49 protein-coding genes and 1 tRNA gene are annotated in these 56,430 nt (G+C 48.5%); 21 read left to right on the plus strand and 29 right to left on the minus strand.

Going from position 1 to position 56,430, the window contains the following annotated elements; all coding sequences use genetic code 11:
- Nucleotides 1–37 precede the first annotated feature (37 nt).
- The 3 genes from ACZND6_RS06040 to ACZND6_RS06050 all read right to left on the minus strand — a co-directional run bounded on the left by ACZND6_RS06040 (nt 38) and on the right by ACZND6_RS06050 (nt 6,502).
- Nucleotides 38–2,896 carry an autotransporter outer membrane beta-barrel domain-containing protein gene (locus tag ACZND6_RS06040; RefSeq protein WP_489524474.1) on the minus strand — a complete coding sequence of 953 codons (2,859 nt, stop codon included), beginning with the start codon at nt 2,894–2,896 and terminating at the stop codon, nt 38–40.
- A 197-nt stretch (nt 2,897–3,093) separates the two neighbouring features.
- Nucleotides 3,094–6,378 carry an autotransporter family protein gene (locus tag ACZND6_RS06045; protein WP_489524475.1) on the minus strand — a complete coding sequence of 1,095 codons (3,285 nt, stop codon included), beginning with the start codon at nt 6,376–6,378 and terminating at the stop codon, nt 3,094–3,096.
- Nucleotides 6,326–6,502 (minus strand): ESPR domain-containing protein, encoded by a 177-nt coding sequence (locus tag ACZND6_RS06050; RefSeq protein ID WP_173020549.1) that lies wholly within the window; start codon nt 6,500–6,502, stop codon nt 6,326–6,328. Before ACZND6_RS06050 ends, ACZND6_RS06045 begins: the two co-directional genes overlap by 53 nt.
- A gap of 791 nt (nt 6,503–7,293) precedes the next feature.
- Between ACZND6_RS06050 and argJ the strand changes: the two genes are divergently transcribed.
- Genes argJ through ACZND6_RS06065 form a run of 3 tightly spaced genes read left to right on the plus strand, consistent with a single transcriptional unit; the run spans nt 7,294 to nt 9,801 of the window.
- Nucleotides 7,294–8,523 carry a bifunctional glutamate N-acetyltransferase/amino-acid acetyltransferase ArgJ gene (gene argJ / locus ACZND6_RS06055; RefSeq protein WP_300875524.1) on the plus strand — a complete coding sequence of 410 codons (1,230 nt, stop codon included), beginning with the start codon at nt 7,294–7,296 and terminating at the stop codon, nt 8,521–8,523.
- An 8-nt stretch (nt 8,524–8,531) separates the two neighbouring features.
- Nucleotides 8,532–9,416, plus strand: a complete 885-nt coding sequence (locus ACZND6_RS06060; protein ID WP_300875527.1) for an ATP-binding protein — start codon at nt 8,532–8,534, stop codon at nt 9,414–9,416.
- Nucleotides 9,406–9,801, plus strand: coding sequence for a (deoxy)nucleoside triphosphate pyrophosphohydrolase (locus ACZND6_RS06065; RefSeq protein WP_293737220.1), 396 nt, complete (start codon nt 9,406–9,408; stop codon nt 9,799–9,801). The genes ACZND6_RS06060 and ACZND6_RS06065 overlap by 11 nt, the downstream gene beginning before the upstream one ends.
- A gap of 2 nt (nt 9,802–9,803) precedes the next feature.
- Here ACZND6_RS06065 and ACZND6_RS06070 read toward each other — a convergent pair whose 3' ends face one another.
- The 4 genes from ACZND6_RS06070 to ACZND6_RS06085 form a co-directional block, all read right to left on the minus strand.
- Entirely contained in the window at nt 9,804–10,037 is a 234-nt protein-coding gene (locus tag ACZND6_RS06070; RefSeq protein WP_022099360.1) for a DNA gyrase inhibitor YacG, read from the minus strand.
- Between the two features lie 5 nt (nt 10,038–10,042).
- Nucleotides 10,043–10,813: a cell division protein ZapD gene (zapD, locus tag ACZND6_RS06075; RefSeq protein WP_293737221.1), complete on the minus strand. Its 771-nt coding sequence runs from the start codon at nt 10,811–10,813 to the stop codon at nt 10,043–10,045.
- A 234-nt stretch (nt 10,814–11,047) separates the two neighbouring features.
- On the minus strand, nt 11,048–11,653 hold the full coding sequence (coaE, locus tag ACZND6_RS06080) for a dephospho-CoA kinase (RefSeq protein ID WP_293737222.1): 606 nt from the start codon (nt 11,651–11,653) through the stop codon (nt 11,048–11,050).
- An 85-nt stretch (nt 11,654–11,738) separates the two neighbouring features.
- On the minus strand, nt 11,739–12,737 hold the full coding sequence (locus ACZND6_RS06085) for an ABC transporter substrate-binding protein (protein WP_300875530.1): 999 nt from the start codon (nt 12,735–12,737) through the stop codon (nt 11,739–11,741).
- A gap of 158 nt (nt 12,738–12,895) precedes the next feature.
- On the opposite strand from ACZND6_RS06085, the gene ACZND6_RS06090 reads away from it, so the two are divergent.
- Together ACZND6_RS06090 and ACZND6_RS06095 are read left to right on the plus strand one after the other, a co-directional pair.
- Entirely contained in the window at nt 12,896–14,062 is a 1,167-nt protein-coding gene (locus ACZND6_RS06090; protein WP_293737224.1) for an MFS transporter, read from the plus strand.
- A 19-nt stretch (nt 14,063–14,081) separates the two neighbouring features.
- Complete coding sequence (locus ACZND6_RS06095; RefSeq protein WP_293737225.1) at nt 14,082–14,582, plus strand: hypothetical protein; 501 nt, start codon at nt 14,082–14,084, stop codon at nt 14,580–14,582.
- Between the two features lie 213 nt (nt 14,583–14,795).
- On the opposite strand, the gene ACZND6_RS06100 is transcribed toward ACZND6_RS06095, so the two are convergent.
- Nucleotides 14,796–14,872: transfer RNA gene (locus tag ACZND6_RS06100), tRNA-Pro, on the minus strand.
- A 20-nt stretch (nt 14,873–14,892) separates the two neighbouring features.
- Nucleotides 14,893–15,873 carry a polyprenyl synthetase family protein gene (locus ACZND6_RS06105; RefSeq protein WP_300875533.1) on the minus strand — a complete coding sequence of 327 codons (981 nt, stop codon included), beginning with the start codon at nt 15,871–15,873 and terminating at the stop codon, nt 14,893–14,895.
- 270 nt (nt 15,874–16,143) lie between these two features.
- Between ACZND6_RS06105 and rplU the strand changes: the two genes are divergently transcribed.
- The 4 genes from rplU (at nt 16,144) to proB (ending at nt 19,319) form a co-directional block, all read left to right on the plus strand.
- Nucleotides 16,144–16,455, plus strand: a complete 312-nt coding sequence (gene rplU, locus ACZND6_RS06110) for a 50S ribosomal protein L21 (RefSeq protein ID WP_008812164.1) — start codon at nt 16,144–16,146, stop codon at nt 16,453–16,455.
- Between the two features lie 28 nt (nt 16,456–16,483).
- On the plus strand, nt 16,484–16,744 hold the full coding sequence (gene rpmA, locus ACZND6_RS06115; protein WP_008812163.1) for a 50S ribosomal protein L27: 261 nt from the start codon (nt 16,484–16,486) through the stop codon (nt 16,742–16,744).
- Between the two features lie 118 nt (nt 16,745–16,862).
- The gene (obgE, locus tag ACZND6_RS06120) at nt 16,863–17,975 is read left to right on the plus strand and encodes a GTPase ObgE (protein ID WP_300875536.1); all 1,113 of its coding nucleotides are present in this window, start codon (nt 16,863–16,865) and stop codon (nt 17,973–17,975) included.
- A 213-nt stretch (nt 17,976–18,188) separates the two neighbouring features.
- Nucleotides 18,189–19,319: a glutamate 5-kinase gene (proB, locus tag ACZND6_RS06125; protein WP_278850826.1), complete on the plus strand. Its 1,131-nt coding sequence runs from the start codon at nt 18,189–18,191 to the stop codon at nt 19,317–19,319.
- 15 nt (nt 19,320–19,334) lie between these two features.
- Here the strand turns inward: proB and ACZND6_RS06130 are convergent, their stop codons facing one another.
- Entirely contained in the window at nt 19,335–19,880 is a 546-nt protein-coding gene (locus tag ACZND6_RS06130; protein WP_370648974.1) for an RNA pyrophosphohydrolase, read from the minus strand.
- A gap of 118 nt (nt 19,881–19,998) precedes the next feature.
- On the opposite strand from ACZND6_RS06130, the gene ACZND6_RS06135 reads away from it, so the two are divergent.
- Nucleotides 19,999–21,747 (plus strand): proline--tRNA ligase, encoded by a 1,749-nt coding sequence (locus ACZND6_RS06135; RefSeq protein ID WP_293738626.1) that lies wholly within the window; start codon nt 19,999–20,001, stop codon nt 21,745–21,747.
- A gap of 94 nt (nt 21,748–21,841) precedes the next feature.
- Here ACZND6_RS06135 and ACZND6_RS06140 read toward each other — a convergent pair whose 3' ends face one another.
- Both ACZND6_RS06140 and ACZND6_RS06145 read right to left on the minus strand, forming a co-directional pair.
- Nucleotides 21,842–22,075, minus strand: a complete 234-nt coding sequence (locus tag ACZND6_RS06140) for a hypothetical protein (protein ID WP_300829827.1) — start codon at nt 22,073–22,075, stop codon at nt 21,842–21,844.
- On the minus strand, nt 22,036–22,356 hold the full coding sequence (locus ACZND6_RS06145) for a hypothetical protein (RefSeq protein ID WP_489524476.1): 321 nt from the start codon (nt 22,354–22,356) through the stop codon (nt 22,036–22,038). The genes ACZND6_RS06140 and ACZND6_RS06145 overlap by 40 nt, the downstream gene beginning before the upstream one ends.
- A gap of 467 nt (nt 22,357–22,823) precedes the next feature.
- Here ACZND6_RS06145 and ACZND6_RS06150 point away from each other — a divergent pair, with 467 nt between their 5' ends.
- Nucleotides 22,824–23,057 carry an addiction module antidote protein gene (locus ACZND6_RS06150; RefSeq protein ID WP_293737112.1) on the plus strand — a complete coding sequence of 78 codons (234 nt, stop codon included), beginning with the start codon at nt 22,824–22,826 and terminating at the stop codon, nt 23,055–23,057.
- Between the two features lie 106 nt (nt 23,058–23,163).
- On the opposite strand, the gene ACZND6_RS06155 is transcribed toward ACZND6_RS06150, so the two are convergent.
- The 6 genes from ACZND6_RS06155 to ybgC all read right to left on the minus strand — a co-directional run bounded on the left by ACZND6_RS06155 (nt 23,164) and on the right by ybgC (nt 28,205).
- Complete coding sequence (locus ACZND6_RS06155; RefSeq protein WP_300876087.1) at nt 23,164–23,814, minus strand: YczE/YyaS/YitT family protein; 651 nt, start codon at nt 23,812–23,814, stop codon at nt 23,164–23,166.
- 105 nt (nt 23,815–23,919) lie between these two features.
- On the minus strand, nt 23,920–25,431 hold the full coding sequence (locus tag ACZND6_RS06160) for a mechanosensitive ion channel family protein (RefSeq protein WP_300876090.1): 1,512 nt from the start codon (nt 25,429–25,431) through the stop codon (nt 23,920–23,922).
- Nucleotides 25,432–25,448: 17 nt separating this feature from the next.
- Nucleotides 25,449–26,648, minus strand: coding sequence for a cell envelope integrity protein TolA (gene tolA, locus ACZND6_RS06165; RefSeq protein ID WP_008812154.1), 1,200 nt, complete (start codon nt 26,646–26,648; stop codon nt 25,449–25,451).
- Nucleotides 26,648–27,070 (minus strand): biopolymer transporter ExbD, encoded by a 423-nt coding sequence (locus tag ACZND6_RS06170; RefSeq protein WP_008812153.1) that lies wholly within the window; start codon nt 27,068–27,070, stop codon nt 26,648–26,650. Before ACZND6_RS06170 ends, tolA begins: the two co-directional genes overlap by 1 nt.
- Nucleotides 27,071–27,079: 9 nt before the next feature.
- Entirely contained in the window at nt 27,080–27,763 is a 684-nt protein-coding gene (tolQ, locus tag ACZND6_RS06175; RefSeq protein ID WP_008864363.1) for a protein TolQ, read from the minus strand.
- A gap of 25 nt (nt 27,764–27,788) precedes the next feature.
- Complete coding sequence (ybgC, locus tag ACZND6_RS06180) at nt 27,789–28,205, minus strand: tol-pal system-associated acyl-CoA thioesterase (RefSeq protein ID WP_489524477.1); 417 nt, start codon at nt 28,203–28,205, stop codon at nt 27,789–27,791.
- Between the two features lie 274 nt (nt 28,206–28,479).
- Here ybgC and ACZND6_RS06185 point away from each other — a divergent pair, with 274 nt between their 5' ends.
- The 4 genes from ACZND6_RS06185 to ACZND6_RS06200 are packed head-to-tail and all read left to right on the plus strand — an operon-like array spanning nt 28,480 to nt 34,944.
- Nucleotides 28,480–30,747: an ABC transporter substrate-binding protein gene (locus ACZND6_RS06185; RefSeq protein WP_489524478.1), complete on the plus strand. Its 2,268-nt coding sequence runs from the start codon at nt 28,480–28,482 to the stop codon at nt 30,745–30,747.
- The gene (locus ACZND6_RS06190; RefSeq protein ID WP_021868133.1) at nt 30,744–31,721 is read left to right on the plus strand and encodes an ABC transporter permease; all 978 of its coding nucleotides are present in this window, start codon (nt 30,744–30,746) and stop codon (nt 31,719–31,721) included. Before ACZND6_RS06185 ends, ACZND6_RS06190 begins: the two co-directional genes overlap by 4 nt.
- Nucleotides 31,718–33,133, plus strand: coding sequence for an ABC transporter permease (locus tag ACZND6_RS06195; protein ID WP_008864360.1), 1,416 nt, complete (start codon nt 31,718–31,720; stop codon nt 33,131–33,133). The genes ACZND6_RS06190 and ACZND6_RS06195 overlap by 4 nt, the downstream gene beginning before the upstream one ends.
- Complete coding sequence (locus ACZND6_RS06200) at nt 33,133–34,944, plus strand: ABC transporter ATP-binding protein (protein WP_008812147.1); 1,812 nt, start codon at nt 33,133–33,135, stop codon at nt 34,942–34,944. The genes ACZND6_RS06195 and ACZND6_RS06200 overlap by 1 nt, the downstream gene beginning before the upstream one ends.
- A gap of 470 nt (nt 34,945–35,414) precedes the next feature.
- On the opposite strand, the gene ACZND6_RS06205 is transcribed toward ACZND6_RS06200, so the two are convergent.
- The 9 genes from ACZND6_RS06205 to ffh all read right to left on the minus strand — a co-directional run bounded on the left by ACZND6_RS06205 (nt 35,415) and on the right by ffh (nt 49,283).
- Nucleotides 35,415–35,759, minus strand: coding sequence for a type II toxin-antitoxin system death-on-curing family toxin (locus ACZND6_RS06205; RefSeq protein WP_008812146.1), 345 nt, complete (start codon nt 35,757–35,759; stop codon nt 35,415–35,417).
- 193 nt (nt 35,760–35,952) lie between these two features.
- A complete protein-coding gene (gene recD / locus ACZND6_RS06210; RefSeq protein ID WP_278851179.1) occupies nt 35,953–37,899 on the minus strand; it encodes an exodeoxyribonuclease V subunit alpha in 1,947 nt (648 codons plus the stop codon).
- A gap of 1 nt (nt 37,900) precedes the next feature.
- A complete protein-coding gene (locus tag ACZND6_RS06215; RefSeq protein ID WP_302295811.1) occupies nt 37,901–41,326 on the minus strand; it encodes a UvrD-helicase domain-containing protein in 3,426 nt (1,141 codons plus the stop codon).
- Nucleotides 41,327–41,337: 11 nt separating this feature from the next.
- Complete coding sequence (locus ACZND6_RS06220; protein WP_418572046.1) at nt 41,338–44,904, minus strand: exodeoxyribonuclease V subunit gamma; 3,567 nt, start codon at nt 44,902–44,904, stop codon at nt 41,338–41,340.
- 56 nt (nt 44,905–44,960) lie between these two features.
- Nucleotides 44,961–45,683 carry a hypothetical protein gene (locus ACZND6_RS06225; protein ID WP_008812142.1) on the minus strand — a complete coding sequence of 241 codons (723 nt, stop codon included), beginning with the start codon at nt 45,681–45,683 and terminating at the stop codon, nt 44,961–44,963.
- Complete coding sequence (ruvB, locus tag ACZND6_RS06230; protein WP_008812141.1) at nt 45,667–46,707, minus strand: Holliday junction branch migration DNA helicase RuvB; 1,041 nt, start codon at nt 46,705–46,707, stop codon at nt 45,667–45,669. The genes ACZND6_RS06225 and ruvB overlap by 17 nt, the downstream gene beginning before the upstream one ends.
- 3 nt (nt 46,708–46,710) lie before the next feature.
- Entirely contained in the window at nt 46,711–47,280 is a 570-nt protein-coding gene (gene ruvA, locus ACZND6_RS06235) for a Holliday junction branch migration protein RuvA (protein WP_008812140.1), read from the minus strand.
- Between the two features lie 3 nt (nt 47,281–47,283).
- Entirely contained in the window at nt 47,284–47,889 is a 606-nt protein-coding gene (gene ruvC, locus ACZND6_RS06240) for a crossover junction endodeoxyribonuclease RuvC (protein WP_008812139.1), read from the minus strand.
- Entirely contained in the window at nt 47,889–49,283 is a 1,395-nt protein-coding gene (gene ffh / locus ACZND6_RS06245) for a signal recognition particle protein (protein WP_008812138.1), read from the minus strand. The genes ruvC and ffh overlap by 1 nt, the downstream gene beginning before the upstream one ends.
- 67 nt (nt 49,284–49,350) lie before the next feature.
- Here ffh and ACZND6_RS06250 point away from each other — a divergent pair, with 67 nt between their 5' ends.
- From ACZND6_RS06250 to ACZND6_RS06265, 4 genes are all read left to right on the plus strand, one after another.
- On the plus strand, nt 49,351–50,184 hold the full coding sequence (locus ACZND6_RS06250; RefSeq protein WP_008864352.1) for a cytochrome C assembly family protein: 834 nt from the start codon (nt 49,351–49,353) through the stop codon (nt 50,182–50,184).
- A gap of 3 nt (nt 50,185–50,187) precedes the next feature.
- A complete protein-coding gene (locus ACZND6_RS06255; RefSeq protein WP_008812136.1) occupies nt 50,188–50,454 on the plus strand; it encodes a PP0621 family protein in 267 nt (88 codons plus the stop codon).
- Complete coding sequence (ampD, locus tag ACZND6_RS06260; protein WP_008812135.1) at nt 50,454–51,020, plus strand: 1,6-anhydro-N-acetylmuramyl-L-alanine amidase AmpD; 567 nt, start codon at nt 50,454–50,456, stop codon at nt 51,018–51,020. The genes ACZND6_RS06255 and ampD overlap by 1 nt, the downstream gene beginning before the upstream one ends.
- 99 nt (nt 51,021–51,119) lie before the next feature.
- On the plus strand, nt 51,120–51,650 hold the full coding sequence (locus tag ACZND6_RS06265) for a YggT family protein (RefSeq protein ID WP_278851169.1): 531 nt from the start codon (nt 51,120–51,122) through the stop codon (nt 51,648–51,650).
- A 442-nt stretch (nt 51,651–52,092) separates the two neighbouring features.
- On the opposite strand, the gene ACZND6_RS06270 is transcribed toward ACZND6_RS06265, so the two are convergent.
- Both ACZND6_RS06270 and ACZND6_RS06275 read right to left on the minus strand, forming a co-directional pair.
- Nucleotides 52,093–53,751, minus strand: a complete 1,659-nt coding sequence (locus ACZND6_RS06270; RefSeq protein ID WP_300876133.1) for a carbon starvation CstA family protein — start codon at nt 53,749–53,751, stop codon at nt 52,093–52,095.
- 38 nt (nt 53,752–53,789) lie between these two features.
- A complete protein-coding gene (locus ACZND6_RS06275) occupies nt 53,790–54,299 on the minus strand; it encodes a DUF8052 family protein (protein WP_300876136.1) in 510 nt (169 codons plus the stop codon).
- A 275-nt stretch (nt 54,300–54,574) separates the two neighbouring features.
- Here ACZND6_RS06275 and ACZND6_RS06280 point away from each other — a divergent pair, with 275 nt between their 5' ends.
- Both ACZND6_RS06280 and ACZND6_RS06285 read left to right on the plus strand, forming a co-directional pair.
- A complete protein-coding gene (locus ACZND6_RS06280) occupies nt 54,575–54,895 on the plus strand; it encodes a PsiF family protein (RefSeq protein WP_022099547.1) in 321 nt (106 codons plus the stop codon).
- Nucleotides 54,896–55,065: 170 nt separating this feature from the next.
- A partial coding sequence (locus ACZND6_RS06285; RefSeq protein WP_489524479.1) for an IS1634 family transposase occupies nt 55,066–56,430 on the plus strand: 1,365 nt, incomplete at its 3' end.

Below are 56,430 nucleotides of genomic sequence, written 5' to 3' on the forward strand. Positions count from 1 at the left end.
GTCTCTCGAAATAAGGGGCTGGCCCGGGAGACCAAATTTAAAAAATCGTAACCTGTTCCGCGGAACAGGGAATGTTGTTCCAAGACCGTATCCTGCGACACAAGCCTTTGTTGGAGAGCTTGTATTTCTTTCCGCTTAGCCAATAGTAGGAAAGCTGAAGCTGAGGTTCAATCCAAGTATGTCTATACCAAGGACCCCATGAAAGGTCGCGGTTTTCAAAACTAAACTGTTTTCCAATTTCTATTGAGGCTCCAAAACCAAAAGTGTTGTATTTGCCAGTTTGTTTAATTTCATTAGCCTTTGTAGAAATATCCTGTCTAAAATAATCTGCAGAGAGGACGAAGTCGGCGTACTCGCCGGTGTTTAGCGCCCAAGTCGCGTAGCCATTAATGCCGTAACGATCAGTATCTCCTTGACCGTTATTATTGGTGCGTGTTCTTTGCTTGGCTCTACCGACGTTGAAGCTTAGGCCGAGCAATGACATTTTCCTTTCACTGACATTGATAAGATGGTCGAAACCAAAATTGACGCCGTAGTAGGTCTGTTTTAGGCCGCTAGCGCCTTGTGTTCCGTCTGTTAAATCTTTTTGGAAGATTCCTCTTGCCCAAGCACCGTCTTGGCTACCGTAACGAACTTCTCCTAAGCGTTTTCTTAGATCTTGTAAGTCGGACCAATGAAGATATCGTTGCGAGCCTGCAAAACTGAGTTCAGTGTCTGCAGCCGGTGTGAAGGGATCGTAGTCACCGCCAGGATTAGGTGGAGTAGGATTGTCCGGATTGGGGTCTACAGATACGCCTCTCTTTAAATACCAATAATTTCCTTGGGCACCTCCGCCAAGTTCGCTGGTGTCTTTTTCTACTGCGAGGGAATATTTATAAATGCCAATGTCAACAGTTCCTCCTTCATTGGCGAGCTTGAAATCGGCTTGTTGGCTGTTATCTAGAACTAACCATGAACTTCTTAGGGATTCGGGCTCTTCAGAACTTTGGTCTCCGAGATATTGAACGTATAAGGTATGGCTACCCTCACCGTTATGCACGACCAAAGTATCTCTACCGTTCTGAACTCCGTTAGACGTTCCTTTTTTATCGTCAAAGCGCAAGTTGAACTGAACTACGCCGGGTCCGTTTAAGTTGGTTACGTGTAATTTTTGGTACGGAAGACTTGCTGATTGCAACTGTTCTGGGCCTGTAAGATTTACAACAAAAGGATTGTCTTTGGTAGCGTTTCCTCCAAAAACGGAGAAGACCATAGAGTTAAATGTTTCTTTATTAAAGATAGAACCTCGTTCCTGAGAATCAATGTAGGGAAGGACATTCCAGATAGAGCCACTTGAGCCAATCAAAGAAATGTTTCCCTTGTCCTGATGCGTTGACGGTTTTCCTGAAGTTGCATTGTGATATGGGAAGGAATTGTCAAACATCCCTCCTGTAATTTCTGAACTTTCAGAGAGTGTAAGTTTTACATTGCCTCCGTTCCGTGCAGAAGTGTTTCCGAAGATCTTTGTTCTGCCAACTAAAGAAATTGACGCGTTGCTATCAGCGAAAAAGACGTTTCTAACGTCTGCATGGGAACCTTCGACGTCATTAAATTTATTGTTGATTTCTATGTAGGGAGCATCAAGGGAGATGGTGGCAGACTTGCCTTGAGCATAAAAGATGTCTTGTTTCTTCTCTTTGTTTAGCGTGTCTAAATAATTTATTTTGATGCCATTTTCACCAGTGGCTTTTAGCCTGATGGAGGCATCTTTGTCAACATTGCTCAAAGCTTTAAACGTAGCATTTGTTTTTCCGTTTTCAGAAGTTCCAGAAGCTTTAATATTAATTTCACTTGCCTCTAGGGATGTCCTCGCACTATAAAGATTACCCTCCGGACTCTCTAGTGCTTCCATAAATATTGCGCCCCAATTGGTGTTGAGATTAATGGCTGAATTAGACTTTAGCGAAAAGTTAGCATCAAAGTATCGAGTCGTGCTTCCGCTGCAAGCATCGCATATTTCATCGGTTCCTCTTATGGCATAGCTTTCTTTGTAGATTCCTATTTCGTCTGATTTGCTGAAACCAAGTAGGTTTAAATCCCCTTGTAAAGAAGCTAAATTTACTTTTCCAGAGCCGACGATTAAGCCATTAAACGAAATAGCATTGTTGGCTTTCCCGGCAACATCTGTATGGATAAGTATCTTATCCGCTGTTAAAGAGATATTATTGTTGCCGTAGGATGCGATCCCGTGATTTACGTTACCTTCAATTTTCAGTAAGTTCACCGAATTCACAATGAGTTTGACATTCTCAACGTGTTGTTGATTAGAGGCCGCTACTGCAGCAATTGCGGCCCCTACCGGGGTCGTGCTTCCACTGGGAGAGGATATTGTTACATCGTTAAGATTTGAAATTTCTAATTTAACATCCCCTCCTAGTTTCATACCAAAATTTTTCCCGTTCAAAGTTAGAGAAGATTGTTTAGAACCTGTCAGGAAAAGATGTCGTTGCGGATTGGAAGTGCCAGAGCTTCTAAACGAATCGATAGCAGAATTCCCATTTAAAGCCCAGTTAAAGTTTCCTAGATTGACAGTTGCGGTTGTTGAAGACTGTCCTCCTGGTCCTCTATACATCACTGTTTGAGATGTTGTTGTGTTATCTGTTAAACGGATATTTAAGTAATTTAACTGAGACTGACCGGGACCAAAAAGATAAAGATATTGATTATTCTGCGTTACGTTTGCACCTTGTTTTTCCATCGACGGAATCTCGTTGACTGGTGTCCAAGACTCTTCTGCAAGCGCAGTTTGCGATTGGGAGAAAACGACACCTAGTAATAACGTTATGATTTTATTTATCCTCATCACATTCACCTTGAAATATGGGTTGAGTCTTCTGAAAAATTGGGCTTGACACATAAATGCCAAGCCCCGGCCCTCTATCCTTCACCCGAGGAATGGAAAGGAAAGTATTGAGGCCTAAATGACACAAGTTCAACAAAAAAGAATTTTTGAAGGCGTTCTAAGCAACGTGCCCTTTTGTCTTTTTAGTTGTTGCCTTGATTGGAAGATAAGGAGAGAGGTGCCCCCCTCCTAATCCTTAGACCAGCCAGTCATTAGAACTGATATCTATATTTGGCCTGGAGAACCTGATCCACACGTCCTTTGTTGCCGGAACCGATGCCATAATTCAGACCGAAAGCATGGGCGCCCCTAGCAGCTTCCACACCAACTTTGGCTGAGTACATGGCGTTGTTGGCGATTCTGGAGTCGATTGAATCAGATGCGTCGCCTGTGGCTAAAGCAAATTTGTTCTTCACTTTTCGGTCGCCAAGAGCCGGAGCAATCTGAACGTCAACGAACGGTTTCACATCGACAGAGGCAACATTGGCTTTGCCGTTGAAGGCTACGCCAAACGGAACTTGGAACAAGTTGGCTTTTTCAGCGGTGTACTTGAATCCGCCGGCCTTGAAGCTTTCCATGTCGACGTGCAGATAACGGGCACCAACGTGCGGAGTAACGGTGAGGACTTCATTCAGAGCCAGAGGTTTCTCAACACGAACGCCGACGGAGAATGTCTTGACGTCAGGTTTGCCTTTGTAGCCGGCATGAGAAATCTTGTTCTTGCTCTGGAGGTAACCGACATTACCGATGACGTTAGCGTACTCGGTGTTCCAAACGCCGTAGACGTTTGCACCCCAATAGCGGATGTCGTTCTTAATGCCGGAGCCGTTGCCTTGTCCTCTTGCAGAACCCTTACCGAAGGAAACAGCGCCACCTAAAGCCATCCCGTTGCCGAAGGCGTAATCAGCACCGAGTGTGGCACCGCCGATATCGCTCTTATAGCCATAATTGGTAGAACCTGCCTGGTAACGGCTGGCTTTACTTGTCATGCCAGAGAGGTCGATCCAAAGATCAGTGCCTTGTTTTTCGTGGGCGTAAGCAGCCAGGACGGAACCGTGCTGGTCAAGCGTATCGGCAATAAGGTTCGAACCGTTAACAGCCATTGCTTGGGCAGCAGAGGCGGTTCCCATCATAGCGATACGATTGATTTCAGATGCGGCCTGTTCGGTTGTTAAATCGCTATTGATATCAAGCAGGGCATTAATTCTTTCTACACCCAGGCCTTCTTCGGCAGTCAATGCTGCATTAACTGTATTGGGAGCGATGGTGTCTAACTGGACATCATTTCTTTCAACACCGAGGATCAGCTGACCATCTTCATTCTTGGCAAGTCTTGCGCCAAGCAGGCGGTTAGTCGTGGCGAAGTTAGCTTTGCTTTCGTCGACATTACCGAAACCTTCTGTAAGCTGATAGTTCTGACCAAGACGAGCCTTGTCAAGATAGATGGAGGAACCTTCGTTGGCAACGAAAGATTGGTTTTCAGTGCCGACAATAGCAGATCCTGCTGCTATGAATAAGTTGGCGCCTTCACCTAAAACTACAGAAGGAGTAGCTGCAACGCCTTCAGCGGTTGCGGCCGCAGCATTGCCAAGCATCAAACGTCCGTTTTCAGAAAGTTTCAGAGTCTTTCCGATATAAGCGTTCGGGCCACTTTTCGTTCCGACTATGGCTTTTGCGGCTTCAAGAGAATTGTGATCTTGTTCGCCGAAAATAAAGGCAGAATCATTGCCAGAAACGTTAACTGCACCGTCAAGAGCTTCGCCGGACAATGCAGTTAAAACTAATTCGCCCTTAGTTATATTTAAAGAGCCGATTTGTTGGTTACCTTCGTTGGTTTGGTTCTTAGCGTTTTCGCCATTAGCGATGTTCGCTTTGTCGAGAATAAGAGTACCGCCTGTGACATTAACATTATGCTGAACCAGCCATTCGGATGTAACGTGCATCGTACCTTCCTGAACATCAGTAGTCCCATAATATTTATTTAGGTCGCTGTTGACGAGGAGAGTACCTGTGCCAGTTTTATTTAAGAGTGCATGCTGACCACCATTTGCTGTGGTGTTGTTTGGCATGGAAGATGCGATACTATCAGTATCGCCTGTAGTTCCTTTCTCGCCGATTGTTAAGGTTGCAGCGCCTTGTACTTCGAAGGTTGCAACTGAGCCGCGATCCAAGAACAAGAAGCTCCCGGCTTGCGTATGAGAATGAGTGTAGCCATAAGTGTCGGGTTTCCCAGTGCCGTCTGACGAAACAGTGTTACCGGTATAAGCGAGATCTTTAGTGATGATAAATTTCACATCTGAATCTCTCTTTACTCCAGTAGTCGAACCAGTGCTGTAGTCAACATTAATTGCTCCACCGAAGGCATAGGCACCTTTGTCGGCAGCCCCTGTGACAGCGGCTGAGTTATTCATGAAGACAACATCCTTAAAGACAGTGTCTGGGGAGCCTTTAATTTGAATAGCACCCCCTGTAGCCGCGTGTGTATCTTTGGCGGGGGACGTAATAACAGCTGAGTTTCCGTCGAAGACAGTATTTTCGAAATAAATGGGAGAGCCGTTACTATAGACCGCTCCGCCCATTGCAACAGTAGCTCCGCTGGCTTTGTTTCCAGAATATAGTGCGTTCTTGATAGAGGCAGAGGAATCTGCAGGGGCTAAGAACAAAGCGGCGCCATACGAGGCAGTCAGTCCTTCGGCCTTTTGTGTACCAGAGATGGCGGTCTTAGTCGCGTTCTTTGAGACAAAAATTCCTCCTTCGTAGACCGCTCCGTCTTCCATGTTCAGAGTTGTGTTTGGAGCATCGATTAGAATCTTGCCTAAGGTCTGCGAGCCGGAAGAGAGGAGGATCGTATTCTTATCGGTACTGGTTCCTTGTTGAACGGCAATAGCAGCAGTAGCTTCTTTGGCATCAATTAAACCAGAGTTTGTGAAAGTTCCTTCTTTATGGTCTTTTACTAAAACACCAATTGTGAAAGCTCCATCACTAGCCGAGGGTTTACCTACGTAAATTTGACCTTTATTCTCGGCTGTAGAGCCTTTGACACCACCAAGCTCAATTGCAGCGCCTGTCTTATAAACAGCAATGGAGCCTTCATTAATAATTGTCGCAGGTGTCGAGCCATTTTTATCGCTGCCGACGGTCATCCCATATGCATTTTGGACGACAATTGTTCCTTTATTTATAGCTGTTGCACCATCGGCGACGCCAATAGCTCTCTGAGACCAAGAATTGGCCCCGTCTACTGCAGTGACATAAATATTTCCAAGGTTTGTGAATGTGGCTTCCTGGCCATCGCTATCAACCCAATAACCGGTTGCTTTTGAGCCAGCGCCAGAGCCTGTAACCCAAAGATTTTCAAGCTCAGAACTACTTGTAGATGTTAATGTTTTGTAGGGATTAGTGTTACCGCTGTTTTCAACGAAAGAGAATTCGTTCGCTTCTAGCTTAGTGGGGGGGGGTAATATATTCAGGTGCAGCGGCGCAAGCCAAACCGGCAACGGCCATGGCGACAGAGGCGACTACAGTTTTCGTAGCGGATTTAGACTTTGATGTGCTCAATTCGTTCGCGACAACAATGCAGCCGCGAGCTGAATTGAAGAAGGTTTTGTAGATTTTGTTCATGTTTCTCTCTTGAAAAATAAGATGGCGAGCGGGTCGTTACCCACTAACATTTTTCTACCTCTCGAAGAGAAGTAAGAAAATCGCTGAAAGAATAGTAAAGCTTAAATTGTTGTCCTTCAATGAAACTTACCAGTAGTTAGTACAACTACTCAGAAGATAGGTTGAAGTATCTGAAAATATTGTCTTGTTTGAGGGATCCCTTAAAACTTTGCATATTCCTTTTGTTGTAAATCTGTCAATTTCCTAATTATCGGAATCAGTATCGATTCAACAAATTAAAAACCCAACCTCTATCCATAGCTCTATCCCCAATCTAACAAGTTTCTATTAAGTAATAGTGAAAATGGATCATGCCGTTCAAAGTAGCCTTAGGGCCACTGAGAAAGATGACTAAAGAAGAGGGAGAAGATTTAAGGCGAAAAGAGACATTTATCTTTGCTTTTTAACGCTAGCAGTTGAGAACTGGCCGGCAACAACAAAGAATACTGATGGTACAGAGCAGTCATTGGGGTAGATTTTTAGCGTTAAGGTTTAAGAATGTATAGTCGAAGGGGCGCCTTGTTCTTAACTCCTCATAGGCTTTTTAAGGGTAATCGACGAGGCGCATCTTGCTTCTCTTACATGTCTAAAAACGGTTTACACCGTCGAACAGGCTGAGAGTTAATCATGAGAGAAGAATGGAAAGGCTTTTCTCGGTGAAAACACCTTGGGCCGTTTTCTTTTGGTCGACATTCGTGCTCTAAAATCGAAAAATTAAATCCAAAAATTTTCGAGAAAAAAGGAAAAGCAATATGGCAGTCAATCTCTTCCCGCCCGAACCGTCTGAGATTTATTCGGTTCCCGGAGTTGTTCTCGGCGTTGCGGCAGCCAATATTCGTAAACCCAACCGCAATGACGTTCTGGTGGTTGAGTTGGCATTAGGATCCCGCGTCGCAGGCGTGTTTACTACTAATCGCTTCGCGGCAGCGCCTGTTCAGGTTTGCAGGACTCACTTAGCTGAAACGAATAACATCAGAGCATTAGTCGTCAACACCGGAATTGCCAACGCCGGTACCGGCGAACAGGGTCTTCAAGACGCTCAGGAAACCTGCAGAAAGGTCGCGGATATTTTTGACTGCTCTCCGATGCAGGTTCTGCCGTTCTCAACCGGTGTCATCATGGAACCGCTCCCCATGAACCGCCTGCTTAAAGGCGTGGAGGAAGCTGCGAAGCATTTATCCAGAACAAACTGGATTGCGGCCGCCGAAGCGATTATGACGACGGACACGGTTCCTAAATGCGTTTCTCAGCGTGTCATGCTGGATGACGAGGAAATCACGATCACTGGTATTAGCAAAGGATCGGGCATGATCGAGCCGCACATGGCTACGATGCTGGGCTTCATTGCGACTGATGTTGCGATCGGTCAGGACTTGATCGGAAAAGTCGTTAAGATGGTTGCCGACGCTTCCTATAACCGCATTACCGTCGACGGCGATACGTCCACGAACGACTCCTTCGTTTTGATTTCTACCGGATGCAGCAATGCTCGTCCGATCGAAAGCATGGACGACCCGCGCTTTGATGATTTGCTTGATTCTCTGATCGAAGTCGGCCAAAAGCTCTCTCAAGCAATGGTTCGCGACGGAGAGGGCGCAACCAAGTTCATCACGATTACGGTAGAAGATGCGAAGAACGAAGCCGAAGCTCTTAAGGTCGCTTACGCCGTTGCTCATTCTCCGTTGGTTAAGACAGCATTCTTTGCTTCCGACCCTAACCTCGGCAGAATTTTGGCCGCGGTCGGCAATTCCAAGATTCCGGATTTGGATGCAACGAAAGTTTCTCTGTGGCTTGATGATGTTCTAGTCGCTAAGAACGGAGGCCGTGCGCCTGAATATATGGAAGAGCAGGGCGTTGCCGTGATGAGTCAAGACGAAATTACGGTTCGCATCAGCCTGGGCCGCGGGGATGCCTGTGAAACTGTTTGGACGACAGACCTTTCTCACGATTACGTTTCGATCAACGCAGATTACAGAAGCTAAATTAAGAGATGGCAGACGCAAAACTCGAACAAAAACTGGAACGTCTTCTCGATCGACTGGAAATTCTTCTTCCCAAGACCGAGGATGAAGTAGATTGGAGTGCAACAGCTTTTCGCTGGCGCCGGAAACAATACTTGGGCATGTCCTACGGCGTGTTCGAGCCGATTCATCGAGTCGCACTCGTAGATCCGGATTCGATTAAGAATGCGGATCAGCAGAAAGCCGTGTTGCTCAGAAATACGGAGCAGTTTGTTCGAGGTCTGCCCGCAAACAATGTTCTTTTAACGGGCGCGCGAGGCACCGGAAAATCTTCTCTGATCCGTGCCTGTTTGAAGAAGTTTGCTGATCAGGGACTGCGTCTCATCGAAGTCGATAAAGAAGATTTAAAGGACCTGATCGATATCGCTCAGCGTATTGCAGATCGTCCGGAGAAGTTTATTGTCTTTTGTGATGACCTTTCCTTTGAGTTCGGAGAAGGCGGCTATAAAGCGCTGAAGGCGATTTTGGACGGATCCGTTGCATCGACCGGAGACAATTTACTGGTTTATGCGACCTCTAATCGCCGTCATTTAATGCCTGAGAAAATGCAGGACAACCTTGCAAGCAGCATGGACGAAGACGGCGAGCTTCATCCGGCAGAAACAATCGAAGAGAAAATGTCGCTATCCGAGCGCTTCGGTCTCTGGCTGAGTTTCTACCCGTTCTCACAGAAAGAATACTTAGCGGTCGCCGAAGGCTGGACAAAGCATTTCGGCGGAGAAATCTCCGACAGATGGCAGACGGAAGCCTTACAGTTTGCGCTGCAGCGCGGTTCTCGTTCAGGTCGTGTGGCTTATCAGTTTGCCCGAGACTGGGCCGGAAGAACGCATCTGGAGGCAGGGCATGACAACTAAACCGACCGAAGTGGTTGTCGCCGTCGCTTTCGATAAGGACGGGCGCTTTCTGATGACTTCTCGTCCCGAAGGCAAAGTCTATGCAGGATACTGGGAGTTTCCGGGCGGCAAAGTCGAAGCCGGAGAAACTCTTGAGGAAGCGCTGGTCCGTGAAATGAAAGAAGAACTCGGCGTCCAAGTAACTGACTGTCGAGAGGTTTATTCAACTGTGTTTACTTATCCGCACGCCACTGTGTATTTGCATTTCTTGCATTGCCGCCTGAAACCCGAAGAGCTGAAATGTCTCGAAGGACAGACGTATCGATTCTGCACGTTAGAAGATTTACCGCATCCAATTTTGCCGGCGACGGAACCGGTATTAGCGCAAGTAACAGCGAGAAAGTAGTCCTACTTTTCCAAGTCGGCTTTGTGTGCGGCGATTTTGCCGGTAGCGAGCGCATCGGCAGAAATATCAAGATCGTCGTCGCCTTCCATCGGTTTATCTTTGATGGAGTACTTTCCTTCTGCCCACGCGCCAAGATCAATTAAGCGGCAGCGTTCGCAGCAGAAAGGACGATAGGGATTCTTGTCTGAATATTCACATTCACGCCCGCAGGTCGGGCATTTAACTTTAATTGCCATTTTTACTACATGTTGCATAAACCGAGGCGGAAAGGCATCACCTCGGGTATTTCCGCGATCGGACCGCTGCCGAAATTGGCGCCGGAGAAGCGAACCGAAAGAAGATAACGATTCGCAGAGATCTTCGGAATCATATTCAGTTTCGGATCAACAAACACCTGAAGAAGTGTAAATGTTTTGCCCTGAAGGTCTTTCTGGTAGGAGCCCTTAACGGCTTCCACGTCATTTAACTCAGCGGTGCCGCGCAGCAGATTCAAAATTAAGTCGATGGCGTTGCTGTAGGGCAGCAGGGGCTTGATCCACTCATTGAGATAGTGCTTGCGTTCTTCAGCCGGAAGGTGAAGCCAATGGTGGTAAACAGGAACGTCAAATTCACAAGTTCCGGCAGGAATGCCTGAACGCTGTCCGACTGTTTTAAGGAATTCGTTTTGGCTGGAGAGATGAGAGATTCTGACACCCACGCAGCTTAATTCGGATCTGCTGACCTGGAGCTTATCCAAGGTTTCTTTCAAAGACTCCTGGTCCACATTGTCGTTATTTGCGAGAGGTTCTAAGCAGAAGCGGAAGCGAGCGAGTTCGTGCAGGAGGTCGTTCTTTTGATCTCCACGAGTCGTAACCTCTTGAATCTCAAAGTACTTAATGATGGCAGCCCGGTGATCATTTGAATTTTCCTGCTGAGCGAACCATGTCAGCTGTTTAAAAAGGTCAGCCAGTCTCAAAAAAGTACGAAGTTTTTCGTTGGAGGGAAACTCATATCGTAATAAGGTTTCGGTCATTCCAATCTCTCGCAGTCCTAGAATAATTTTATATTTTCCCCTTAACGGTCGGTAATGGAAATGATTACCGCCGAAGGCGTTCGGCTATCGAAAAATCTCTCAGAAATAACGCAAAAACATCAGGGGATTCTCCTATACGATTGTACACAATGAGAAGGTTAAGACTAAGAAAATAAGCTGTTGTATCTCTCACTGCGAGACAGTGAATTTCATACAACTTACTGAAAGAGAACTCTAGTCTTCCCCAGTTGTTAGGGAGAGGTACACCGAATGAAGCTTGAGGACAGAAGCTTTCAGCATCTCGCGGGTACCGACATTTTCAATGACGTCATCTGCTGCATCCAGTCTTTGAGCAGTCGTCGCCTGGGTTGAGATAATCTTTTTCACAGCTTCAGGCGTTAGATGGCTTCTTTGAACGACCCTCTCGATTCTTAGCGCTTCCGGCGCTTCAACGACAAGCAATCGGTCGATTGAAGAGCGCCAAAAGGGACTTTCAATGAGAAGCGGGACGCTCAAGATCGTATATGGTGACTTTGAAGCGTCTAGTTGACGCTGACATTCTTTGCGAATTAAGGGATGAAGAATATTTTCCAGGGCCGTTTTGGCAGAAGGATCGGAAAACACCAACTCTCTAATGAACTTTCGATTCATGGAGCCGTCGGGAGAGGCTGCTTCAGGCCTGAAGTGTTTAACGATTTCCGGCATAGCGCCGCCGTTCACGGCAGTTAATTGCCGAGAGACGACATCCGCATCTACAACCTCGATCCCTAGTTCTTCAAATAAGTCAGAAACCGTCGTTTTACCGGATCCAATTCCGCCCGTCAGACCGATTACTTTCATCGATGATGCCTAATGTTAAATTGAAGGCGGCTTCGTTTACTCCTACAGAGAAGGAAGCCGCCGATGTTCTAAATTAAGGAGCTTCTTATTTGGCTTGTAAGACCTGATCAATCCAGTCTTTTGTAAGCTGTTCGCGCAAACGGCCTTTTTCAGACAACGGAACGCTGAGCATATGGATATTCTTTAAATCCAGCACGGGATCGTCAACTTTGACGTCGGTGCGTGTCGGAACATACCTAATCTTATTTTTGATAAGAAATTCGGCAAGCTTAGGAGAAGTCGCCCAGTCTAAAAATTCCTTTGCCTCTTTCGGATGTTTAGCACCTTTTACAAGAGACACAACTTCGATGCCGAAGGTAACGCCTTCTTTCGGATAAGAAATCGTGACCGGATATCCGAGCTGGACAATGTCGAGTGCGTCAGGCAAGTAAACCATGGCAGCAGCCGCGAGACCGTCACCGACACGCAAGGCAGGCCAAGCGCCGCTCTTGGTGTACATCTGAACGTTCTTGTGAAGTTTTTTCTGGAAGTCGATACTGCCTTGGCGGCCGAATACTCTTTCTAAAGAGAAGAGGCGTTCTGTTGCAGTGCCGGAGGTCCGGGCATCGGCCAGAATTAGACCTTCTTTGTATTCAGACTTCAGGAAATCTTGCCAGGAAGTCGGAGCCTTGAGGTTGTTCTTTTTAAGAAAGTTGTTATTCGTAATGAAGGTAAGCGGCATGATTCCGATGCCTGTCCAATAATTTTGAGGATCCTTAAATTCTGCCGGTATGAAATCGGAGCCTTTAGGTTTATAGGGTGCTGTCAGCCCCTCGTTCTTAGCAACTTCAAGATAATCAGCCGGGCCTCCCAGAAGAACATCGACTTGCGGATTACTTTTTTCTGCCTGGAGGCGGGAGAGAACTTCGCCGGAAGAAAGTCTGAGGAAGTTGACTTTGATACCTGTTTCCTTGGTGAACTGTTCAAGGACCTGAGAGGCGTATTTCTCAGGCATGGAGGCGTAAACGTTCAGTTCTGCAGCAAGAACATTAAAAGAAAGGCCAAGAACGGCTAAGGATGCAGCAAGTTTTGCGACAAGTTTCATCAGATAGAACCTAAAGTAAAGATATTTCAACTATTCTGCCATTACATATTTATTTCTCCGATTTATAACGGAGGAATTTTTCGATTCTCGGAAAAATTTAAAAATCGCCCATTTCGAGCGCATAATCTTTAAAGATGCCAAGAGAAGGAGGGGTTCTCGTGCCGTGGGTTGTTACGCTTACGATCTTAGTCGCCAGCGCGTTTCTGATGGATATGTCGTTCACGATGATTACGCCGTTTTTGCCGGTGTATCTATCCTCTGAACTCGGAACCAAGGCTTCAGAAGTCGACATGTGGTCAGGCGCAGTCTTTGCTGTGACTTTCTTTGTAAGCGGACTGCTCGGACCCGTTTGGGGTGTATTGGCAGACCGCAAAAGCCGCAAACTCATGGCGTTAAGAGCTTCGATTGGTTTGACGATTAGCTACGCATTGTGTGGCATTGTTCAGACTCCGATGCAGTTGTTTGCCGCTCGGTTTTTCCAAGGTTTGTGTGCCGGTCTATATCCTGCTTTGTTGGCTTTGTTAGCCGCCTCAATTCCCGCCCGTAAAACAGGCCTCTCTATGGGATTGATGCAGGGAGGCATGACTGTCGGAGCTGTCATTGGGCCGTTCGTTGGCGGCGTGTTGGCGGATTACTTCGGAATGCGCGAGTCTTTCTTTGTTGCGTCAATTGCACTAGGGCTTATTTCTCTCTTGATCGGCTTCTGCATTAAAGAGAAACCGAGAACGATCAAAGCCACGTCAAGAAACTGGTTTGACTGGAGTGTCCTTCGACAGCCTGCGATTTTCAAGATGCTGATTGCGTGTGCGGTGATTCACGCGTCTTTGTTCTCAGCTCAGCCAATCCTGCCGCTCTACATTGCCCAGCTTCAAGGAAGCATGGACAACATCATGATGCTTTCCGGGACGATATTTTCCGTATGCGCGATTTCGATCATGATTGCATCTCCGATTCTCGGAGCGGCTGGGCAGAGGTTTGGATTCTTAAAGGTACTTTCGTGCTCTTTGTTCTTCGCCGGTCTTTTAATCTCCGCTCAAGTCTTGGGACGAACTCCGTTTGAATTCGGTGTTTGGAGATTCATCGCCGGATTTGCGATTGCCGGTCTGATTCCTTTAGTCAATTCGATCATCTCGACGGAATGTCCGCCTGATAAGAAAGGCGAAGTGTTCGGGTTTAACTTTCTGACAGGTCATGCCGGTATGGCGTTGGGACCGTTTGCGGCCGGAGCACTGTCTGGTTGGTTCGGCTACCAGGCAGTGATTGTTGCCTCAGGCCTGATCCTTTTTCCTCTTATTGTCTACTTGAACTATGGCAGAAAACAGTAGGAAAGTTTGAAGGCGTTAGATGACAAAGCTAAGAAAGAAACTTACAGAAAAAACGCGGAAATTTGGCGCTGAAGTGCGTCGACGTCATTCAACTGGATTAACACCCGAATCAGAAGTGTGCTATGAAGACGTGCCGAAGAGTTTTCCTTCCGATTGGTTCGATGAAAGCGATGATTTCGAACCGAAAAAAGAGGCTCCGGTGCGTGCCCACAAAGAGTTTAAAAAATTTAGGAGATTGCTCGAAAGAAACGCAATAAAGAGCTTTATTGTCGAAAAACCTTTCCACCCCGGAAAAGTGAAGGACTTTAAAAAGAAACTGAATAGGGAAGCTCTTAACCAGTTGTCTGATGAAGAGCTTTATTACATTCACGAAAGGCTGTTTAAGTTCGAGCCGATACTACACGGGTTTGGTCCTTACTACCCGCAAAATGAAGCAGAAAGAAAAGCGTTAATCGATGCGATTCTTAATGGAGAACCTCTTGACGTGACAAAAGACGATCCTCCTGGTGTCCTTTATTAACAATCTAGATTTCTAGACGAGGTTCCCCTGACACCGCTTTTAATCTCAATTACTAAGCCAGAAGAGCAATCAATGGTGAAGAAGCTGAAAGCAGGAATGTTGGTAGCCAACGTTCCTCAGTTAAATGGGAAGCAAAAAATTTCGCCTCAGCGAGCCGCGAAAAGCCAAAAAAAGTAAAACCCGGATGTTCATTTGAACACCCGGGTGGAATTCTGGTCGGAGTGAGAGGATTCGAACCTCCGACCCCTGCGTCCCGAACGCAGTGCTCTACCAGGCTGAGCTACACTCCGATTCTTGCGTCTCAAGCGATCTATCGATCTCTCTCAACTGTCAAGGAAAGCAATTCTATCAGAGAATTTTTAAATGCGCTAGTCGGTAAGCAATTTAATGCATCAATTCCTCGGGAAACTTCTTTTTTGGCGGCTTCAATGCACGCATCGATGGCACCGGAGGCAAGAATGACGCGGGTTACGTTTTCTAAGTCCGGATCATTGCTGCAGACTGCAGTACGAATAATCTTTGCGTCTTCTTCGGAACAATGTCTCAAAGCGTAGATAAGAGGCATCGTCATTTTTCCTTCGCGAAGGTCGGTGCCTAAATTCTTTCCGATATTGTCTTTAGAGCCTGTGTAGTCGAGGACATCATCAATAATTTGGAAGGCACGGCCAAGACAAAGAGCGTACTCAGCCATTTTGTCTTCTACTTCTTTAGAGGCGCCGGCAACGACGGAAGCCATGCGGGCTGCAGCTTCAAAAAGGACGCCGGTCTTTCTTTCAATGACATCAAAATAACGTGCTTCGTCCAAGGTTGTGTCATGGATGTTGAGAAGCTGAATCACTTCGCCTTCGGAAACTCGGTTTACGGCGCCGGCAACGATTTCGCAAATGCGTAAGTTCTGGGTACGAACCATTAACTGGAAGGCTCGAGAATACATAAAGTCGCCGGTTAAGATCGCTGCTGCATTTCCCCACTTAAACCCGGCAGTCGGCTTGCCGCGTCTTAAGTCGCTCTCGTCAACGACGTCGTCATGCAGAAGGCTGGCCGTATGCACATACTCAATCATCGTAGCTAAGAAGATGTGATTTTTTCCCTGGTAACCCAGAGCGCGGGCAATGAGCATTAAGACGATCGGACGCATCCGTTTGCCGCCAGCTGTAACGATGTAGTCGCTTATCTTTTTAATCAGCGGAATGTCACTCTGAAGATCATCAATAACTTCCCGATCCACGGCGAGTAAATCTTCCGAAATCGGGGCGATGATTCTCTGAACGGCGGCTGCTACTTGACTCATTGAAAAATTCCTAAGGGTGCTAAATAAAACAAAGTCAAATATTAACTATTTTTCTTTGATTGCTGATACTAAAAGACACAAAAACGAGATTTTTCTAAGAATTCAAAGCAAAACTACGTTTGGCTTTGAGAAAAACAAAAGAACATCTTTAAGCGTTTGACTATACGAAATTTTTCGAGCATAATCCCGGACTCTGCGCGTTAAGTTATTTGAGCAAACAAAAAGGCTTCAGCAGAACGCAGACTGCATTGAAGTGTTAAAGGTATATACATGTACGCAATTATTAAAACCGGCGGCAAACAGTACACTGTTGCTGTTGGCGACAAGGTTAAGGTCGAAACCCTCCCGGGTGACGTTGGCTCCCAGATCAAACTCGTGGAAGTCCTCGCTGTTAAGAACGACGAAGGCCTTAAGCTTGGTAATCCGACGATTCCCGGCGCTTTTGTTACTGCCACAGTCCTGTCTGAAGGACGTCATGAAAAAGTTCGTATTTTCAAGTTCCGTCGTCGTAAACACTCCATGAAGAGTGCTGGTCACCGTCAGAACTACACCGAACTCAAGATTGATGAGATTTCGGCCTAATTGGATTTTTAAGTAAGAGGTATTTGAAATGGCACATAAGAAAGGCGGCGGATCTACACGTAACGGCCGCGATTCCAACGCACAACGTCTTGGCGTTAAAGTTTTCGGCTCTGAAATGATTCAGCCAGGCGCTATCATTGTTCGTCAGCGCGGTACCACATTCCATGCCGGTGAAAACGTCGGTATGGGCCGTGACCACACTTTGTTTGCTAAAGTTGCCGGTAAGGTCGAGTTCGTTGTTCACGGACGTCTGAACCGTCACTACGTTAACGTTGTTCCGGTTGCTTAATTAGACCGCGAATCAAACAAAGATGCGCCCCATTCCTAGCAGGGAACGGGGCGCTGATTTTTTTGTACGGCTATCATCAACTCCATACCTAATAAGTCCTTACGGACAGGAAAGAAAAATGAAATTTGTAGATGAAGCGAAAATTGAAGTTTTTGCGGGAAAGGGCGGAAACGGCGTTGCCTCCTTCCGACGCGAAAAATTTATTCCCAAAGGCGGCCCTGACGGCGGAGACGGCGGACGCGGCGGCTCTATTTATGCCGTGGCCGACAGAAATCTGAATACTTTGATCGACTACCGTTATACACGTAAATTCCAAGCTAAGAACGGTGAAAACGGCCGCGGCAGTGACTGCTACGGCAGAGGCGCTCCCGATATCGAACTTCGTGTTCCGGTAGGAACGGTGATTACAGACTTGGATACCGGTGAAACAATTGCCGACTTGGATAAAAACGGTGAAAAAGCCCTTCTTGCTAAAGGCGGTAAGGGCGGTTTAGGCAATCTGCACTTTAAAACCTCCACCAACCGTGCTCCTCGTCAATGCACACCGGGAGAACCCGGTCAGGAAAGAACGCTCAAGCTTGAGCTGAGAGTTTTGGCTGATGTCGGTCTGTTGGGCCTTCCGAATGCGGGTAAGTCCACACTGATTTCTGCGGTTTCTAATGCCAAACCCAGAATCGCTGATTATCCCTTCACAACGCTGCATCCGCATCTTGGCGTTGTCCGTGCGGGTCCTGAATCCAGCTTTGTGATTGCCGATATTCCCGGTCTGATCGAAGGCGCTTCCGAAGGTGCCGGTTTAGGCCACCAGTTCCTGCGTCATCTTTCCAGAACCAGCTTGCTCCTGCACGTCATTGATGTGGCTCCTCTCGATACCGAAGAAGATCCTATCGCAGCCGCTCGCGCCATTGTTGAAGAGCTGAGAAAGTTCGATCCGGCCTTAGCCGAAAAGCCGCGCTGGGTTGTTCTCAACAAGATGGACCTGGTTCCTGAAGAAGAAAGGGCCAATGTTGTGAACAAGTATCGCGAAGCCTTTGGTACAGATGTTCCGATGTTTGCGATTTCTGCCGTCACACGTGAAGGCACTGAAGCTTTGGTCAAGGCAATCGCTGAAGATATTCACGAACAGCGCAGACAGCTGATCAAAGAAAGCGAACCGGATGTTCGCTTTGATGAAGACGAAGAAGTCTTTCCGCCAGAAGGCGTAGAGCCTGAAGAAAGCGAACAAAAGTAAGTTAATCGCAAAAAGAGAAACCGCCGAAAGATAAAACTTCCGACGTTTTTTCTTTTTGGTTTGTGTTGTCCAGATGGAAGTCATTCGCTCAAAGCGATTTTGGATATACTGAAAAACTATCACTTCGGCGACTCGCTTGACACATAAAAAGGGAGCGAAGTTTATGATTCGTTTCGAAAGAGTGTTGTCGCCAATAAGACCGGAATAAATGAGATGGAAGAAAACCTCAGAATTTGGAACGATGCAAAAAGGATTGTCGTAAAAGTCGGCTCATCTTTAGTGACAAACGAAGGTCACGGAGTAGATACGGAAGCAATTGCCCGCTGGACGGCTCAGATCGCTAAGCTTCAAGAAATGGGCAAGCAGGTTGTTTGGGTGAGCTCCGGTGCCGTTGCCGAAGGGATGGCTCGTCTCGGCTGGACCAAACGACCGAAAAAAATGCACGAACTCCAAGCCGCAGCCGCTGTCGGACAAATGGGTATTGTGGAAGCCTATGAAAAAAGTTTCGAACGCTACGACATTCGCACAGCTCAAATCTTGTTGACGCATGCTGACCTTGCAGATCGCGAACGCTATTTGAATGCTCGTCAAACGCTGACCACGCTCTTAGACCTCAAAGTTGTTCCGATCATTAACGAGAACGACACCGTCGTAACCAACGAAATCAAAGTCGGTGACAACGATACGTTGGGCGCGCTGGTCACGAACTTAATCGATGCCGACGTCTTAGTGATTTTGACCGATCAAATCGGCCTCTTCACCGCTGATCCGCGCTCTAATCCCGAAGCTAAGTTAGTAGAAGTGGGTGAGGCAGGAGATCCGATTTATGAAGCGATGGCAGGGGGCGCCGGTTCTTCCATCGGTAAGGGCGGTATGCAGACAAAAGTACTTGCTGCCAAACGTGCAGCTCGCAGCGGTGCGTCTACCGTTATTGCCAGCGGACGTATTCCTGATGTTTTGGTTCGTTTAGCTCAAGGCGAATCCATCGGAACGCTTCTGAAGACCGATCGCAAACCGATGTCTGCCCGCAGCCAGTGGATGGCCGACCATTTGCAGCTGAAGGGTAAGCTCGTTATCGACGAGGGAGCTGTTGAGGCTGTTCGCAAAGGCAAGAGCCTGCTGCCAGTTGGTGTTAAAGCGGTGATTGGAGACTTCTTGCGCGGCGAAATCATTCAAGTCGTGGATCAAAACGATAAAGAAATCTGCCGCGGCATGATTAACTATGGCTCCGATGAATCCCGCCGAATCATGGGACTGCACAGCGATGAAGTTGTTGAAGAATTGGGTTACTTAGAACAGAGAGAACTAATTCATCAGGACAACATGGTTGTGATGAATAAGTAATCGTCTTAAAGACGACTATTTGTAAAGGCGGAAGTGTCCCGGACCTTCCGCTTTTTCCCATCCTGCAGGCGGAACAAGGTGTTTCTTGTCGGTAAAGAGAGCAGGAGCTAACTCTTTCAACGCTTCTTTATAAACACCGCGTTTGAAGTCGATTACTTGACTCAGCGGAACCCAATAGTCATTCCACTTCCAGGCCTCAAATTCCGGATGGCTGGTGGCTTTCAAGTTGATATCTTTGTTTTTACCGAGAAACTCCAAGAGGAACCAAATCTGCTTTTGGCCTTTGTAAATGCCGCGAAGGTCGCGGCGAATCCAGCGGTCCGGAACGTCATAGCGCAACCAGTCTTCGGTGCGGCTGATGATACGGACTTGGTTTTCAAAGAGACCAAGTTCCTCCCAAAGCTCTCTGAACATGGCTTCGCGAGGCGATTCCCCGCGGTTGATACCGCCCTGCGGAAATTGCCAGGAATGCTGACCCAAACGTTTCCCCCAAAAAACTTGTTTGAGAGGAGTGGTCAAAATAATCCCGACGTTTGGTCGGTATCCATGTTGATCAAGCATAAAAACTTTAAAATAACTTATTTGTGTCTGCCCATTATATAGAGGCAGGAAAAGAAGTCATAAGATCCGAACCTAATCGTAGACTGCCGGCCTGCCGGCTCGTTTTTGAGAATTCGTAATGAGAGCAAAACAATTTTTTATTTCAACACAGAAAGAAGCTCCTGCAGATGCAGAAATCGTTAGCCAGAAGCTGATGCTGCGTGCGGGCATGATCCGTAAGCTTGCAGCCGGCGTCTATAACTACATGCCGATGGGCCTTCGTTCTCTGAAGAAGATTGAACGTATTGTTCGAGAAGAAATGGACCGTGCTGGCGCCATTGAACTTCTGATGCCGATCGTTCAGCCTGCTGAGCTTTGGCAGGAAACCGGCCGCTGGCAGAAGTACGGCGCTGAACTGCTTCGCTTTAAAGATAGACACGACAGAGACTTTGTTCTCCAGCCTACCAGCGAAGAAGTCGTGACCGATATCGCTCGTCAGGAAATCAAGTCCTGGCGTCAGCTCCCGGTGAACTTCTACCAGATTCAGACAAAGTTCCGTGACGAACGTCGTCCTCGTTTCGGCGTGATGCGCGGCCGCGACTTTGTCATGAAAGACGCTTACTCTTTTGACCGTACGGCTGAAGACGCAGGCAAGAGCTACGACAAGATGTTCGAAGCTTACTGCCGCATCTTTGATCGCTTGGGTTTGGTTTACCGTGCGGTGCGCGCTGACTCCGGCTCTATCGGCGGATCTCGTTCTCAGGAATTCCAGGTGATCGCTGATACCGGCGAAGACTTGATCGTTTTCTGCCCGGACAGCGAATACGCTGCCAACATCGAATTGGCCGAAGCTCCTTGCCTGATTGAAAAACGCGCCGAAGCCACAGAAACAATGGAAAAAGTTCCGACTCCGGGCCGCGATAAGTGCGAGCTGGTCGTCGAACTCTTGAATAAGCCGCTGACAGCCAGCGTTAAATCTATTGTTTTGGCAGTCGACCAGCAGGACGAAAAAGGCAATCCGCTGCCTGCAAAAATCGTTCTTCTGCTTCTCAGAGGCGATCACACACTTAACGAAGTTAAAGCCGAAAAGCTCGAAGCGCTCAAGGGCGGATTCCGCTTTGCAACCGACAAGGAAATCGAAGATACCTTCGGTTCTAAACCCGGCTACCTCGGACCGGTCGGCATTCCTAAGGATGTCACCATCGTTGCCGATACAACCGTTGCCAACATGAGCGACTTCATTGTCGGTGCCAACGAAGAGGGCTACCACATCCGCGGCGTAAACTGGGGCCGCGACCTCAGAGAACCGGATGTTGTTGCTGATATCCGCAACGTCGTTGAAGGTGATGTTTCTCCGGACGGCAAGGGCACGCTCAAGATGCAGCGCGGTATCGAAGTCGGCCACGTATTCTTCCTCGGCGATAAGTATTCCGCTCCGATGAATGCCACTTATCTGGATGAAAACGGTAAGCCTCAGCTGCTTCAGATGGGCTGCTACGGTATCGGTATTTCTCGTCTGCTGGGCGCTGCCATCGAGCAGGGTCACGACGATAAGGGCATCATTTGGCCCGATAGCATCGCACCGTTCACCGTTGTGATCTGCCCCGTCGGATATGACAAGAGTGAAGAAGTTCAGAAGGCTTCGAATGAACTTTATGGTAGTTTGCGCGAAGCGGGCATTGACGTCATTCTCGACGACAGAGGACTGCGTCCCGGCGTCATGTTCGCTGATTGGGAACTGATCGGTGTTCCGCACCGCGTCACGATCGGTGATCGCGGCCTGAAGAACGGTGAAGTCGAATACGCTCACCGCGGAGATCTTCAGAACGAAAACGTTCCTGTCACCGAAATCGCTGACAAACTGATCGGCAAGATCAAAGTCCGCTAAGCGAAGAAGCGTTTCCTTTTAGGGCGTCGGAAAATCTGTTGCAGGGATTTTCCGGCGCCCTTTTAATTTCTTTAGGTGTCCTTCCGAGGCTGGCTCAGAAGCCGTCTGCTTCTGCGGCTTTCCTCTGCTTTTCCTTGTATGTATTTATCCTCTGCTTCAGATTTTTTTGTGCGGCCGGGTTGCTGACAACTTCTGCTAACTCTGCCAGTCTCCTTCGGCCTATTCGTCTATCGGCGGCTCGAAGAATGTCTGTGAGTCCCCAATGATCGCCTTCAAATTTCTTAGTCATTAATTCCGACGAAGGCGTATCAATGTATTCTCGAAGCATGTTCGAAATCTCAGAGGTTTCGCTGCTATACGGATAGATAAGGCTTCGTAAGCGATACGAGAGTTTTCGTCTGGGCCTTCGGAGTGTATAAACTGCTTCGGATAATCGAAGATGGTTTCTTTGTCTAACGTAATCCAATACCGCGGTAAGTCTGTACTTCCCCATTGGCTACACATTCGATAGGCTACACAATGGATCTGGAACTCTAGTTTTGGATCGACCAGCAAATAGACCTCTTTCTGTAATTTGCTCCAAGGTCTTATCTTTCTTCTTTGCATCATAGTAATAACAAAAAACTTATCTGCTGGGCAAAGTTATTCATATTTGGTCGAATTTCACAAGCATTTTCTGTCTTTTCGAGAGACGAAAATCCAGTGACTGGCGAACATGACTATAGTTGTTTTGAACGAAAAATTTTGACGCATTAAATCAATAAATTCGATTATCAAACTATCGAATTTATATGATAAAAACGGCAGTGAAGTAACCGAATTTATAGAAAATTTTTTAGAGATTTTCTCCTTAGGGGCCGTTTTTACTAGGCATTTACTAGTAAAAAGCCCGAACTATGAGAGAAATCCTGTCAGTCGCTTACTCAGCTTTAGGCCCCGCTTCTAATGTTTAATGCACAGCAACACCTGGATTCAGTAGCCGCGTAAGAGGCTGCCGAGTTCAATCAAGAATGCCGGCGTTCATTTAAACTTTCGCTGAAGATTTCGACGAGGAACTTACTTGAAGAGTACAAAGCGTGACTACGAAGCTTGCCAAAGAATTTGACATCCAGGACTTCCTTATTAATACGGAAAACAATCCTCAAGCCTTTTTCAAGGCCTGTGTTGATGAAGATCCGGGGGACGGATCACTCGTTAGAAGAGCACTTGGCGAAATGGTGAAGGCCAAAGGAATGGTTCAGCTCGCAAAGGAGACGGGTCTCTCAAGAAAGTCGTTGTACAAAGCGTTCCGTCCCGAAGGCTCTCCATAATTCGAGACAATATTTAGAATCAGCAAGGCTTTGAAGCTGACGACTCCGACCCATCGCGCCTGATTTAAATTCTCCGGTATCCACCGTGGCTAGAAGACTCTAATAGTTACTCTGTGTCCGCCGGCGCTCTCTTGAAGAGTTTTGTGAGTCCGGCAAGCCAAAATTTCACAAAAATACCGACGCATAACGCTGAAATCACAGTTCCTTCTCGCAGCCCGTGTATTTCATGGGAAACGCAGTAACTAAGAAGTAAAGCCAGCAAAACCAAGGTAACGTCATTGGCGATTTTGACGGATGAAAATGGCTTGTGTAGAACCGTACTAACGGCAAGCACGAGACCTTCTCCGGGCAACGCTGCGGCGCCGGAAAACACTTCTAAAGCAACGCCGAGTCCGAGCACCACGTTTCCAAGCATCGAGACTGCAAAACACTTCCAGTAAACATCAGAAGACAGAAACTCGGTGAACTTCATAGAGGTGTCGATGAAGTAAGAGAAGGCCAGCGTGATCGGAATTTGTGCAAGGAGCAGCACCTTGTTAATGGAGCGTCTGAGGAGTATCCATTGGGCGGCGACAAAAAGCAGATTGATCAGAAAAGTTGTTTCGCCGAAGGTTAAGTCGCTGGCATAAGCGGAAACCAGAGGAAGCGAGCTAATCGGCGTTGTACCGAGATTGCCTCGGGTGACGAGCGCAATACCTAAACTCATGACGAATAATGCAGCGATGAACATGAACCAAGGACCTAATTTGCGAAACATATTGGTGTTATTTGAATTTTGTGGATTGAGGACTGAGTGACGAAAGAAAGAAAAGTCGAAGGACTGAGCTTCGACTTTTCGGAATAGAGCGGGTTAAGAAAACAGTTACGTTCCCGCTTTAACCTCCGCCTTAGAGGCAACAGGGACGTCATTTTCAACCTTGCAGACAACATCCGGCATCGAAATAATGCGCAGGTCACGCTGCTGGAACGGAATGTTGATCTTGCGTTTATTGAACTCGCGGAACATGGCGCGTCCGATATTGGATCTCAGAGTTGCGGTTCCTTTTTCAGGATCTGGGACCCAGAAGTAAGAAGTCAGCTCAATTCCGTCAGCTCCGAAGTTCGTCAGAATGGTGTAGGGCGCCGGATTGATCAAGACACGAGGCTGCTTGCGAACAATATCGGTCATGAGCTCAATGACTTCATCAATGTTGGAGCTGTAGTCAACGCTCATCATGACGGTGGCGCGGCCCGGGCCAAGTAAATAAGAAGTATTGCGGACGTTGCTGGTCACAAAATTCTCGTTAGGGATAATCGTGACGCTGCCGTCATAAGCTTTGACCGCTGTGTAACGCGTTTTGATGTCCGTCACAATGCCTTCAACACCGGAAACATTTACTAAGTCGCCGATTTTGATGCTCTTGTCCAGAAGAATAATGAATCCGCTGACGTAGTTAGAGGCAATTTTCTGCAAGCCGAAACCTAAGCCGACACCGATGGCACCGCCGAAGACACCAAGCACGGTGATGTCAATACCAACGGAAGCCAGACCGATCAGAATCGCAATCGTCACTAAAACGACCTTGACTACCCGGATGATCACAACGCGGACGTTGGACTCCATGGTCGGAAGGCTGTTTATCCATTTCTCAAAGAACTGACCGATCCACTTCGCGATAAAGAGCGCTAAGGCAATCGAGAAGCCGGAAAGGAAGACAGACCAAACCGTTGCGTTGGTGCTTCCCAGCGGAATTTTGGTGGTCTGCATGAATTCGACGCACTTAGGCAGTACACCGACGATCTGAAGCGCGACACCGCCCCAAATCGAAAACGTCAGGAAGTTATCCAGGCTGCTGTTGTATTTGCGCGAAAGTGAGTGCAGCAGAAATACGACCGTGCGGATCACAACGTAGGCCCCGAGAATCAGCCACGCAATGGATTCCAGCGGCAGGGCTTTCTTAGGAAGCAAGCCGAAAAGTCGCACGGTAAAGGTGCTGACCGCGATGAAGAACATTCCAAGCAGCGGGAAACTCAGCCGCAAAATCAGCGTCTCTATGCCTCGTCTTACCTTTGCCCAGAAGGCGCTCTCGCGATGTTCAGGCTTGACAGGGGCTTCGCCTTCTTCCGCTTTGATCTCGTCGCTTTCGATGATTTCATTGGCGGCTAAGTGCTTAATAATCCGCATGCGGATGTATTTGCCGAGCAGCCAAGCTAAAAACAGTGAGCCCAGAATGGAGGCCAGCTGCCAATAGATGATCGGCTGGTTAAGCCCTTTTTCAAACATCAGCAGGAGTTGATCCAGGATGTTGCTGTCGCCGCTTAAAAGTTCTTCTGTCGTAACCGCTGTTTGTGCGACTTTGGCGATTTCGGCGGATGCGGCTGCCGAGGTACTCATAGGCTGTCTCCGTTAGGTTAACGACCGTTTGCGTCGTCAACCGGATCAAATGTCAATGTAATAGAAGAGGGAATGTCTCCTACCGGGGGTTTGGGGAAGGGATTGCACATCAGAATCGCTTTTTCCACCGCTGTATCGAAAGCCTTCAGACCGCTGCTGCTGATCATCTTGGGCGGAACAGCCTTCTGACCGTTCTTGAGCAGTCGGACATCGAACTTGGCAACGTACATTCCGCGTTTGGCGCCGGCCGGCGTATTAAACGTAATATGCGGACGGATGCAGGCAACGATACGGTTGTTGTACTGGGCTTGCTGAAAGTTCGTCATGGCGCCGGAGCCTGAACCCATGGCAGATCCGCTCTGGCCGGTTAAGCGGCTGAGCATTTCTTTTCTGCGGACGGCATTCGCCTGTTCTTGGGCTCTCTGACGATTGAGTTCTTCTTGAGCCTTGCGCTTTTCAGCTAAGGCTTTTTCTCGCTGAGCCTTTTCTTCAGCGATCTTGCGTTCGCGTTCCTGAGCTTGCTTCTTGAGTTCTTCCTGCTTGGCTTTGCGCTCGGCTTCTGCTTTTTCTTCAGCCTTACGTTTTTCTTCCGCTAAGCGTTTCTGCTCTTCTTGTTTCTTCAGCTCTTCCTGACGCTTCTGTTCTTCGATGCGTCGTTCTTCTTCCTGACGGCGCAGTTCAGCCTGGCGAGCTTCTTCGGCTTTGCGCTGCTCTTCAGCTCGTTTGGCTTCCTGAAGCTGACGTTCGCGCTCAAGAATGCGTTGTTTTTCCTCTTCCTGTTTCTTCTTTTCGCGGTCGAGTCTTTCTTGGACGATGTCCGGATCCTCAAGCAGATTGGCTTGACGATCTAAATCCGTCTGAGCGATAGGAGGCGGGGGCGGAGGCAGCTGCTGCTGAGGCTCTTCCGGAGCAGGAGGCTCGGGAGCGGGTTCCGGTTCCGGCTGAGGTTCAGGTTGGGGCTCCGGTTCGGGCTGAGGCTCGGGTTCCGGCTCAGGCTGCGGTTCCGGTTGCGTCTCTGCCGGGGCTTCTGCTGCCGGCATGTCGCCGTTCCACAGTTCGGCATAGACGGGGCCTGTCGGCTCCGATCTCCATTGCATGGAAACGAAGAGCAGCACAAAAAGAAGCCCGTGGGCGATTAAAGCGAGCACAAAAGCCGTGCCCCAATAACCCTGAGCGCCTGAGAGCCGATTCGCTTGATTCGGAGATAAGTCGTCCATTACTTGGCACCGCTTCCTTCAAGTTGCAATGACAGACCGATACGCGTGATGTTGGCCTTTTGTAGATTGCGCATCACGTCGATGACTTTTTCATATGCGACGGTTTTATCCGCAGCAATGACAACCGGAACCTGATTTCCGTCGGTCTGCATCGATTCGACCGTAGAGACTAACTGAGGGAAATCAACCGGAGTTAATTTCTTTGCAGTATCGCGGATCTGGAGTTTGCCGTCTGGCGAGATAATGACTTCGACAACTTTATCCGGAGTGCGAGCCGCTTTATTGACTTTCGGCAGATCGACGATCGAAGGGTTGACGTATGGGGCGGCGACCATCAGGATCACCACGAGAACGAGCATCACGTCAATGTACGGGACGACGTTCATCTCTGCTAAAAGACGTCTTTTGCCGTTACGTGCCATGTTGCGTCCTTAGGCCTGACGACCCAAAATGTTCTGGAATTCCTGCATGAAGCTTTCGTACTGGCTCGAGAGACGATCCAGACTATAAGCAAAGCGGTTGTAGCCGATAACGGCAGGAATAGCGGCAAACAGACCGATCGCGGTTGCCACCAGAGCTTCGGCAATACCCGGGGCGACGACAGCCAGCGAAGCGCTTTCCAGGTTGCCCAAGCCTGTGAAGGCGTCCATGATGCCCCATACGGTGCCGAACAGACCGATGTACGGAGAAACGGAACCGATGGTCGCCAAAACGCTCAAGCCCGACTCGAGAATGTCGAGTTCTCTCTGATAACGGGCGCGCATGGCGCGAGACACACCGTCAATGACGCCGAAGGTGCCGGCGCGGGCTTCAAGATTGCTCGCGCGGCTTCTTAAGAACTCGGTCATGCCGGAGTAAAAGATGCCCTCCTGAGGACCGATGGAAGAGCGTCGCTCGGTGGCGCTTTCGTAGAGTTTATTTAAATCTGCACCGCCCCAGAAACGCTTGTCGAAGTTGCGGGCTTCTCTTCTTGCACGGCTCATCTGGAACCATTTCTGAAAAATAATGGTCCAGCTCACTAAAGAGAAAATCAAAAGAATAGCCAAAACAATCTGAACAACGGCGCTCGCATGAGCAACCAAAGTAATGATTGATAAATCGGCAGATGCTTCCATCACAGTCCCTTGTACTAACGAATGATTAATGAGTTAAAAGTTTTTTGAGTTGTTCTGAAATAGGCTCGGGCATAGCCACCGGGCGGAATGTGTGCGCGTCGAGCGTGCCGCAGCGAACGTCTCCGACGTTGAGCACTTCATCTCCTCTCAGAATTTCCTGATGAAATTCAAAAGAAGTACGGCCGCACGCGGCGACCGTTGATCGAACCACTAATTCATCATCCAGCCGGGCCGGTTTCTTGTACTTGGCTTTGGCTTCGGCGACGACAAAGACGACGCCGAGCTCTGAGTACAGCCGCTCCTGACTCCAGCCCAATGCGCGCAGCCATTCCGTGCGTGCGCGTTCCATGAACCTGAAGTAGTTTGCGTAATAAACCACTCGTGCACAGTCTGTGTCTTCGTAGTAGACGCGAACCGGCCAGTCGAAATAGTGTTTTTCCATCAACAAATTCTCATCCGAGCGCGCGTAAGCGCGCTCAAAAAGGCTCCTTGAAGCCCAGCCTCACATAAGAGCGCATTTTAACAAACGGGTACCTGAGAATCAGGCTTGAAAGGTCATTCTTTATACCCGTTTTTCGGAGCGATAAAATCTTTCGCGAATCTTAAAAAGTTGGGAATACCCCTAGACGGGAAACCGTCCCTAACTATTTTATTTCTTTGGAATTTTTTGTGATCTGATAAGATATCTCGTCCCAAAATAGGCGAAAGGAACAGCAGTGAAAATTAAAGTAGGATACGGCGCAACTTACGGCAGGCTCCTTAAGCTGTCAGTGGCCGTCTTTGCTGTGTTCGCACTGACCTCCTGCAAAGAAATTCCGAACTCCGTTCATACGGAGAAAGAACTTGCCTCCAATACGCTTTACACGCCGTTCTCCGGCCGCAGTCCGAAGCATTTGGATCCGACGAGTTCTTACTCTTCCGATGAGACGCCTTACACCTACAGTATTTACGAACCGCTTTACCAGTATCACTTCCTAGAGCGCCCTTATCGCCTGATCCCTCGTTCCGCAGCAGAGGTCGTTAAACCCGTTTATCTGGATAAAGACGGAAAGGCCTTACCTGAGACTGCTTCGGCGGAAAAAATCGCTCTGAGTGTTTACGAGATTCCGATCAAAAAAGGGATCCTCTTTGCGCCTCATCCGGCTTTTGCCAAGAACGAAAAGGGCGAATACATCAACCACGCGTTAGCGCCTGAAGTCATCGACGAGCTGCACAATCCGATGGATTTGCCGCAGAAGGGTACGCGAGAGCTGACCGCCGAGGATTTTGTTTACTCGATCAAGCGAATGGCCAATCCCCGCATCATTGCTCCGGTCTACGGAACGATGGTGAACTATCTTCCGGGATTGAAAGACTTTGCCGTTCAGGTTCGCACAGAAGACAAACGCCTTCGCGCCGATCTCAAGCCCTCTGACAGAGACTTACCTTTCTTAGACTTGCGGAAGTTTGAGCTCAAAGGTGTTTCGGCGCCGGATAAGTACACGCTGCGGCTCGAAGTCAAAGGAAAGTACCCGCAGTTCCCCAACTGGCTGGCCATGACGTTCTTTGCGCCGGTTCCGTGGGAGGCCGAAGCCTTCTACGCCCAGAAGGGCATGGCCAAAAACAACTTGTCTTTGAACTATTGGCCCGTGGGTACCGGCCCTTACATGCTGGTGGAATCGATTGAGAACCGCAAACATGTCATGGAGCGCAATCCGAATTTCCGTAAGACGGAGCTTTATCCCTGCGCGGGGGAGCCCGGCGATGAAGCGAAAGGATTTTTAAAGGACTGCGGAAAACCGCTGCCTTTCATTGATCGGATTGAAATCACGGCCGAAAAAGAAAGCGTGCCGCTTCGTACGAAGTTCCTTCAGGGCTACTACGACTCTCCGCAGATTGAACGTCTCGACAACGGTCAGGGCTTCTTGATCGGCATGGCCGACAGCGCGGAAAAGGAAAAAGAGTACAAAGAAAAGAAGCTGCAGTTTCCGCAGACCGTAGAAGCGCAAAACACGTACTTCGGCTTTAACTGGATGGATCCGGTCGTCGGCGAAGGCAAGACGCCTGAAGAGCGCGAGCGCAACAAGAAGCTTCGTCAGGCGATTTCTATTGCCATGGATTGGGAAGAATATATCCAGATCTTTGAGAAGGGCTTGGCATCCCCCGCGCATGGTCCTCTTCCGCCGGGACTCTTCGGCTATCGAGAGGACGGCGCTGCGGCATTTAACCCAGTCGTTTACGAAAAGTCTGAAGACGGTCTTGTTCGCCGCAAATCTATTGAAGAAGCTAAGAAGCTCTTAGCCGAAGCGGGCTACCCCGGAGGGCGGGACGCGAAGACCGGGGAACCCTTGGTCTTGAATCTCGACTTCCAAGCGGCGGCGTCTCCATCAACGAAAGCCGTACTGGACTGGTATCAGAAGCAGTTTGCGAAAATCGGCATTCAGCTCGATATTCGCGGCACCGACTACAACCGCTTCCAAGATAAAGTGATCTCCGGCAATCACCAGCTCTTCTTATGGGGCTGGCTCGCGGATTACCCGGATGCAGAAAATTTCCTGTTCCTGCTTTACGGTCCTAACGCCAAGTCCAAGACCGGAGGCTCCGGAGAAAACGCTTCGAATTATCAAAATCCGAAATACGACGAGCTCTTCAGCCGCATGCGTTATATGGACGAAGGCCCAGCTAAGGCCGAGGCCATTAATGAACTGATTAAGATCGTTCAGGAAGATGCGCCCTGGACATTCGGATACTTTCCGACAAGTTCGGCGGCTTTCCATCAGTGGGTGCATAACGGCAAGCCCACACAGGTCGTGCGCAACCATATTCAGTATCTGAGACTTGATCCCGAGACGCGTGTAAAGGCCATTAAAGAATGGAACAAACCGATTTACTGGCCGCTGCTGGTTTTTGTTCTGCTGTCGGCGTTGGTGATTATTCCGGCCGTGGCTCTTCATAGAAAGCGGGAACGAATGACCGCACGCACTACAGAGGAGGACGTCAAATGATTCGTTATCTCTTAAGACGCATCGGCTACGGCTTCCTGATTCTGATCGGCGTCAATCTGCTCACCTTTATGCTGTTCTTTACGGTCAACACGCCGGATGATATGGCGCGCCTCAATATCGGCGGCAAGCGTGTGACGGCCGAAGCGATCCAGAACTGGAAAGAAGAACACGGTTACGACAAACCGCTGCTCTGGAATGAGAAGGCCAAAGGCTCAGACAAGCTTACGGATACGATTTTTTGGCAGCACAGTGCGCGGCTGATGGTCGGAGACCTCGGTGCATCGGACGCGGGACGTGACATTGCTTATGAAATCAAAAACCGAATGTGGCCGTCAGTTGCGCTGGCGTTTCCGACCTTTTTGCTCGGCGTCTTCGTGATTGTCGTGTTTTCTTTAGGTTTAGTGTTCTTCCGGCACACGAAGCTTGAGATCGGAGGCGTGGTCTTTGCCATTGTCATGATGTCGGTCTCTTCGCTTTTCTACATTATTTTCGGCCAGTGGCTTTTCTCAAAAGTTCTGCGGCTTGTTCCGATCTCAGGTTTTGAGACGGGAACGGCCATGATTTCGTTCCTGATTCTTCCGATTGCGATCGGCGTTTTCTCTCGCATCGGAGGCGATGCGCTGCTGTACCGCTCGATGTTCCTGGAAGAAATCAACAAGGATTACGTTCGTACCGCTCGCGCGAAGGGCTTAAGCGAAACGGCCGTCCTGTTTAAACACGTTCTGCGCAACGCCAGCCTGCCGATTCTGACTTCAACGGTTGCCGTGCTTCCGATGCTGTTTTTAGGCTCCTTAGTGATGGAAAGCTTCTTCGGCATTCCGGGCTTAGGCAGCTTCACGATTGACGCGATTAATGCTCAGGACTTCGCCATTGTCCGTACCATGGTTTTTGTAGGAACCGTGCTGTATGTTATCGGTCTGATTTTGACGGACGTAGCTTACACGATTGCCGACCCGAGGATCCGTTTGAAATGATGCCTAAATTTGTTTTGCTTCCAACGGATATCGTGATTGTCGTCCTTCTTGCGGCACTAACGTTTTATCTGATTCATGTTGCCCGCTCCGAAGAGCTCAAAGCACGATGGCGCTATGTTGTGAGTTCCGGCGCCTCGCTGTGCTCGCTTTCGCTGCTGTGTTTCTTCCTTCTGCTCTCCGTCGTAGATTCTGTGCACTTTCGTCCGGTCATTGATGTTCAGGCCGGGCGCCCGATCTATGACGTCAAGGCTTATTCCCTGTTGGATAAAGCGCTAGGCAAAGCCTCTTCTGCCGAAGAGAAGTCTTATTCGATGCCGCTTGCGACTCAGACATTTGAAAAAATTTCCCGCTTTGAAGACGGCAAACCCGTGCGCGATTACGAACCGCTGAAAGCCGGAGGAGCGCACCTCAAAAATAACGCCGATTGGGCAGAAGACATCATCGTTAAATCGGCCTGCGGGCTAGGTGCAGGACTCGTGCTTAGCGCTTTGCTGTGGTTCTTAACGGTCGGACTGATTGCTCGATATAAAGATCGCTCATTCAAGGGAGAGGTGCGTACGCTATTTAAGCGCCGCGATGAAGTTCCTTATGAAGCAGTCCTTACGACCTGCTCTGTTTTAATCGTCCTCGGGTGCCTGATCGGCGCGCTTTGGCCGTATTACCACGTGATGGGGACAGATCAAACAGGCAACGATGTCCTGTATCAAGCCTTTAAGTCGGTGCGTACAGCGCTTGTGATCGGAACTCTGGCGACGTTGACGACGCTTCCGTTTGCCGTGGTTCTGGGAATTTGTGCCGGATTCTTCAAGGGCTGGGTAGACGACTTAATTCAGTACCTTTACACGACGTTGTCTTCAATTCCGAGCGTTCTTTTGATTGCGGCTTCCGTGCTGATGATTCAGGTGTTCATTGATTCTCATCCCGGCATGTATGCGACCGGCATTGAGAGAGCCGACCTTCGTCTGTTCATGCTTTCAATCATCATCGGTCTGACGGGCTGGGCCACGCTCGCACGTCTCCTTCGCGCCGAGACCTTAAAGATTTCTCAGCTGGACTATATCCAAGCGGCTCGTGCCTTCGGATTAGGGCCGTTTAAGATCATGAAGCGTCATGTGCTGCCCAACGTGATCCACATCATTTTGATTGTGGCGGTATTGGATTTCTCCGGCATTGTTCTATATGAAGCGGTGCTTTCTTACGTCGGTGTCGGCGTTGATCCGACGACACACAGTTTCGGTTCCATGATTAATGCCGGACGTCTTGAACTTTCCCGCACACCGGTTGTCTGGTGGAACCTTTGCGCGGCTTTCACTTTCATGCTCACACTTGTGTTGTCTGCCAACTTGTTTGCGTCTGCCGTTCGGGAAGCATTTGACCCGAGACTGGTCCTCAAAATCGGGAGGAAAAAGTAATGCTCCGTATTTCTAATATGGTGACTGAAATCCTCACTTCCGAGGATACGGTTCGCGTTGTAGACGGTTTGAGCCTGACGCTTAATCGAGGCGAAATCTGCGCTTTAGTCGGAGAGTCCGGGTGCGGCAAATCTATGACGGCTTTTTCTCTGCTGAGATTGCTTCCGAGCTCCGGACGAGTCTCGAGCGGTGTTGTTACCGTTGACGGAACAGAAATCATGGGTTTGCCGGAAGCTGCGATGCGCAATATTCGCTCTTTCAAGATCAGTTTGATTTTCCAGGAACCGGCGACGTCGTTAAACCCGGTGATGACTGTCGGGGATCAAATTGTCGAGACAATTCTTCTTCATACACCGCTGCGCGGCGAAGAAGCGCGAGCAAAAGCACTCGACTGGCTGAAAAAAGTCGGAATCCCTGAGCCCGAACGCAGAATGAAATCATTCCCGTTTGAACTCTCCGGCGGTCAAAAGCAGCGCGTTATGATCGCTATTGCACTAGCGGCCGAGCCGAACTATTTGATTGCAGACGAACCGACGACGGCGCTGGACGTTTCCGTTCAAGCTCAGATTCTTGATCTTTTAAAGCATCTCAAGGAAACCGAAAACATCGGCATTCTGCTGATTACACATGATTTGGCTGTTGTGGCTCAGGTCGCAGCCAGGGTAGGGCTGATGTATGCCGGTGAGCTGGTGGAAGAAGCTTCAGCACGTGAGTTCTTCTCCAAGCCATTGCATCCTTATGCGCGCAATCTTTTGAAGGCGCTTCCTGAAGGAAAGCAAAAGAGCCAGATGCTCGAGGCAATACCGGGCATGGTTCCTCGCTTGAATCGAGAGTTCCATGGATGCCGATTTGCCGAGCGCTGTAAAAAAGCTCGTCCCGAATGTTCTCAGCATAAAGTTGTCCTGCAGGAGATTGGAGACCGAAAAGTTCGCTGCCTGTTTCCTGAAAATGATCCGGTCGAACTTCCGCGAAGTGACGTTGTTGTTGAGCGAGAGCAGAAAGATGTGCCTCGCATTCTTGAAGTCAAGAATTACAGCGTTTGGTTTCCGATTCGCGGCGGTTTTCTGCGTCCGACGGAATACGCCAAAGCCGTCAACAATGTCTCATTCGATGTGCGCAGAGGGCTGACAACGGCATTGATCGGAGAAAGCGGCAGCGGCAAAACCACGGTGGCCCGAGGCATCCTCCAACTTCTCCGACTGCAGGCAAAAATCACCGGTTCTGCGCTCTTGAACGGAAAAGACTTAGGCAGCTTGAACGGTCCCGATCTTCGACAAGCCCGCGTCGATATGCAGGTTATTTTCCAAGATCCATTCTCCAGTTTGAATCCGAGAATGCGTGTTAAGGAAATTCTGCTTGAAGGGTTGGAGAGCCTGCACCCTGATATTCCTGCGAGTGAAGCGCTCGGAAGAATTGAAGATGTCATCGGTCTTTGCGGGCTTCGTTCCGATTCATTGAATCGGTATCCGCATGAGTTCTCGGGCGGACAAAGACAGCGCTTGGCGATAGCTCGTGCGTTGGTGGTCGAACCCAAACTTCTGATTTGTGATGAACCGACATCGGCTTTGGATGTTTCCGTGCAGGCCCAAATCCTGAATCTTTTGAACGAAATCCAAAGAAGCCGAGATATCTCGTACTTGTTCATCACTCATAACTTCGGCGTCGTTCGTTACCTTGCCGATGAAGTCATTGTGATGAAGTCCGGAGAAGTGGTAGAAGCAGGATCGGCGGCAGAAATCCTTAATCGTCCGAAAGATCCTTACACCTGTCGCTTGCTGGAAGCAGTTCCGAATTTCGACTCTCTGAAGTAAGAACAAGAAGTTCCCACAAAGCCGAAAGACGCGTCTGGATACGGAAAGACGTTCTAGGCTCTGTTAGCGAAATTCAGCGAAGGACGAAATAAAAATTCAGAGGGGAGTTTTATCTTTAAAGGATAGAATTAAAGATAGTTTAACCTCTAAGTATTGGTATTTTTGCTGTCAAAGAAAGCCTCAATTTTTGAGAATTGAGCAGAAATTGAACACGATTGAACAAGTATTGAACATATATCGTGAGTAGACGAGCTTGAGAACGAGTTTCTCTTTTCAATCCGGATAGAGTAACGGCCTGTTTTAGCGAAATAAGCGAAAGATGAAATAAAAATTTGGAGGGGATTTTTGTTTTTAAAAGACCGAATTAAAGATGATCTATCTTTTAAGTATTGGGATTCTTGGTGTCAAAGAAAACGTCTTTTTTGGGAATTAGACTGTTAAAAGGCCAAACTCGAGGAGGTACTTCTTTTTTAATCCGGAAAGAGCAATCGTGTGTTTTCAGTGATGCCTCGCTGGTTGGCAGCGATGTCTATTAAAACATCGCCTAAGCGGTCTTGATCCGACAAGAACTTGATTCCATTGTTTTGGCACAGATCCAAGTAAATCGCCAGCGCCGTCCTTTTGTTGCCGTCCTGAAAGAAATGACCTTTGAGAAGGCTGACGACGATGCTTGTTATCTGCTCTCTGACGGTGTCGTAATAGGAATAGCTGGACAGACATCCGCCTACTCGCTGTTTTCTTTCTTCTGAGCAGCGATTGCCGGTGAGAGCTTCGTTGATCAAGACCACCGCATCAATATCTAATGGTGTACTCATTTGTCTTTGAGATAATCAAACGTCTTTTTGAAGGTGTTTAAATTTTCTTTAAAGCGTTTGAGCATTTGCTCTTTAGTATTTGGGCGGAGCTCCTGTTTTTGAGGAACTGATTTTCTATCTGTCATAGTTCAAGAAAGAGAAGAGCCGATTCGGTTCGATTAACCGGCTCGGCTTCTTCCCTCAGAAAGAGAAATTATCCTTGTTCGCTGAAACGTTCTTTAAGCCGCTGAGGCAGTCCTCCGCTGCGCTGCGTGACGGTCTTTAACGACATGTCTAGGGCATCCTTAGCCCCGAAAATCTGGCACGTTTTTTCCGAGCGAGTAATGCCGGTATAAAGAAGTTCGCGCGTGCATAAAGAGGCAGCATCACTTCCGGCACTTAGTGTTGGCAGGAAGATGGCTACATCACGGAAGCCGGAACCCTGCGATTGATGGATGGTGATTGCAAAGGCGGTGTCATATTTCGGCAGCAGCTGAGCCGGAACGATTTTCTTCAGATCACCGATGAATGCATACCACATCGGTTTGTCGGAATCAGCCGTCTTCAAGCCGAAAATAACAGCGACGTCGCCGTTGGCGACACCAAGGCCGGAGTCGTTTTGACGAACAATGATGACCTTGCCGTTGTACATGTCGTCTGCGGATGGAACTATGAAAGCCGTTTTAACAAAATCTTCGCAATAATCATTGACGGCATTGACGCCGGTCGGACCTTCACGTTGTGCGCACAACGGACGGAAAGTACTCAGTTCGTTCCAGACGTCTTTAAGAGCTTGTTGTACATCATTAGGAAGGTTTTCGAAGTTGGCTGATCTTGAATCCACTTCGTTTTTATCGTTCAAAGTTAAAGTCAGGTTTAAGTTTTCGACTGCGTTGCAGTAGGAATCGAGTTTTTCCTCTAACCACTTCTGAGCCTGCAGAGGAAGATTTCTACCTGCAGATTTGAAAAACACGCCGGTATCTTTAAATCCTTCAAAAGGTTGATCGTCCGTGTACTCAACTTCTGAAATAAAGTCCGAAATGCCGGCTTCTCTTCCTTCTTCGAAGGCCAGCATGCGCTGCGCCAATCTGCCGATAGCGGATTTGTCGTTGAAGCGAATGCTCTCTTTTAATTCAACAATGTAGCCTTTCAAAACACCCGAATTGTCGGAGATGTCAGCAAACACCGAACCAGGTCCGACGGCTGCCAGCTGATGCTTGTCGCCTAAAAACACAGTTTGCGTTTTGGTTGGATCAATTGATCTGATAAGTTTTAACGCAAGGGCGGAGTCAATCATTGAGCTCTCATCCACGATTAGCAGATCTGCTTCGATCGGATTGTCTGCTGAAGGTCGTTTGCCGTTGGATAAATCCGTGACGAGCAATTTATGGATCGTCAAAGAAGTCAGTCTATCTTCCGCAAGGGCCTTGCGAACGGCAGGGTAGTAAGGTGCAGAGGACGGACCGGCATCCGCTTGATTTTTTACGGATTCAAGAAGACGACTTGTGGCCTTTCCGGTTGGGGCACACATTTGAATGATGCCCTTCGGATGTATTTCCAAAAAGGCTTCAATGAATTTCACAACGGTGGTTGTTTTGCCGGTACCGGGACCGCCGCAAATAACGGAGAATTTCTCCGAAACTGCAAGTTCGGCGGCTTCCAGCTGCAGAGGATTTAAAGAGTAGGCTTTCTTGTCGCCGTTTTCTCGTGCATTCTTTAACGTCTGTTCCAGCTGTGCTAAGGCCTCTTTTACCTCGTTGACGTCGCTGGCGCTTGTAGAGCACATACCGTGAATACCTGCGGCCAAACGGCTTTCAGAGCAAAAATTGCGGCGGGAATAAATTCTCAGCTTTTTCGGTTCGCTCTCGTCAAGAAGAAAAGGCGTAGGAGCGACAGAAAGGTTGTTAGGTTCGTCAGCAATTTTGTTGCTGCTGTCTGTTAGCAGCTCAGCTTCCCTGAGCAGCTCCACGTACTTTTTATTTTGCGGCGTTGCATCAAGCTCGGCACATAAACCTCCGAGGTGTTCGGCTTGTCCGAGATGCAGCATGAAGAACGCCAATGCGTCTCTTAGCTCTTCTGTAATGGTTTTTCCTCGACGAGTTAAAAGGTCAAGCAGAATGGTGCCGAGGTTTTCAAATGAATTTTGGTTTTGCGAAATCATTTCAAACTGCTCCTTTGGCACGAGATTCCAGGAGTTCGCGACTGAATCCGTTTTTCAGGAAGTCGTCTAAACATTCGATAAGGGCATCTTTTGGACGTTCAAAGTACGTTCCGCGCGCATTCCTGTCGATGCCGCGCAGGAAGCAGTAAACCGCCCCTCCGATGGCTTTATAACCCGTACCTTCCGGCAGATTTAAACGAACTTCGAGCATTCGTTTGAGCGCAACGAGATAGAGCGCCAACTGAAGCTCGTAGTGATTATTTTTCATCAAGGCGTTCACGGCTTCCGGCGTATAGAGCTCAGGAGTGTTGTTGCGGTAATCAATTTTGTTCGTCTTCCAGTCGATGACCCAATATTTGCCGTCAGCGGCAAAAGCTAAGTCGATGGAGCCCGTGAGATAACCGCGCATATCAAGTTCTGACAAATGAAAGTCTTTATAACGAGAATCAAAGGCCGTTAGCGTTTCAGCCAAAAGACTCGCCGTCAGACGTTCTCTGCCCTTTATCGGAGCTCCGACGGAAAGCATGAATTTCAATTCCGGACGGCAATCTTTAAGATTTTTAAAAAGCTGAGAGAGATGGAAGCCCGGCGCGGAGGGCAGAATCTTTGCTTCGAATAAATTTTCGAAGAACTCTTCCGTTTTAGTCTCGATTTCGGCCTTTCGTTCTTCAGTTTCTGGGGCGACATAACCCTTAAAACGATCATCTAAAAATTTGTAGACTCTGTTCTTCCAGTTATGGAAATTTTTGTCGAAAATCTTTTCTAATAATTCGTGGACTTTCGTGCCGAATTCGGCAGCGCTTTGGGTGCCTTTGAGGACTTCCAATACGTCCTCTTCTTTCGATTCCGCGACAGTTTCCTCTGACTCAAGAGCTTCCGACTCATCAGTGATGACGGCGGAGTCCTGTGCTTCCATGGTCCTCAACAAGCTTGTGAAACTGGAAGAAATCCAAGAACGATTTTGCTTCTCACCGCGACCGGCTCTGAGATCAAGATGCTCCGGCGGTTGTCTGAAGGAGACTTCGGAGTCTCCATATTTGCCGGGTTCGAAGTCAAAACGGATCTCAAAAGGAATGTAAGCATTTAAAGCTTTCTCAGAGAGCATGAGAGGATGTGCGCTGTTCTTGTTGTACTCGGAAATTCCGTCAAGCAAGGCCTTTCTGACTTCTCTTGCCGACGCTTCCTTCGGGCTCAAAGCCTCCCGCAGTCGGTTTAAACCGCCAATAATGGCCAATCCGCCGGACGTTTCTCCGCTGATAGCCTGAGCAAGCGGATTTTTTCCGCCGACGCTGCCGTGAGGCGCTCCGTTCTTAGTTTTCTTGAAGAAATAGGGAAGAACCACCCTTGCTGTGGCTCGCGTCATAGCGACATACAGCAGTCTCATGGACTCCTCATATGATTTCTCAATGAAGTCGTCCGGTGCCTTCTGTTCGGTTTCATAGAAGGTAATGACGCCTGTCGCATCATCTCTAAATTTCTGACCTTTGGAAAAGCTTATCGGCCGGTCAAGGTAATAAACAACAGGGTATTGAAGGCCTTTACTGCTGTGAATAGTCTCAACTCGAACAACATCGGAATCGGTTTCACGTCTCAGAGTGTAGCTGTCGTTGCTCTTTTTTTGTTCTTGTTTTAACCAGCGCAGCAGTCCCTGAAGACTATCAATGGTGTTGTGCTGCTGATGAAGAAGCTCCAAGATGTGCTGATAATTCGTGAGGGCGCGTTCTCCTCCGTATTGCAGTAAACGCTCTTCGGTTTTGGCGCCGGCAAATAGGTTCGAAACAGCAGCGATAATTCCGCTCTTCTCGTAGATTTTTGCTGAGTTTTCCAATAACAGACGTGCCTGCGCGGAGGCCGCATCGTTATTCAATAAGTCATTCAGCGAGTCGCCGAAAATCCTGGTTGCCTGAGCCGCAGCCACAAGACGAGTATCTCTCGGATCGTACATAGCCTCTAGAACGCTCTTAAGTTCGTGCGCTTCTTTGGAACATAAGACATTTTCATTCGAAGACCGAAGGGTGCGAATGCCCCGCCTGCGCAGCTCTTCAATAACCTTGTCAGCATGGAAGCGCTTTGCAACCAAAATCGCGATATCGCTGGGTCTCAGTCTCCGGCCTTCATAGAGGACATTTTCCTTTAGCAAGGATTCGATTTCCTCTGCGATGGCAATAGCCTCCATATCGCGAAGTGTCTCTGCATTGGACAAGGCCTTAGTGTCGGCATTGGACCAGAAAGCGAAAGAGGAAAGGGGTTCGACTTTGCCGTCTTTCTCTAAGAGGAGCGGTAGTTTTTTCTTATTAAACTTCACCGGCGAATAAGAAAGGGCCTGATTCAAAAAGCCGCCGCGGGAACCTTTCCCTTCCGGATTGAAGTACGCATTAACTCCGGCAATGATCCCAGGAGTAGAACGATAATTCTTTACTAACTGATAAGGGTTGTTGATTTCGTTTTTGGCTAACAGATACGTTTCAAGACTTGCGTTCCTGAAGCGATAAATAGACTGTTTCGGATCACCGACAAAGATAACGGGTTTGGAGTTCTCCGGATCCTCTAAGAACAGGTGTTTGAAAATCGAGTATTGAATCGGGTCCGTATCCTGAAATTCGTCAATCAAAGCAGCGCCGTAAAGGTTCTGAATTGCCTTGGTGAATTCCGGATCTTTAACAATGCGTTCTTCTGCTTCGATCAGCAGGTCATCGAACGTAAAAAGACGTTCATCTTTCTTGTTTTCTTCGTAGAGTTTTGTTGCCTGATCAATGAAAGTTTCAAAAAACCGAGTGGTTTCGTCTTCGGGCTTTTGATTCGCATCTTTCATCAGCTTCATTTGCCGGGTGAGCGGCTTGCTTCTGCTCAAACCGGCAGCAGTTGTCAGAATATCTTCCCAAGGAATGTCTCGAGCCAGAGACAGTTGTTCCGTAGGGTAGCCTGGATAGGCCTTCGGAAGGTTTGTACGAAGAAAAGTACTCAGCGCTTTATCTTTAGCGTTTGAATCATCTCCGATCTCAAAGTCGTAGTTTCCCTTTGAAGAAAAGACAAAGTCCTGAAGGATTCGTTGGCAAAAGCCGTGAATAGTAAAAATGGCAGCGTCGTCAATCTTATTCAGCGCTGTTTGCAGTTTTTCAAGAATTATGTCCTGAGAATATTTCTTTTCTCCCCAACTATCCAGCAGATCGTTGAAGCTTCCGCTCTTGTTCAGCCTAATTTGTTCAATCAGTTCCGTCAGGTTGCTGCGCAAACGAGAGGACAACTCATCAGTGGCTGCATTCGTGAATGTCACGACCAAAATACGATCTAGTTCGATTCCTTTCTCGACTAAAAGCCTGAGCAGCACTCGCATCAAGGAATACGTTTTTCCGGTGCCGGCGCTGGCTTCCAAAAGCATGCGCCCCTCAATCGGCGTTGTGGCAGCATCAAATTCTTTATAAAGCATAAATACTCCGATTAAGGTTTAAGTTTTTGAATGAATTCAATTAACGCTTCGAATGCTTCTGAAAGGTAGATGTCTTTCTTTCTGCCATCACCTTTGAGGAGTTTGTAGTAATCGCTGAGTTCTTCTTTGAGAGCCTTAGATAAATCAGCAGCTTTTCTTACGCTTTCCTCTGAGACACCCTGCCAAAGCAGTGCGTCATCCGAGGCATTCATTCCAAGTGCGTGCTTGCAGTGACACTCAAATAACCTCAAGAACGCTTTAAGCGGTTCGCCGCCATGGTTCTGAATAATCGAAGAGTAAGAAATGACGAAATGATCTGTGTCTGAACTTTCGTTAAAGATGAGTAAATCGTAGGGTTCCCCGGCTTCGGTCCAAATAATTTGGCGCAATACTTCTCGGTTTTGTTCCGACGCAGAGCAAAAGACGCCGAGCTTGACGCGCAAGGACTCATCTTCCGTTTTCCAAAGGAAGAGATCCGTTTTGTCTGTGAGCCGATTGACGAAGCTAGAAACTGCAGTCGGAACTCGATAATCAAGTCCCGCCGAGAGGGGTTTTAAAGTCTCAGTCTCCTCAAATTGTTTCCTTGCGGCGTGAGCGTCGGCAACCTCTGAGGTTTCAAAACTGAGAACCGCACGTCGGACACTTTCAATGCCGTACTTCGGATTAAGGTTCAGAAGATTGAGCGCCTCTTGATCAGAGAAGTTATTCTCAAGCAAAGAAAGAAATTTTCGGCTGACCTCTGAGTGCATAAGCTTGTCGTCCTTAGAAGGGACGATCATTCTTTCGTCGGCTTCGAAATCTGATGATTCAAGCTTGAGCAGCGTTGCCGTCCATTCGTTGTAAGAGGTCAGGAACTTTATGAGGAAATTAACCTGCAGTTCGCGGAGCACCGGGTGCTGCATCGTTTTGGGAAGTTTCTCAGCAGGAATCTCGGTGTTGGCAAACATCGGTTCCTTGGCGCCCGGGTTCCTATAGGCATGTTCGATTGAATCGAGGACGTCTTTCCGAGGGCTCTTCCAGAACAAGTTGTTTTCTCGTTTGTCTAGAGATTTTGCTTCCTCTAAGAAATTTCTCATGGAGAAGCGATTCAAAGGAACCTTAGTCACGATGCTCTTCCAAAGCTCGTCTGCCTTTTCCTGAGCAGTACCGTCCTCCATTCCTACGTTCATGGCATGAGAAAGGAAGTAATTCTTGAAATTATCAATGACGAGCGACGGATTATTTTCGCTTTGCGGTTTCGTTCCGATGGTGTAGGAAATCAAGAGGTTTTCTCGAGCGCTGAGGAGTGTGTCAAGAAAGACGGCGTTATTGTCCTTTCTTGCGTCTCGGTCGCCGCGGCGGCGGTGATCCTTAGTTAAGTCAAATTCTTCAAACTTAGGAGTTCCCGGGAACCCGCTTTTCTCATCGAAGCCCAGGCAGCAGATGACTTTGTAAGGAATGCCTCTAGCCAGCGAGATGGATGTAAAGGTCATGGTTCCGGAGCTCGGCACTTCGCGTTTAGTTTTAGAGAGTTCGCTTCTCAGCTCGCTCAATACAACATCGAAGCTGACCGGTTTTTCGGTGTTTCCGAAAGCGGCAGCCATACCTTCGCAGACTGTCTCGATGATTTGCGTGAAGTTGTACGACTCCTCAGGATCACAGTTGTTTCCGAAGAAACGTTCTTTCATACCTAGCAGCGCTTCTCTCCAGGCTTCTGCGGGAAGTGCAAATTCGGAAGCGAGCAGTACACGACGCTGATCGGCAAGGTTCAGGTAAAGCTGAGAAACAGCTTGGAGCAAGCGGCCCGAGCCGTCGGAAACGACATCAAAACCGGCTTCTTCATCTCCGCGAATGGGCAGGACATTCTTGAAAGGCAATGGAGAGGCCTCATCAAGAAAGAATCCGAGAGAAAGCCGTTCCATGGCGTCCTGAAAGGACGTGTCTTCGTCAGTGAAATTCAGCGCCGCGAGCTGTTCATGATCGATTCCGACAGAGTATCCCGCAGAATAAAGCCAAGTCTGAATGACAGAGATGTCGTCTAAGGACAGGTCCCACTGCTGTTGTACGGGGAGTTTCTCCAGCCAATCAAAGAATTCTCTGGCTGAGAAATCGGACATCAAGAGTTTGCCCAAGCCCACAAACGCATCTGCAAGCGCATTCTGTTTTTCTTCGCTGAGACCGATGATCTTCCAAGGGATATAAAGATCTTTCGGCAGTGATGCCATGACGCCTTCAATGATAGGAGCTGCCTTTTCGATGTCCGGAACTACGACCAAAACATCGGAAGGTTTTAGGCCGCGTTTTTTATCTGTGAGCCAATTCTGGAGAATGTCGATGGTGGCTTCGACTTCTCGGACAAAAGAGGGCGCCTTGAGAATGCGAAGACTGACATCTTTCTCGTCAGGCTCAATGGGCAGCAGCGTGCTGTCCATTCTAAGAATGGAGTTTTGAAAGCTATGCAGAAACGACTTGGAGGGATACTCCAGATATGCGGAAGCTGTCTCGGCACTAACCTTGGTTTTTATTTCTTCTTCGGAATGGTCGAAAGTTTTTTCTGAGGTTACAAATTCCCGAGACCCCGGCTGTTTGACGAATGCCTTTTGACGGTTCTGTTTGTCTTTATCAGAGATATCCGTTTCGATTGCCGAAGCTTCTTCCTCGGAAAAAAGGAAGCTGTCCAATCGGTCAATAGCGGCTCTCGTGCTTGCTGCATTTGTCAACAGATAGTTCAGGCAGCTGTTGTCGACTTTGAAATTCTCGGACCAGTCGAACTGCGCTTTCGGAACGGACTCAAACCAGTACTCGGCGCACGGATTAAGAATGTACAGATTAAGCTCTGCAGGAGAATCTTCATAAGCTCGAATCAGAGGCAGTAAGTTAGGCGGAATCGAGAACGGCAGAAAAAGATGAATCGGAAGACTGTTCTCAACCGGTTTGTTCTTCCGGATTCGCTCAATAGTATTTTCAAGCCACCCGAAGATTTTTCCTTCGCTTTCTGCGCCGGTCTGTTCGATTAATTCTTGCCAAAGACGCTTTTGCCACAAAAAGTCAGCGTTTTTCTTCAATCGCTCTTCTTCTGCCTTTGCATTTGGTACCGGAAGCGGGTGTACCTTATGGTTGAATTTGAATTTCTCTAAAGCCCACTGTTGCAGCCAGTCAAAGCGATAGGAACCGTAAGTAATGAAAACTGTGTTCAGATGACGGGCAAATTCCAACACACCGACGGGGTCCAACGTCTGAATGTATTCATAAAGACGCTTTTCTTCTTCAGGGAAAGCCTTTTTGTTTTGCTTTTGACGCAGGATCTCGTAAAAAGTCCAGTCCATGACCTGAGATGTTTCAGCGTTGGAGAGAGACTGTCCGAGAACTTTGAACATCCAGCTGGCTACGTTAGAGAATTCAATCCCCGGAGTGGCTCCGAAGTGATCCGCGAAGAAGCGGTTGAGGTTGTCCTCGACCATCGGCGTCGGGACGATAACCTTGATTTGCTCAAAAAAGGAGGCATTACTGTTTCGCAGGTCCTCCAGATTAAAACCGATTTTTGTGGCAAGAACCGTTCGAAGAACTTCGAACGAGTTCGAGTAAAAAGTAGAAATCACTGAGGACCCTCCTAAAAGGAAAAGCCGACGTTTTAGTTTAGTTGTGTGGCGCTGAGTCAGGCTTTTTTCAGCGGCGGGACACGTACACAGAAGGTGTAGGCGTAGTCGCCGATAGCATCGAGTTTGTAGCGGGCCCCGCGCAGAAGCACATAGAAGACACCGTCCTTGTCGACTAAGAAGTTGGGGTGTACTTCAAGATCGTTTTTCTGAGCGTAATTTTTAAAGTCTTCCTTGGATTCTTCGATTGTTTTTCCGGGCGTCACATAAACACCGACTAAGAAATGGTCCTCGAAGTAATCGTTGGGAATATCCAAGCGGTCATAGATAGAGACGGCTTCAATACTTTCAATGGTTCGAATCTGTTTTCCGACGAGTGTGTCTGAGACAACTTTTTCCAGTTTGCCGGGAATGGCCTGGATGTCCTGTCTCTTTCCGACGCAGACGAGCGCAACGGTAATTTCTCCGTCTTCAGTATCGCAGCTTGAAGTGTCGCGCGGGAAGCACTGAACCTGACGTACGCCGACGCAGTCCAATCCCATGACAAGCAAAAACTCCTCAGGGAAGTAAATCTGAGAAGCAAAGGACGGGTGCATCGTGATCGTGATTTGAGCCTTATTGTCAGGGCAGGCAGAAGCTTCCAAATCTTGAACGTCGTTCCAGGCCTGACGCGCTTGTTCGCTCAATGTCTTGACGTTCTCTTCAAAATCGTAGGGAAGAACGGACAAGTCCAGCTGCACCTGACGCTCGGACAAGTTGTAAGAACTAATATTGGTCGTCATCGAATAAAAATCCCAAATCTTTATGTTTTCTATCGAGCCCGAAATGGCTGTATGCGCGCGGTGTCGCCACGCGTCCCCTTGGTGTCCTCTGAACAAAACCTTCTTTGATCAGATAAGGCTCGACCATATCTTGAAGCGTATCAGACTCCTCACCGACAGCGGAAGCCAGGTTTTCGATACCGACGGGACCGCCTTGGAATTTTTCAATGATCGCAAGCAGGAATTGGCAGTCGAGGCTGTCTAAGCCGATCGGATCGACTTCTAGCATGGTAAGGGCGTCTTTTGCGATTTGTTCGGACAATTGACCCTGATGACGGACTTCGGAAAAGTCGCGAATACGTCGAAGCAATCTGTTTGCGATTCGAGGTGTACCGCGGGAGCGGCGTGCAATCTCACCGGCTGCGCCTTTATCTGCCGGCATATTTAGCAGGTGCATGGAGCGCAGCACAATGGTTGTCAGGTCTTCAGGCGAGTAGTACTGAAGCTGGGCACGAATACCGAAACGATCCTGCAGCGGTTTGGTCAATGAACCTGCACGTGTCGTGGCACCCACAAGCGTGAAATGCGGAAGATCGATTTTGATCGAACGGGCAGCAGGGCCTTCGCCGATCATGATGTCGAGCTTGAAGTCCTCTAAGGCCGGATAAAGAATTTCTTCGACGACCGGCGAGAGACGATGGATTTCGTCAATGAAGAGAACATCATGCGGCTCCAAACTTGTAAGCATGGCAGCCAAGTCCCCGGCCTTTTCTAAAACAGGGCCCGACGTTTGACGAAGCTTGACGCCGAGTTCGTTGGCGATGATGTTTGCCAGTGTCGTTTTACCTAAGCCCGGAGGGCCGAAGAGCAAAACGTGATCCAGAGCTTCTCCGCGATTGCGTGCAGCCGTGATGAACAGATCTAACTGCTCACGAATACCGTCTTGGCCGGCATAGTCTTTGAGACGTGTCGGACGAAGGGCCTTGTCGATGACTTCTTCTTTTTCTTTTCTTTCAGAGGAAAGAATCGAATTGCTGTCCGCCATGGATTAACCTTTCTGAGCAAGTTGACGCAGACAGAGACGAATGCCTTCGGAGGCGTCGGCATCTGCAGGGACGTTTTTCGCAGCGCCGCGAGCTTCGCGTTCGCTGAAACCCAACGCAACCAAAGCCTGGATGACCTCTGTCTGAACGGATGAAACCGTGGGCGCAGAAGTGACGACCATCTTGTCCTTCAGCTCAAGAACGAGACGTTCGGCCGTTTTCTTACCGATGCCGGGAACCATCGTCAAAAGTCCGATTTCATTATTGGCAATGGCGTTTCCGATATCTTCTGCAGACATAGAGGAGAGCATGGCGAGCGAAATTCTTGGACCGATGCCGCTCACTTTCAGAAGCTGCCGGAACACTGATTTTTCCTGAGAAGTTAAAAAGCCGTAAAGCAGCTGCGCATCTTCACGAACGATCATGACGGTTTCCAGAAACACTTCTTCGCCGATGTTCGGAAGATTGTAGAAAGTGGACATCGGGACATCGATCTCGTAGCCTAGTCCGCCGCACTCAACAACAACTTGCGGAGGATTTTTTTGAAGAATTTTTCCTCGAATGGTTGCAATCATTAGTTAGACCTTTCCTTCATAACGTTTCGTCCACTCGTTTCTTGAGCGGCGAGCACTTGAGCCTCTGCGGGATACACCGGTTCCGCTGCTGCCGGCCTTGGTTCCGAGTGTCGGTACGAGGCCGAGCAGGATACTGGAGCTGCCGTAGCAGATCGCGGTTGCCAGAGCATCCGACTCGTCCGGACTGAAGCGCGTGTCCTCAAGCTTCAGATGCCTTAGAACCATTTGCTGCACTTGATCTTTGTCAGCGGCGCCGTAGCCGGTTACGGATTTTTTAATCTCGCGAGTGCTGATTTCTTTGCATAGGATAGAGTGACATGCGACAGCACACATCGCAGCGCCTCTTGCGTGTGACAGCAGCATGCTGGACTGGGCATTCGTATTCAAGAAAGTTTTTTCAATCGAAGCGACATTCGGATGATGCTCCTCGATCAAAGCCGACAAGGACTTAAAAATGAATCCCAGTCTGTCGGAAAGTTCGCCTGCGGGTACATTCAAAACACCAGAGGCGACATAGGTGAAATGACCGGGCACAAAATCTACAAGGCCGTAGCCGGTGTGATTAAGCCCCGGGTCAATTCCGAGAATACGAACAGCCTTTTGGCTCACTAGAAGCCTCCGCCCATGCCGCCCATACCCGGGAAGCGGCCGCTAAGGCTTCTGAAAGCGCGCATCATTTTGCCCATGCCGCCTTTTTTCATCATCTTCATCATTTCGCGGCTCTGCTCAAACTGTTTGAGCAGACGATTGACTTCCTGAACGGTAGTGCCGGCGCCGGCAGCGATTCTGCGCTTGCGGCTTGCTTTGATGATTTCGGGTTTTCTGCGTTCATGCGGTGTCATCGAATTAATGATGGCTTCAGTACGGGCGAGCTGTTTCTTAGCCTGTTCGTCGTCAACCTGGCCGGCAGCTTGGGCGAACTGTGCCGGGAGTTTCTCAATTAAGGAAGAGAAACTGCCCAGGTTTTTGACCTGAGCGAGCTGATCCTTGAAGTCTTCGAGTGTGAAATCGTCGCCCTTACGCATTTTTTCAGCGAACTTCTGGGCTTTTTCGATATCCACGTTCTTGCGGACTTCATCGACAAGAGAAACGATGTCGCCCATGCCGAGGATTCGTCCGGCCATGGCCTGCGGATCAAAACGCTGGAAACCGTTGAGTTTTTCACCAACGCCCATAAATTTGATGGGCTTACCGGTGACCATGCGAACGGAAAGCGCTGCACCACCTCTGGAGTCGCCGTCGACCTTAGTCAGAATCACGCCGGTTAGCGGAAGTTTTTCGCCGAAGGCTTTCGCGGTGTTGACTGCGTCCTGACCGACCATGGCGTCGACCACGAAGAAGGTTTCGATCGGATTTAAGAATTTTTCCAGATCGCTGACCTCATTCATCATCTGCTCGTCGATCGCTAAGCGACCGGCCGTATCGACGATGAGCACGTCGTAGTAATGAAGCTTTGCGTATTCGAGGGCCTTGCGGGCAATATCGAGCGGTTTTTCGTTCGGAGTACTCGGGAAGAAGTCAATGTTGGCCTGCTGAGAAACTGTTTGCAGCTGATCAATAGCGGCAGGACGGTACACGTCGGCGGAAACTGTCAGAACTTTTTTCTTCTTTTCTTCTTTGAGCCATTTACCGAGCTTGCCGGCGGTCGTCGTTTTACCGGCACCTTGAAGGCCGGCTAACAGGATGATTGCGGGAGGCTGGGTAGCGAGGTTGATCTCGCGAACATTTTCAGGATCCTCTCCGCCGATAACTTTTGTTAATTCGTCGTGAACAATGCCGACCAATGCCTGGCCCGGAGTCAGGCTTGTCTGAACTTCGGTTCCGAGGGCTTTTTCTTTAATTCTTGCAATGAGATCTTTGACCACGGGAATGGCAACGTCTGCCTCGAGGAGGGCAATACGAATTTCACGCAGCATGTCCTGCATGTTGGATTCGGTCAGACGAGCTTGTCCGCGAATGGTTTTGACGACTTTGGTAAGACGCTGAGTAAGAGAATCGAGCATTACATTAATTCAAAGGAAAGAGTTAAGTCATACAATACGATCAACTATATAAAAAAGAGTCGTAACGATGACATTGAATGCCATATTTTACGTTTTTGCGGCCGTATTGTATTTAGCCGCAGCCTTCGGAATTTACAAAACGTTGCAAGAGCCTGAACCTACGGAGAAATTCTGGATTCGCCCCCTGATTTGCGCAGGTCTTATGATCCAGGCTTACCTGATTTACGAGGCTTTGTTCCTGTACGGGACTCCGCACTTTGGAATGGCGCTAGCGCTGACGATTACGCTGTTCACCTGCACGTTCCTGCTGCTCTTGGAAAGTTTCTTCTCTAAGATCGGCGCCATGCTGGTTTTTGTTCTGCCGCTTTCTGCGGTTAGCATGCTTTTACCGCTTCTGCTGCCTGGTTCTCCCTTAGCGCCGGAAACCGCGAGCGGCCCTTTCAGACTGCATCTGCTTCTGGCGATTCTTGCGTACAGCGTGATGACGATGGCGCTTATCCAAGGACTGCTTTTAATGGCCGTTCATAAGAGAGTCCGCGCCAAGGACTTTGTTACTCACGAGGGCGCAAAGCACGTCAATATTTTGGACAACATGCCTTCCATGATGGAAATGGAGAAAATCCTTTTCCGTTTGATCTGGGTCGGGTTCATTGTTCTGACCGCTGCGATTCTGTTCGGTGCTGTCTATTCTCAGGAACTTTTCGGCCAAGCCTTCCGTTTTGACCACAAGACTGTCACCACCTGCATGGCCTGGGTCATCTTCGGAATCCTGCTTCTCGGACATCATCTCAGAGGCTGGAGAGGAAAGTTTGCCGCTCTTTGGACCGTTATCGGCTTCTGCGTTCTGATGGTTTCTTATATCGGCGTTCGCTTTGTTATGGAAGTTGTTCCGGGAGCCTAAGTCATGTCCAGGATCATTTTCTTTGTTCTTATCGTTGCCGTTATTTACTTTGCCTGGCGTTCCATGCGCTTAAAGCAGATTCAGCTTGAAAAGCGCCTGGATAAACAGGAAAAAGCCAATCTTGCGGAACACAAAAACGATATGCCGGGCGAAAAGATGGTTTCGTGCGCGAACTGCGGCTTGTATGTTCCGATCAGTGAAGCTGTATACAGCAATGGGAAGTACTATTGCTGCCGCCAGCACGCAATGAAAGGCCCGAAGGCGCACTGATGCGAATTTTTCCTAACGGCTGGTGTGACGAAGCGGCAATTCGGCCTTCCGAGCATTTCAACGAGCGGCCGGAAGGCGAAGAGATTTCTCTTCTGGTGATACACAACATCAGTTTGCCAGCCGGTCAGTTCGGAACCGGAGATGTCGACGCGCTTTTCTGCGGAACGCTTGACTGCTGCAAGCATCCGTCCTACCAAGATTTAGAAGGACTGCGCGTTTCTTCACACTTCTTTATTGATCGGAGTGGACGCCTGTTCCAGTACGTTTCCTGTTTGGACCGTGCCTGGCATGCCGGCGTTTCCTCTTACGAGGGCCGTGAGAACTGCAATGACTTCTCGATCGGCGTGGAATTGGAAGGTACAGATTCAGCGCCCTATGAGCAGGCGCAATATGAAACGCTCGGGCGCCTCACCGATGCACTTGCCGAAGCTTATCCTATCAAATACGTCACGGGCCATTCCATGATCGCACCGCTTCGCAAGACGGATCCGGGCCCTGCTTTCGACTGGCTTACGTATGAGAGTCTCTGCAAGACCGGTAAGCCGTTGTGTTTTCCTTACGTCTAAACGTCTAATTGAGCGGTTCAGGCCAAAATTCTGCATTGTTGACCGCCGCCTCATTTAGAATGATTAACAACAAAACAAGTAAAACGAGAGGATCAGAAAGTGTCCGCGATTTTTTTATTAACCCTTAGACTTCTTTGCACGGTTTTCGCGTGCCTGCTCTTGTTAAGAGCTTATTTAAAGTTTTTGCGTGCTCCCGGAAACGATCCGATCACTTCTTTCGCCTATACCACGACGCAGTGGGCTGTCGGTTCGGTCTCTAAATTCATTCCGAGAACGCCGACCATTGACTGGCCTTCAATTTTTGTCTGCTACTTAGTCGCCGTCATTTATCAGTTCTTCCACTGGCTGATGGGCTCGGGGGCCGGGGGATTTTTCCCATTTTTCTTTGATTCCGCCGTTCTGGTGGTGTACTGGGCCATTGAACTTGCAATGTTTGCCGCATTGCTTTTCTGCATTCTCTCTTGGGTAAACCAAACAAGCGCTCTTTACCGTACGCTGAGTTATCTCTGCTACCCCTTCCTGGCACCGATTAAGAAATTTATTCCGGTTTGGAAGAACATTGATTTTTCTGCGATCGTCTTCTTCTTGGTTGCCAATATTGTTTTAGCGCTGCTCGCTCCCTTGACTTAATTTCTGTTGATGACTGTTCTGTCCGCTGTTTGATGTTCTATGGAGACAGTCACCGACAAAAGCTAAATTCCCGTTCAGATTACAGAAGGCTCTGGGCGGGAATTTTGTTTTGGCTGGGGTCGGAAGGACGCTCTTCCAATTTCCCCTCTATAACAGAGTTGTTTTTCGAGACATTTGTATGTTGTCCAATGACAGCAAAGAGCTTCAAGCCGTCTCTCTAAAAAGCATCTCCAGTGGCTCGATGATGGGCCGAAAGAGCTTTAAAGAGAAAACAACGGTTTGCAGTCGCGGGCTTTTTAATTGATGAGTTGGAGATGCTGAATCCGGAAATTCTCAGCCAGGAATAGTCTGGCAGAAGGCCCAGTGTTTCTAAGCAACCTAAACGAAACGGCCTTCACTTTTTAGGCGAAGGCCGTAATTTTAGGAGTGAGTAACTACTGACTTACTCTTGATTTTGAGCTTGTAGGTTACTCGGGATCTGACCTTTGTCGTTGCTGAAGACTCTGTAGGCTTCAATGAACAGAGCTGCAGACAGAACAGCCAGACCGGCGGAGATGCCGACGATCAGCCAGTTCTTGCCGAGGTTGGCGTAGATCAGCTGACCAAGAGAGCAGAAGGTGACGGCAAACATGAAGTACATCGGGATCGTGACCATGAATGTCTTTCTGTTTTCTTTTCTGAGCCATGCGGCGATAGCGAGCAGAGACAGAGCGGCAAGCATCTGGTTTGCAGTACCGAAAATCGGCCAAATCGTGAGGTAAGAACCGACGGACATGTACCAGGCCAGAGCGATCGTGATCGCCGTTGCGACGTAACGGTTGCCGAGGAAAGCAGCGATGGGCTGTTCCTTACCGTCGTTGCGGCTTTCGACAGGACGTGTAACCAGTTCTTGGAAGATGAAGCGGCCGAGACGGGTTGCGGTGTCAAGAGTAGTGAGCGCAAAGGCGGAAATCGTCAGAGCAACGAACTCCTTAGACAGATTGAAATCAAGACCCAGCGCTGTCATGAAGGTTGCAGTGCCTTGAGAGAAGGCGTTGACCGGGCCGCCGGCTTTCAGGAGAGCCGGCAGTTTGTCAGCAGCAACGTAAGCGACGGAAATGATGGCGCAGATTGCCAGGAGGCCTTCAATCAGCATGGAGCCGTAGCCGATGAGCTTGGCGTTCTTTTCGTTATCAAGCTGCTTGGAGCTGGTACCGGAGCTAACCAGAGAATGGAAGCCGGAAATCGCACCGCAGGCAACAGTAACGAACAGAACCGGGAAGAGCCACTGACCGTGCCCGAGATCAAAGCCTACAAACGGAGAAATCTCCATGGTCGGTTGATAGAAGCAGATGCCGAGGAAGGCGGCAATGATCATCAGATAAAGTAGGAAGGAGTTCAGGTAGTCGCGAGGCTGCAGAAGAATCCAAACCGGTGCGATGGAGGCAACAAAGATGTAGCCCATCATGATCAGGAGCCACATGTCTTTAGAAAGGACGATCGGGAAGATATGACCGATGTAGAAAGCGGTAGCCATGCCGATGAGGCCCAGGACTGTACCGAGGAAAAGAGACATGCCGGTACGGTAGACGAGCAGGCCGAAAGCGACAGCAAGCAGAATGAAGAGCAGGGAGGATGTGCCGGCGCCGGGGTTGGCCACGAAAGTAGCAGCAACGATGTTGGCGAAGGCTGCAATCACAACCAGCAATGTAATCCAGGCAAAGATGGCGAAGAGAATCTTGGCTCTTTCACCGATGTTGGCTTCGATAATTTGGCCGATACTCTTGCCTTTATGGCGCAAAGAAGCCACCAAAGAACCGTAGTCATGCACGCCGCCGAAGAAGACGCTGCCGACGATAATCCACAGTGTGACGGGAACCCATCCGAAAACAGCAGCGGTAATCGGTCCGACGATCGGGCCGGCGCCTGCAATTGAAGAGAAGTGGTGTCCGAGGAGAACAGCCGGTTTTGTCGGAAGGTAGTCAATGCCGTCCTTCTGAGTTTCTGCCGGTGTTTTGCGTTTCGGGTCGATGCCCCATTGCTTGGCAAGCCAGGAGCCGTAAACGACATAGGCGATCAGAAAGATGACCGCCGAGCCGATAAGTAAGGTAAAACCGTTCATTTCTATTCCTAGTGTTTGAGATAAATTAGATAAAGCTTTTAGTCAGACTTCTTGGGGAATCCGAAGTTTCTAACAGTCCTTTTGCCGAACGAATTGGAATAAACCTTTTCGTTTTTGAGATCGACCAAAATGATGGCTAGATCGGCCCAACCGCGAAGAGAAAACCAAAAGTCTTTATGAAACTTTTTGGCAGACGCCGTCTCAACAATCTTCGGGTCAATTTCCTCTTCGGAAATCAACGCCGCAGTGAAAATTGAGGACATATGCTTTTCGTCCGTCGGCAGTTCCGAAATCAGTCTTTTGAACTGTTCGAAAACGGCTTCGATGTCTGTTTCCTTGATTTTGTCAGTACAGCCATAAAGCCCAACATACTCGTCATTGTTCACTGTGTATAACGAGATGCTTTTAGAGAGGAAGTACTTTTCCGAAGTTCGATTGTGTACTGCCCAAAGCGCCGGCTGAGGATTGAGTCCTTGAGGCGCTTCTTTGAAATCGAAAGCTGCGGTGAGTCGATCCCTCATCAAAGTTAAATATTCAGATGTATTCATTGGTTATCCGTAAAAATGCCTGCGGTTCGCCGAGAACACGCGCTGAACATGAACTTATTTTAGAGAGAAAAAAGCGCTGATTTTCGGAGAAGAGACAGAAAAAACCCGATATTTAGAGGTAAGACTATCAGGCAAAGGAAGGAAATTACCCGTCTTGGCAAGAAGATGAACTCAGAAGTTTTCATGCTCAATGTTGGATTTTTGCCTAAAGCTTTTACCGCCATCGGGTTATAAAAGAGGTACCAACTTCTTCGCAACCTTTTTAAGGACTGATTATGAAACGTTTGGTTTTGATTGCCTCCCTCCTGGGTTTTGCCGTATGCATGAATCCGGCTATCGCAAAAGACACTTCCGAACATCTCACCGCTCAGCAAAATAAGATGTCTTACTGCAGCAAGGAAGCCGCTGCTAAAGATCTCCATGGCGACAAGCGTAAAGAATTCATGAAGGAATGCCTGTCCAAGAAAGTTGATGACGGGAAAAAGAAACTGACCAAACAGCAGGAAAAAATGGTCAAGTGCAGCAAGGAGGCTAAAGAAAAAGCTCTGAAAGGTGAGCTTCGCAAGAAATTTATGTCTGACTGCCTGAAGAATTAATTACAGGACTGTCGGAAGCTCGGCCGTATAGAGGGGTGTTAGTTCAGTCCCCTGAGATTTTGCGTTTCTAGATCTTCATTATTTTAAAAATCCTAAATAAAACATAAAGTTAATGTTGAAATTGAGGGTTTTTTGTGCTAAACTAGATCATTATATATGGAGATCTATCAATGACAAATCCCAAGCTTCCTCCGATTCTGATCAATAAGGCCGGTTCTGTTTATTACGTTTACACGTATAAAAACGTTTGGGATAGAGAACTCAAGCGGAGCAAAAGAGGCGAATCCAAAAAGATTGGGACAATCCTCGGCGGACAAAAGGACGGAAAAATTCGTTTTGATGAGGCTTTCCTTCAGGATCATCCTGAATTTCGGAACCATCAGGTTGAGAGGAAAGGAAAAGATTATGTCTTTACGCAGATCTCCGAAGAAGGCATCACTCTTGAACAGGCTCGCAACATAAAGAAGCTTCACGCCGGTGCTACTTGGGCTTTAGATCAGATTGTTGCCGATTCTCCTGTCGGGGAGTTCTTAAAGGAGTGCTTCCCAAGGAACAAAGACTATAAAAAGATCCTTTCCTTGGCGTACTTTTTAATCCTTAATCAGAACAACAACGTTAGCTTCTATGAAAGCTTTGCAGAGACGACAAGGCTGCCGTATCCGCGGCCGCTGAGCCCTTCAGCGGTAACTCGCCTCTTCCAGAAGATAGAGCTGCGCGATGCCCAGCGTTATTTCTTGCTGATGCGCAGCTATCTTCAAGGAGATGAAGACAATAAGATCATTCTTGCTTTGGACTCCACCTCAATCTCTTCTTACTCCAAGAACTTAACCCACATTGAATACGGCAAAAATAAAGACGATGATGCTCTGCCTCAATTAAACGTTCTCTTCTTGGTAGACCAGAAGTCCGGACTTCCGATTTTTTATCGCTTTTATGACGGAAATGTTCCTGATGTCAGCACCATTCGTCATACGATTGGCGATCAAGCACTTCTAAATATGAAGAACGTCGTTCTGGTTGCTGACAAAGGCTACAACAGCGTCAAGAACATCAACGACTGTCTGATCAATAAAGTTGAGTTCATCTTTAATGTCCGTCCGGGGACTAAAGGCTGTCTGGCCAGAGAGCTTATCGATGAACACAGGAAAGAGTTTGCAGACCTCAACAGCGGCGATCCTTACACCAGGAAGAACATCGCCACAGCAAAGGTGAATTGGAAATACGATCCGCGGCCGGTAGATGGAAAACCGGCATCAAACTCTGCGACAGCCGAGCTTTATTACCACATGTTCTACGATCCGGTTATCTATCAGGAAGCGGCCAATAAGCTCACGCAATCGCTTCTCACGATTAAAAAGAAACTCATCGAAGAGGAAGCTCTCACCGAACAAGAAGAAGAGCTGAAAGAAAAATTCTTCCGGAACGATAAAGAAAAAGGCTTGGTTATTGTTAACCGCCGGGTAGACGAATACTTGAAGTACAAGGGATTTAGGGTCTTAGTCTCAGACTCGGAGAAGGATCCGGTTAAGGCCTGG

The sequence above is a fragment of the Parasutterella sp. genome, assembly GCF_057870745.1.

Bases quoted from the DNA above. Each gene is read 5' to 3' on its own strand.
- ACZND6_RS06040 (WP_489524474.1), bottom strand. From the start codon at position 2,896: ATGTGTCAAGCCCAATTTTTCAGAAGACTCAACCCATATTTCAAGGTG.
- ACZND6_RS06050 (WP_173020549.1), bottom strand. From the start codon at position 6,502: ATGAACAAAATCTACAAAACCTTCTTCAATTCAGCTCGCGGCTGCATT.
- argJ (WP_300875524.1), top strand. From the start codon at position 7,294: ATGGCAGTCAATCTCTTCCCGCCCGAACCGTCTGAGATTTATTCGGTT.
- ACZND6_RS06060 (WP_300875527.1), top strand. From the start codon at position 8,532: ATGGCAGACGCAAAACTCGAACAAAAACTGGAACGTCTTCTCGATCGA.
- ACZND6_RS06065 (WP_293737220.1), top strand. From the start codon at position 9,406: ATGACAACTAAACCGACCGAAGTGGTTGTCGCCGTCGCTTTCGATAAG.
- ACZND6_RS06070 (WP_022099360.1), bottom strand. From the start codon at position 10,037: ATGGCAATTAAAGTTAAATGCCCGACCTGCGGGCGTGAATGTGAATAT.
- zapD (WP_293737221.1), bottom strand. From the start codon at position 10,813: ATGACCGAAACCTTATTACGATATGAGTTTCCCTCCAACGAAAAACTT.
- coaE (WP_293737222.1), bottom strand. From the start codon at position 11,653: ATGAAAGTAATCGGTCTGACGGGCGGAATTGGATCCGGTAAAACGACG.
- ACZND6_RS06085 (WP_300875530.1), bottom strand. From the start codon at position 12,737: ATGAAACTTGTCGCAAAACTTGCTGCATCCTTAGCCGTTCTTGGCCTT.
- ACZND6_RS06095 (WP_293737225.1), top strand. From the start codon at position 14,082: ATGACAAAGCTAAGAAAGAAACTTACAGAAAAAACGCGGAAATTTGGC.
- ACZND6_RS06105 (WP_300875533.1), bottom strand. From the start codon at position 15,873: ATGAGTCAAGTAGCAGCCGCCGTTCAGAGAATCATCGCCCCGATTTCG.
- rplU (WP_008812164.1), top strand. From the start codon at position 16,144: ATGTACGCAATTATTAAAACCGGCGGCAAACAGTACACTGTTGCTGTT.
- rpmA (WP_008812163.1), top strand. From the start codon at position 16,484: ATGGCACATAAGAAAGGCGGCGGATCTACACGTAACGGCCGCGATTCC.
- obgE (WP_300875536.1), top strand. From the start codon at position 16,863: ATGAAATTTGTAGATGAAGCGAAAATTGAAGTTTTTGCGGGAAAGGGC.
- proB (WP_278850826.1), top strand. From the start codon at position 18,189: ATGGAAGAAAACCTCAGAATTTGGAACGATGCAAAAAGGATTGTCGTA.
- ACZND6_RS06130 (WP_370648974.1), bottom strand. From the start codon at position 19,880: ATGCTTGATCAACATGGATACCGACCAAACGTCGGGATTATTTTGACC.
- ACZND6_RS06135 (WP_293738626.1), top strand. From the start codon at position 19,999: ATGAGAGCAAAACAATTTTTTATTTCAACACAGAAAGAAGCTCCTGCA.
- ACZND6_RS06140 (WP_300829827.1), bottom strand. From the start codon at position 22,075: ATGCTTCGAGAATACATTGATACGCCTTCGTCGGAATTAATGACTAAG.
- ACZND6_RS06145 (WP_489524476.1), bottom strand. From the start codon at position 22,356: ATGATGCAAAGAAGAAAGATAAGACCTTGGAGCAAATTACAGAAAGAG.
- ACZND6_RS06155 (WP_300876087.1), bottom strand. From the start codon at position 23,814: ATGTTTCGCAAATTAGGTCCTTGGTTCATGTTCATCGCTGCATTATTC.
- ACZND6_RS06160 (WP_300876090.1), bottom strand. From the start codon at position 25,431: ATGAGTACCTCGGCAGCCGCATCCGCCGAAATCGCCAAAGTCGCACAA.
- tolA (WP_008812154.1), bottom strand. From the start codon at position 26,648: ATGGACGACTTATCTCCGAATCAAGCGAATCGGCTCTCAGGCGCTCAG.
- ACZND6_RS06170 (WP_008812153.1), bottom strand. From the start codon at position 27,070: ATGGCACGTAACGGCAAAAGACGTCTTTTAGCAGAGATGAACGTCGTC.
- tolQ (WP_008864363.1), bottom strand. From the start codon at position 27,763: ATGGAAGCATCTGCCGATTTATCAATCATTACTTTGGTTGCTCATGCG.
- ybgC (WP_489524477.1), bottom strand. From the start codon at position 28,205: ATGGAAAAACACTATTTCGACTGGCCGGTTCGCGTCTACTACGAAGAC.
- ACZND6_RS06190 (WP_021868133.1), top strand. From the start codon at position 30,744: ATGATTCGTTATCTCTTAAGACGCATCGGCTACGGCTTCCTGATTCTG.
- ACZND6_RS06195 (WP_008864360.1), top strand. From the start codon at position 31,718: ATGATGCCTAAATTTGTTTTGCTTCCAACGGATATCGTGATTGTCGTC.
- ACZND6_RS06200 (WP_008812147.1), top strand. From the start codon at position 33,133: ATGCTCCGTATTTCTAATATGGTGACTGAAATCCTCACTTCCGAGGAT.
- ACZND6_RS06205 (WP_008812146.1), bottom strand. From the start codon at position 35,759: ATGAGTACACCATTAGATATTGATGCGGTGGTCTTGATCAACGAAGCT.
- recD (WP_278851179.1), bottom strand. From the start codon at position 37,899: ATGATTTCGCAAAACCAAAATTCATTTGAAAACCTCGGCACCATTCTG.
- ACZND6_RS06215 (WP_302295811.1), bottom strand. From the start codon at position 41,326: ATGCTTTATAAAGAATTTGATGCTGCCACAACGCCGATTGAGGGGCGC.
- ACZND6_RS06225 (WP_008812142.1), bottom strand. From the start codon at position 45,683: ATGACGACCAATATTAGTTCTTACAACTTGTCCGAGCGTCAGGTGCAG.
- ruvB (WP_008812141.1), bottom strand. From the start codon at position 46,707: ATGGCGGACAGCAATTCGATTCTTTCCTCTGAAAGAAAAGAAAAAGAA.
- ruvA (WP_008812140.1), bottom strand. From the start codon at position 47,280: ATGATTGCAACCATTCGAGGAAAAATTCTTCAAAAAAATCCTCCGCAA.
- ffh (WP_008812138.1), bottom strand. From the start codon at position 49,283: ATGCTCGATTCTCTTACTCAGCGTCTTACCAAAGTCGTCAAAACCATT.
- ACZND6_RS06250 (WP_008864352.1), top strand. From the start codon at position 49,351: ATGACATTGAATGCCATATTTTACGTTTTTGCGGCCGTATTGTATTTA.
- ACZND6_RS06255 (WP_008812136.1), top strand. From the start codon at position 50,188: ATGTCCAGGATCATTTTCTTTGTTCTTATCGTTGCCGTTATTTACTTT.
- ampD (WP_008812135.1), top strand. From the start codon at position 50,454: ATGCGAATTTTTCCTAACGGCTGGTGTGACGAAGCGGCAATTCGGCCT.
- ACZND6_RS06270 (WP_300876133.1), bottom strand. From the start codon at position 53,751: ATGAACGGTTTTACCTTACTTATCGGCTCGGCGGTCATCTTTCTGATC.
- ACZND6_RS06275 (WP_300876136.1), bottom strand. From the start codon at position 54,299: ATGAATACATCTGAATATTTAACTTTGATGAGGGATCGACTCACCGCA.
- ACZND6_RS06280 (WP_022099547.1), top strand. From the start codon at position 54,575: ATGAAACGTTTGGTTTTGATTGCCTCCCTCCTGGGTTTTGCCGTATGC.